38 protein-coding genes are annotated in these 40387 nt (G+C 68.2%); 26 read left to right on the top strand and 12 right to left on the bottom strand.

Annotated elements, in window-relative coordinates; translation table 11 throughout:
* The first annotated feature begins 160 nt into the window (after positions 1 to 160).
* Positions 161 to 688, top strand: a complete 528-nt coding sequence (locus tag FAB82_RS20560; protein WP_136536430.1) for a DUF4760 domain-containing protein — start codon at positions 161 to 163, stop codon at positions 686 to 688.
* Here FAB82_RS20560 and FAB82_RS20555 read toward each other — a convergent pair.
* The 3 genes from FAB82_RS20555 to FAB82_RS20545 are packed head-to-tail and all read right to left on the bottom strand — an operon-like array spanning position 679 to position 4169.
* Positions 679 to 1827, bottom strand: a complete 1149-nt coding sequence (locus FAB82_RS20555; RefSeq protein ID WP_136536429.1) for a glutathione S-transferase C-terminal domain-containing protein — start codon at positions 1825 to 1827, stop codon at positions 679 to 681. The genes FAB82_RS20560 and FAB82_RS20555 overlap by 10 nt on opposite strands.
* 9 nt (positions 1828 to 1836) lie before the next feature.
* Positions 1837 to 2682: a beta-keto acid cleavage family enzyme gene (locus FAB82_RS20550; RefSeq protein WP_136536428.1), complete on the bottom strand. Its 846-nt coding sequence runs from the start codon at positions 2680 to 2682 to the stop codon at positions 1837 to 1839.
* Between the two features lie 2 nt (positions 2683 to 2684).
* A complete protein-coding gene (locus FAB82_RS20545; protein ID WP_136536427.1) occupies positions 2685 to 4169 on the bottom strand; it encodes a KamA family radical SAM protein in 1485 nt (494 codons plus the stop codon).
* Positions 4170 to 4321: 152 nt separating this feature from the next.
* Between FAB82_RS20545 and kdd the strand changes: the two genes are divergently transcribed.
* The 6 genes from kdd to FAB82_RS20515 all read left to right on the top strand — a co-directional run bounded on the left by kdd (position 4322) and on the right by FAB82_RS20515 (position 10484).
* A complete protein-coding gene (kdd, locus tag FAB82_RS20540) occupies positions 4322 to 5371 on the top strand; it encodes an L-erythro-3,5-diaminohexanoate dehydrogenase (RefSeq protein WP_136536426.1) in 1050 nt (349 codons plus the stop codon).
* A complete protein-coding gene (kamD, locus tag FAB82_RS20535; protein WP_136536425.1) occupies positions 5368 to 6942 on the top strand; it encodes a lysine 5,6-aminomutase subunit alpha in 1575 nt (524 codons plus the stop codon). The genes kdd and kamD overlap by 4 nt, the downstream gene beginning before the upstream one ends.
* Entirely contained in the window at positions 6939 to 7682 is a 744-nt protein-coding gene (gene kamE, locus FAB82_RS20530) for a lysine 5,6-aminomutase subunit beta (RefSeq protein WP_136536424.1), read from the top strand. The genes kamD and kamE overlap by 4 nt, the downstream gene beginning before the upstream one ends.
* Positions 7679 to 8062: a 3-aminobutyryl-CoA ammonia lyase gene (kal, locus tag FAB82_RS20525; protein ID WP_136536423.1), complete on the top strand. Its 384-nt coding sequence runs from the start codon at positions 7679 to 7681 to the stop codon at positions 8060 to 8062. The genes kamE and kal overlap by 4 nt, the downstream gene beginning before the upstream one ends.
* Before the next feature lie 5 nt (positions 8063 to 8067).
* Positions 8068 to 9390 carry a glutamate mutase L gene (locus FAB82_RS20520; protein WP_136536433.1) on the top strand — a complete coding sequence of 441 codons (1323 nt, stop codon included), beginning with the start codon at positions 8068 to 8070 and terminating at the stop codon, positions 9388 to 9390.
* Positions 9391 to 9482: 92 nt separating this feature from the next.
* Positions 9483 to 10484, top strand: a complete 1002-nt coding sequence (locus tag FAB82_RS20515) for a serine hydrolase (RefSeq protein WP_168801696.1) — start codon at positions 9483 to 9485, stop codon at positions 10482 to 10484.
* Between the two features lie 45 nt (positions 10485 to 10529).
* On the opposite strand, the gene FAB82_RS20510 is transcribed toward FAB82_RS20515, so the two are convergent.
* Positions 10530 to 11528 (bottom strand): hypothetical protein, encoded by a 999-nt coding sequence (locus FAB82_RS20510; RefSeq protein WP_136536421.1) that lies wholly within the window; start codon positions 11526 to 11528, stop codon positions 10530 to 10532.
* Between the two features lie 131 nt (positions 11529 to 11659).
* On the opposite strand from FAB82_RS20510, the gene FAB82_RS20505 reads away from it, so the two are divergent.
* The 7 genes from FAB82_RS20505 (at position 11660) to abc-f (ending at position 20252) form a co-directional block, all read left to right on the top strand.
* On the top strand, positions 11660 to 13573 hold the full coding sequence (locus FAB82_RS20505; RefSeq protein ID WP_136536420.1) for a phosphatase PAP2 family protein: 1914 nt from the start codon (positions 11660 to 11662) through the stop codon (positions 13571 to 13573).
* Positions 13574 to 13705: 132 nt separating this feature from the next.
* Positions 13706 to 14173 (top strand): SAM-dependent methyltransferase, encoded by a 468-nt coding sequence (locus FAB82_RS20500; protein ID WP_136536419.1) that lies wholly within the window; start codon positions 13706 to 13708, stop codon positions 14171 to 14173.
* Positions 14174 to 14293: 120 nt separating this feature from the next.
* Positions 14294 to 15181: a transglutaminase domain-containing protein gene (locus FAB82_RS20495; protein WP_136536418.1), complete on the top strand. Its 888-nt coding sequence runs from the start codon at positions 14294 to 14296 to the stop codon at positions 15179 to 15181.
* 64 nt (positions 15182 to 15245) lie between these two features.
* Positions 15246 to 15731, top strand: a complete 486-nt coding sequence (locus FAB82_RS20490) for a cation:proton antiporter regulatory subunit (RefSeq protein ID WP_136536417.1) — start codon at positions 15246 to 15248, stop codon at positions 15729 to 15731.
* Entirely contained in the window at positions 15731 to 16927 is a 1197-nt protein-coding gene (locus FAB82_RS20485; RefSeq protein ID WP_136536416.1) for a cation:proton antiporter, read from the top strand. The genes FAB82_RS20490 and FAB82_RS20485 overlap by 1 nt, the downstream gene beginning before the upstream one ends.
* Before the next feature lie 94 nt (positions 16928 to 17021).
* Positions 17022 to 18341, top strand: coding sequence for a M20/M25/M40 family metallo-hydrolase (locus FAB82_RS20480; RefSeq protein WP_136536415.1), 1320 nt, complete (start codon positions 17022 to 17024; stop codon positions 18339 to 18341).
* A gap of 288 nt (positions 18342 to 18629) precedes the next feature.
* Positions 18630 to 20252, top strand: coding sequence for a ribosomal protection-like ABC-F family protein (abc-f, locus tag FAB82_RS20475; protein WP_136536414.1), 1623 nt, complete (start codon positions 18630 to 18632; stop codon positions 20250 to 20252).
* Positions 20253 to 20265: 13 nt separating this feature from the next.
* On the opposite strand, the gene FAB82_RS20470 is transcribed toward abc-f, so the two are convergent.
* A complete protein-coding gene (locus tag FAB82_RS20470) occupies positions 20266 to 21102 on the bottom strand; it encodes an AraC family transcriptional regulator (RefSeq protein ID WP_136536413.1) in 837 nt (278 codons plus the stop codon).
* 74 nt (positions 21103 to 21176) lie between these two features.
* On the opposite strand from FAB82_RS20470, the gene FAB82_RS20465 reads away from it, so the two are divergent.
* Complete coding sequence (locus FAB82_RS20465; protein ID WP_136536412.1) at positions 21177 to 21671, top strand: VOC family protein; 495 nt, start codon at positions 21177 to 21179, stop codon at positions 21669 to 21671.
* 47 nt (positions 21672 to 21718) lie between these two features.
* Here FAB82_RS20465 and FAB82_RS20460 read toward each other — a convergent pair whose 3' ends face one another.
* Positions 21719 to 22693 carry an aldo/keto reductase gene (locus tag FAB82_RS20460; protein WP_136536411.1) on the bottom strand — a complete coding sequence of 325 codons (975 nt, stop codon included), beginning with the start codon at positions 22691 to 22693 and terminating at the stop codon, positions 21719 to 21721.
* A 106-nt stretch (positions 22694 to 22799) separates the two neighbouring features.
* On the opposite strand from FAB82_RS20460, the gene FAB82_RS20455 reads away from it, so the two are divergent.
* The 4 genes from FAB82_RS20455 (at position 22800) to FAB82_RS20440 (ending at position 27608) form a co-directional block, all read left to right on the top strand.
* The gene (locus FAB82_RS20455) at positions 22800 to 23627 is read left to right on the top strand and encodes an undecaprenyl-diphosphate phosphatase (protein ID WP_211116723.1); all 828 of its coding nucleotides are present in this window, start codon (positions 22800 to 22802) and stop codon (positions 23625 to 23627) included.
* A gap of 43 nt (positions 23628 to 23670) precedes the next feature.
* Positions 23671 to 24912 carry a cysteine--1-D-myo-inosityl 2-amino-2-deoxy-alpha-D-glucopyranoside ligase gene (gene mshC / locus FAB82_RS20450; protein ID WP_136536409.1) on the top strand — a complete coding sequence of 414 codons (1242 nt, stop codon included), beginning with the start codon at positions 23671 to 23673 and terminating at the stop codon, positions 24910 to 24912.
* A gap of 73 nt (positions 24913 to 24985) precedes the next feature.
* On the top strand, positions 24986 to 26656 hold the full coding sequence (locus tag FAB82_RS20445; RefSeq protein ID WP_136536408.1) for an enoyl-CoA hydratase-related protein: 1671 nt from the start codon (positions 24986 to 24988) through the stop codon (positions 26654 to 26656).
* A 58-nt stretch (positions 26657 to 26714) separates the two neighbouring features.
* Entirely contained in the window at positions 26715 to 27608 is an 894-nt protein-coding gene (locus FAB82_RS20440; RefSeq protein WP_136536407.1) for a phenylalanine 4-monooxygenase, read from the top strand.
* On the opposite strand, the gene FAB82_RS20435 is transcribed toward FAB82_RS20440, so the two are convergent.
* Positions 27605 to 28243 carry a pyridoxamine 5'-phosphate oxidase family protein gene (locus FAB82_RS20435; protein WP_136536406.1) on the bottom strand — a complete coding sequence of 213 codons (639 nt, stop codon included), beginning with the start codon at positions 28241 to 28243 and terminating at the stop codon, positions 27605 to 27607. The genes FAB82_RS20440 and FAB82_RS20435 overlap by 4 nt on opposite strands.
* Before the next feature lie 46 nt (positions 28244 to 28289).
* The gene (locus FAB82_RS28450; protein WP_281276928.1) at positions 28290 to 28424 is read right to left on the bottom strand and encodes a hypothetical protein; all 135 of its coding nucleotides are present in this window, start codon (positions 28422 to 28424) and stop codon (positions 28290 to 28292) included.
* A gap of 101 nt (positions 28425 to 28525) precedes the next feature.
* Between FAB82_RS28450 and metH the strand changes: the two genes are divergently transcribed.
* The 4 genes from metH to FAB82_RS20415 all read left to right on the top strand — a co-directional run bounded on the left by metH (position 28526) and on the right by FAB82_RS20415 (position 34109).
* Positions 28526 to 32056 carry a methionine synthase gene (gene metH, locus FAB82_RS20430; protein ID WP_246039744.1) on the top strand — a complete coding sequence of 1177 codons (3531 nt, stop codon included), beginning with the start codon at positions 28526 to 28528 and terminating at the stop codon, positions 32054 to 32056.
* Between the two features lie 91 nt (positions 32057 to 32147).
* Positions 32148 to 32705 (top strand): thymidine kinase, encoded by a 558-nt coding sequence (locus tag FAB82_RS20425; protein WP_136536404.1) that lies wholly within the window; start codon positions 32148 to 32150, stop codon positions 32703 to 32705.
* Between the two features lie 128 nt (positions 32706 to 32833).
* Positions 32834 to 33493, top strand: a complete 660-nt coding sequence (locus FAB82_RS20420; protein ID WP_246039743.1) for an HAD family hydrolase — start codon at positions 32834 to 32836, stop codon at positions 33491 to 33493.
* An 88-nt stretch (positions 33494 to 33581) separates the two neighbouring features.
* On the top strand, positions 33582 to 34109 hold the full coding sequence (locus FAB82_RS20415) for a DUF2087 domain-containing protein (RefSeq protein WP_136536403.1): 528 nt from the start codon (positions 33582 to 33584) through the stop codon (positions 34107 to 34109).
* A gap of 11 nt (positions 34110 to 34120) precedes the next feature.
* Here the strand turns inward: FAB82_RS20415 and FAB82_RS20410 are convergent, their stop codons facing one another.
* Positions 34121 to 34438 (bottom strand): winged helix-turn-helix transcriptional regulator, encoded by a 318-nt coding sequence (locus tag FAB82_RS20410; protein WP_136536402.1) that lies wholly within the window; start codon positions 34436 to 34438, stop codon positions 34121 to 34123.
* Positions 34439 to 34612: 174 nt separating this feature from the next.
* Between FAB82_RS20410 and FAB82_RS20405 the strand changes: the two genes are divergently transcribed.
* Both FAB82_RS20405 and FAB82_RS20400 read left to right on the top strand, forming a co-directional pair.
* A complete protein-coding gene (locus FAB82_RS20405) occupies positions 34613 to 35488 on the top strand; it encodes an NAD(P)-dependent oxidoreductase (protein WP_136536401.1) in 876 nt (291 codons plus the stop codon).
* A 23-nt stretch (positions 35489 to 35511) separates the two neighbouring features.
* A complete protein-coding gene (locus FAB82_RS20400) occupies positions 35512 to 36378 on the top strand; it encodes an NAD(P)-dependent oxidoreductase (protein WP_136536400.1) in 867 nt (288 codons plus the stop codon).
* Positions 36379 to 36396: 18 nt separating this feature from the next.
* Here FAB82_RS20400 and FAB82_RS20395 read toward each other — a convergent pair whose 3' ends face one another.
* A complete protein-coding gene (locus FAB82_RS20395; RefSeq protein WP_211116722.1) occupies positions 36397 to 37245 on the bottom strand; it encodes a helix-turn-helix transcriptional regulator in 849 nt (282 codons plus the stop codon).
* A gap of 132 nt (positions 37246 to 37377) precedes the next feature.
* On the opposite strand from FAB82_RS20395, the gene FAB82_RS20390 reads away from it, so the two are divergent.
* Positions 37378 to 38130 carry an NAD(P)H-dependent oxidoreductase gene (locus tag FAB82_RS20390; RefSeq protein ID WP_136536399.1) on the top strand — a complete coding sequence of 251 codons (753 nt, stop codon included), beginning with the start codon at positions 37378 to 37380 and terminating at the stop codon, positions 38128 to 38130.
* 95 nt (positions 38131 to 38225) lie between these two features.
* Here the strand turns inward: FAB82_RS20390 and FAB82_RS20385 are convergent, their stop codons facing one another.
* Both FAB82_RS20385 and FAB82_RS20380 read right to left on the bottom strand, forming a co-directional pair.
* Positions 38226 to 39518 carry a KamA family radical SAM protein gene (locus FAB82_RS20385; protein ID WP_136536398.1) on the bottom strand — a complete coding sequence of 431 codons (1293 nt, stop codon included), beginning with the start codon at positions 39516 to 39518 and terminating at the stop codon, positions 38226 to 38228.
* Positions 39519 to 39727: 209 nt separating this feature from the next.
* A complete protein-coding gene (locus FAB82_RS20380) occupies positions 39728 to 40153 on the bottom strand; it encodes an OsmC family protein (protein WP_136536397.1) in 426 nt (141 codons plus the stop codon).
* Positions 40154 to 40387: the final 234 nt, after the last annotated feature.

Below are 40387 nucleotides of genomic sequence, written 5' to 3'. Positions count from 1 at the left end.
ATAGCCACCAGACATCAACTAATTCCCAGAAGGACCCTTAGACAGCACCGGCACCCTTCGCCGGATCAGGATTCGTTGGCACCAGTCAAATCCCTGGCTGCGCACCGGAATACAGGCCGGCCTGGTCGCCATCCTGGTCGTCGGTGGAAGCGCACTGCTCATGTTTCGCAACGACATCAATGACACTGCCGCATCAGTAATGGTGGCAGTGGTGTTCGGTGCCACGACCGTATTGCAGGTGCGGCAGTCGCAGCGGAGGCAGCACACGGTCGACCTGATAACGAACTTCCAGAGCACGGAAACGCTGGCGGCCGCCGACATGTGGATGGCTGAGCGCATCGCTGCCGGACGGCCGGTAGACGCCGACGTCACGCCCGATGAATCGCTGCACGCCATCACCATTTTGGACTACTACGAGTTCCTTTCGATGTTGGGTGCCCGCGGCATCATCGATGTTCGGCTTCTCCTGGAACTTCGCGGTGGCACGATGAAGCGCTGCTTCGACACCTGCAGGGGGTACATCGAGCATCGCCAGGCGCAGGTGGGGGATGAGCTCTACCGCTACTTCGAAACGCTCATCGACGTCTATGCCGACCGCCTTGGGCAAGAGCGTTCGGCGGCTTCGGGTGGTCCTGCGCAGTCACTTCCTCGACAAGTGCCCGAACCTGAATCCGACCGTCACCCGTAGAGCGGGTTCGCTCCCGGCGGTTGCTCTGCTGCCGCAACCGGTCCGGGGGCCGTCCCGTTCCCGAACGGCGTTCCGCCCAGCTTTTCGCGTCCGTGCTCGGAGAGCCAGTTCTCCAGGTCGGGGCCTTCCGGGACCAGCTGCGTCGGGTTGATGTCCTCGTGCACGACGTAGTAGTGCCGCTTGATCTGGTCGAAGTCCGCCGTGTCGCCGAAGCCGGGGGTCTGGAACAGGTCCCGCGCGTAGGCCCACAGGTTCGGCATCTCGGTGAGTTTATTGCGGTTGCACTTGAAGTGGCCGTGGTAGACCGGGTCGAAGCGCAGCAACGTGGTGAAGAGCCGGACGTCGGCCTCGGTGAGGTGGTCGCCCATCACGAATCGACGGTCCGCCAGGCGCTCCTCCAGCCAGTCGAGCGCCCCGAACAGCCGCTCGTAGGCCAGGTCGTAAGCCCGCTGTGAACCGGCGAACCCCGCCCGGTACACCCCGTTGTTGATCTCGGTGTAGATCCGCTTGACGACCGGGAGCATGTCGTCGATCAGGTCCGACGGGAGGAGATCCGGCGCCCCTTCCCGGTGATATTCGGCCCACTGGGTGGAGAAGTCGAACGTCAGCTGCGGATAGTTGTTGGTGACCACCCCGCCGGAGGGAATGTCCACCAGGGCAGGCACGGTGATGCCGCGCGGATACTCGGGGAAGCGCTTGAAGTAGTTCTCCTGCAACCGCTCCGTGCCGAGCACCGGGTCCCGGCCGTCCGGACTCAGGTCGAACGTCCAGGAGCGGACGTCGTGCACCGGGCCCGGAGTGGCCAGCGAGATGACCCCTTCCAGACCCAGCAGACGACGAATGATGATCGAGCGATGCGCCCACGGACAGGCCCGCGCCGCCACGAGCCGGTACCGGCCCGGCTCGACCGGCCAGGCCCGCGCGTCCGCGGTGAGACCGGCCATCCGCGGGTCCCCGATCTTCGAGGACTCCGCGATCGGCGCGGCCCGGACGGCCTCGACATCGGCCACGACCCGGTCCTCGATGTAGTGCGTGTCCCGGTTGAACTCCTCGCCGGTGACGTAGGCGCCCTTGGTGGAGTATTCGGTCGTGACGGTCGGTTGCGCCTCGCCCTGCCGGTCCGCTTCGCTCTGTGCCATGAATCCAGCCTATGCGACTCCGGTGTCGCGGATGCCCAGAAGCTTGCGGGCCTCCGCTGTGGACATCGGCGGCCGCTGCGCCAGCTTCGCCGCCTCGGCCGCCCGCTTCACCAGCTGCGCATTGTCCTTGACCGGCGTGCGCCGGGCGAACTGGACGGTGTCCTCCATGCCGACCCGCAGGTGACCGCCGGACGCCAGGGACGCGAACATCACCGGCAGGGTCGTTCGTCCAATCCCGGTGGCCGAGAACGTGGTTCCCTCCGGCAGGTAGCGCCGGACTCCCTCGGCGAAGGCCGTGACAGTCGCCGCGTCGCCCGCCGCTCCGCCCGGCACTCCGAGCACGAAGTCCACGTGGACGTGCCCGCCGAACGGCAGGCCGTGCTCGTCCAGCAGCCGCGCCAGCGAGGGCAGGTGGCCCAGGTCGAACAGCTCGTATTCGGGGACCACGGCCCGATCCTGCATGCGCCGATGCAGCTCGACGATGAACCCCCAGCGGTTCATGAACACGTCGTCGCCGAAGTTCACCGTGCCCATCGTGCAGGAGGCCATGTCCGGTTCCGCGTCGAGCACGGCCAGCCGATCCGACTCGGGATCGGTCACCGCCCCGCCCGACGATAGCTGCACGACCAGGCCGGTCGCCTCGCGAAGAGTCGCCACGGTGTCGCGGAGCCTGCCCTGGTCGAGGGTCGGCTTGGCGTCGTCGCCGCGAATGTGGACGTGGATGACGGCCGCGCCCGCGCGCTCGCAGGCCACCGCCGTCTCCACCAGTTCATCCAGTGTCACCGGCAGCTCCGGGACCTTCGCCTTGTCGGCCTCGGCCCCGGTGGGGGCAACGGTGATGAGGGTGCCGCCCATGGTCAGACCCCCGTGTCGATTGCCGCCTCGTCGTGGCGCGCCACGGCTTCGCGCGACTTCGCCGCCGCCGCATTGCCGTCCTCGGCCACTCGAGCCGGCGGATGCATGTTCGCCCACCACCCCTGACCCGCCTTGGGAAGCGTGTCGATCGGGTCGTAGAACGGATAGCGCCGGGTGAGCGCGTCGGGATCGTCGGCCTCGATCGAGGTCCGGTAGTTCTTGGTCCAGTACGAGATCCCCAGCTCCCGGTCGTACTCGGACAGCTGGTGGACCCACCGCTTGCCGACCATCGGCACGTCGCAGATGATCCGCGGGGTCGCGTAGCCGGGCAGGTAGCCCATGATCGCGGTCTGGAGGTCCTGCGCCTGCGCGACGGAGGTGCGCCAGTGCTCGGCGTTAGGGATCATGTCGCACATGTAGAAGTAGTACGGCAGGATGTTCGCCTCGCCCTGCATGGCGAAGCACAGGTCGAGCAGGTCGGCCTGGGTGTCGTTGATGCCGCGCATGAGCACACCCTGGTTGCGGACGTCCCGCACACCGGCGTCGAGCATGGCCGCGGCCGCTTTCGCCACCGCCGGGGTCACCGAGTTGGCGTGGTTGATGTGGGTGTGGATCGCCAGGTTGACGCCCTGACCGGCCGCGCGCTTGGCGACGCGCGCCATGCCCTCGACGATCTCGTCCTGCAACCAGTGCTGCGGGAGTCCCATGAGCGCCTTGGTGGCCAGGCGGATGTCGCGGATGGTCTCGATGTCGAGCAGCCGGTCCAGGAAGCGTTCCAGGTTCTTCCACGGCAGGTTCGCGACGTCGCCGCCGGAGACGACCACGTCCCGCACCCCGGGGTGGGCGTCGAGGTAGTCGAGGATCGCGGTCTGACGGTCGACCGGCTTCAGCGAGAGCTTGCGCTTGTCGACGGTGGGGGTGGAGTTGCCGACCAGGTCCATGCGGGTGCAGTGCCCGCAGTACTGGGGGCAGGTGGAGAGCAGCTCGGCGAGCACCTTGGTCGGGTAGCGGTGGGTCAGGCCCTCGACGGCCCACATGTCGTGCTCGTGCAGGGAATCGCGGGTGGCGAAGGGGTGCGACGGCCAGTCGGTGCGGCGGTCGGAGAGCACGGGCAGCATGTAGCGGCGGACCGGGTCGGCGTAGAACGCGTCCGTCCACGAGCCCGGCGTGGTGTCCTCGATGTCGGGCACCATCGTGTTGAGCATCTGCGGCGGGAGCAGCATCGACATCGTCGCCGCCCGCTCCATGTCGGAGGCCAGGTCCTCGTAGAACGACTCGTGCAGCCGGTCGCCGACCACCTCCCGCAGCTGTTTCACGTTCTTGACGCAGTGCGCGCGCTGCCACTGCGCGGAGGCCCAGTCCTCGGCGGTGGCGCCGGTCCAGCCGGGGAAACGGGTCCAGTCGGGTTCGACCAGAGTCCGTCGCCGGTACTGGTAGGGCTGTTCGATCGCGGCGGGTAGTTTCTCACCGATCGGTTGGTCGGTCACGTTTGCACCTCCATGCCCGGTATGTTGGCCGGGGAAGCCGTACAGACAGCGGATAGCCATCTTGTGACGAGGATAACCTTCAGTTACAGTTGTTCGCTAGGTCTCGCATATTGAGATTCCAAATATTCCTCTCTATATGAAGGGCGGCAACGATGTCGACGGACTCACCAGTCGGATCGCACCGAGTCGTCAGCCCCACCGGGGTGCTGCCACAAGCAGCGGACAAACTCGACACCAACCCCCAGATCGCCGACTCCGAAGCGCGCGTCAGCGTCGAGCGGCTCAACCTCGACGCCGCCTCCTACCGGCAGCTTCACGCCGCCCACGGCGGGGACGGGGCCGCCATTCGGGCCGAAGTCCTCGGCATCATCGAGCGGCGCGGCAAGATGCACAATCCGGCCACCGGCTCCGGCGGAATGCTCATCGGCACCGTCGACGAAGTCGGCCCCCGCTCCCCGCTCGGGCTCAAACCCGGCCAGAAGATCGCCACCCTCGTCTCCCTCACCCTCACCCCGCTCGCCATCACCGACGGCCTCGCCCGCTGGAACGGCCTCGGCGAACAGGTCCCCGCCTCGGGACACGCCATCCTCTTCGCGCGCTCCATCGCCGCCGTCCTCCCCGAGCACCTTCCCGAGGCGCTCGCCCTCGCCGTCTTCGACGTGTGCGGAGCGCCCGCCCTGGTCAGGCGCGTCGTCGCCCGCCGGGCGCCCTCGCAGACGACCGTCGCCGTCCTCGGCGCCGCCGGGAAATCCGGATCGCTGTCGCTGGCCGCCGCCCGGGACGCCCGCGCGGCGACCACGCTCGGCATCGTCCGAGACGAGGCCGAAGCCGCCCGCCTGGAGCAGACCGGCCTGGCCGCCCGCATCGCCGTCGCCGACGCCACCGATCCGATCGCCCTCTCCGGAGCCGTCACCGACGCCCTGGGCGGCAGGGGCGCCGACGTCACGGTCGTCTGCGTCGACGTCCCCGGCTGCGAACACGGCGCGATCCTGTCCACCACCACCGGCGGCACCGTCGTCTTCTTCTCCATGGCGACCTCATTCCCGTCCGCCGCCCTCGGCGCCGAAGGCCTCGCCGCCGACGTCGAAATGCTCATCGGCAACGGCTACGTCCCAGGTCACGCCGACTACGCGCTCCAGCTCGTGGCCGCCCACCCCGAACTCGAGAACCTGTTCGCCGAGCGCACGGAGGCCCGCGCATGACCGCCAAGCCGCTCCTGCCGCTCGACCCCGACCTGGTCATGCGTGCCCGGGGCCTCGCGGGCCGCGCCGGCCGCCCCGTGGTCGACCTGGCCCGCAGCCACACCACCGTCTCCGTCGAACGCGCCACTCTGCGCCTGGCCGGACTCACCGGCGCCGACCCCGAGGGCATCCCGTGGGTCAACCGCCTCGCCGACGCCGTCGCCGAACAGGTCGGCATCGAATCCGGCATCGCCGCCTCGATCTTCCACGCCCTGAACCAGGGCGACTACCCCGACCTGACCCGGCTCGCCCACGCCAGCGCCGCCGGCGCCGTCACCTTCGAAGCGCCCCAGGGCAAGGCGAGGGACGCCGCCCGCGAGCGCTCGCTTGCCGCCGTCCAAGCGGGCTTCGACCGGATCGACGCCCAGCGGGGGCACCGGTCGCAAATGGTCCGCGACATCGGCGACCCGCCGCAGCGGCCCTGGATCTACCTCATCGTCGCCACCGGCGACATCTACGAGGACATCCCGCAGGCCCAGTCCGCCGCCAAGGCCGGGGCCGACATCATCGCCGTCATCCGCTCCACGGGCCAGTCCCTGCTGGACTACGTCCCCGAGGGCGCCACACGCGAGGGCTTCGCCGGGACCTACGCCACCGGCGAGAACTTCCGCCTCATGCGCGCCGCGCTCGACGAGACCTCCGCCGAGATCGGCCGCTACGTCAGGCTCTGCAACTACGCCTCGGGGCTCTGCATGCCCGAGATCGCCGCGCTGGCCGGGATGAACCGGCTCGACATGATGCTCAACGACTGCATGTACGGCATCCTGTTCCGCGACATCAACCCCATTCGCACCTTTGTAGACCAACGGTTCTCGCGGCAGATCCACGCCCGCGCTGGGATCATCATCAACACCGGCGAGGACAACTACCTCACCACCGCCGACGCGGTCGAGGCCGCCCACACCGTCACCGTCTCGCAGCTGCTCAACGAGTACTTCGCCCACGAGGCGGGTCTGCCCGACGAGCTGCTGGGCCTGGGGCACGCCTTCGAGATCAATCCCGAAGTGCCCGAGTCGTTCCGGATGGAACTCGCGCACGCGCTGCTGGCCCGCCAGCTGTTCCCCGACGCGCCGCTGAAGTGGATGCCGCCGACCAAGCACATGACCGGTGACGTCTTCCGCGGCAACCTCCTGGACGGGTTCTTCAATCTCGCCGGGGTCATGACCGGTCAGTCGATCCTACTGGTGGGCATGATGACCGAAGCGGTCGTCACCCCCTGGCTGTCCGATCGGGACATCGCCCTCCAGAACGTGCGCTACGTCCTGAGCGCGGCCGGGGGCCTGACCGAGGACTTCCGGCCCCCGCCGGACGGGTTCATCGCCAATCGCGCGAACCAGGTCCTCGGCGAGGCCGTCGACCTGCTGGAACGCATCGAAGCCGACGGACTGCTGAACGCCATCGCCGACGGCACCTTCGGCATCATGAAGCGCCCCGCCGACGGCGGCCGGGGCCTCGAAGGCGTCGCGAAGCGCGCCGCCGACTACTACAACCCCGCCGTCGAACTCCTCAACGGCGAAGGAACTCGGTCATGAGCCAGATCGTGCGCCCCTACGGCGACACCACCGGCGACGGCATGGTGCAGCTGTCGTTCACCCTGCCCGTCGCCCACGACAAGCGCGCCGAGGGCGCCGCCCTCCAGCTCGCCTCCAAAATGGGCCTCGACGGTGCGATGCTCGTGCACGCCAAACCCATCGGCACCGGCCACACCTTCTTCGTCGTCTACGGTGCCGCGACCCACCTGGTCAACCTGGACGAGGTCAAAGTGGTCGAGCGCGACTACCCGATCCTCGGCCCCAAGGAGGTCAACGAGGCCATCAAGGCCGGGCTCGGCCGCAAGCTCTGCGTCGTCGGCGCCTGCATCGGCACCGACGCCCACACCGTCGGCATCGACGCCATCCTCAATATCAAGGGCGTCGCGGGGGAGAAGGGCCTGGAGTACTACCGTGAACTGCGGGTGGTCAACCTCGGAGCCCAGGTCGCCGTTCCGGACCTGGTCAACCGCGCGGTAGACGAGGGCGCCGACGCCGTCCTGGTCTCACAGGTCGTGACCCAGAAGGACGCCCACCTCCACAACACCCGCGAGATGTCGGCGGCCTTCCGCGAGGCACTGCCGCCGGGAAAGCGGCCACTGCTCGTCATCGGCGGCCCCCGCTTCGACGAGCACGCCGCCGACGAACTCGGCGTCGACCGCATCTTCACCCGCGGCACCACCCCCTCGGACGTCGCCTCCTACCTCGTCCACCGGCTCGTCACCTCGAAGGAAGCAGCATGAGCGCAGGCCACGACGGCACCGCCGTCACCCACCGCCGCTACATCCCCTACAGCCACGCCCACTACGGCGGCGACCTGGTCGACGGGGCGTACGCGCTCGGCATGTTCGGCGACGTCGCCACCGAACTGTGCATCCTGACCGACGGCGACGAAGGCCTCTTCGCCTCCTATTCCGACGTCCAGTTCAAGGCCCCGATCCGCGCCGGCGACGTGGTCGAGGCGACCGGGACGATCACCCGAACAGGGACGCGCAGCCGCACCGTCGAGTTCACCCTGGTCGTGGTGTGCCGCGCCGACCCCGACAAGGGCGAATCGGCGGCGAACGTCCTGGACGAGCCCATCACCGCGACCACCGCCACCGGCACCGTTGTAGTTCCGTGAGCCGCATCGTCGTCTGCGTCGACGTCGGCTCGACCTACACCAAGGCCGCCGCCGTCGACGCGGATACGGGCGCGCTCCTCGGCACCGCCTCGCACCCGACCACGCTCGCCACCGACGTCATGCACGGACTGGAACGGGCCGCCGCGGACGCAATGCCAAGCGGCGGAACGGCATCCGAGACCCTGGTGTGCTCCTCGGCCGGAGGCGGCCTGCGTCTGGGCGTCATCGGCAATGAGCCGCTGGTGACCGCCCGCGCCGCCTACCGCGCAGGACTCAGCGCCGGCGCTCGAGTCGTGAGCGTGTGCGCCGGGCGCCTCGACGCGGGCGACCTCGCGGGCCTCGCCGCCGCCCGTCCCGACGTGATCCTCCTGGCCGGAGGCACCGACGGCGGGGACGCGACCGTCCTGCGCGACCACGCCGAGGCACTCGCCGACTCCGGACTGCGCGCCCCGGTCGTGCTGGCGGGCAATGCGAATGCCGCCGAGGACATAACCGGATTGCTCGCCGGAGCGGGGATCGACGTGACCGGCGTCGGGAACGTGCTGCCGCGCATCGGCACCCTCGACCCACTGCCCGCCCGGTCCGCACTCCGCGAGGTCTTCCTGCGCCACGTCATCGCCGGAAAGCAGCTGTCGGCCAGCGCCGACTTCACCCGCATGGTCAAGGCCGCCACCCCCGACGCGGTGCTCACCGGCGTCGAACTCCTCGCCGACACCCTCGAGACGGACCTCCTGGTGATCGATGTGGGAGGAGCGACCACCGACGTGTACTCCGTGCTCACCCCGGACGCCGAACTCCAGGGGCCCCGGGCCGAGGTCGCCGGGACAGCCTGGCGCTCCAGGACCGTCGAAGGAGATCTGGGGGTCCGCCACACCGCCACCGGGATTGTCGAGGCCGCAGCGGACGAAGACCTGCCCACCGGCCGGCCCCTCAGCGATGCCGCGAGCCACCGCACCGAACACCCGGAACTGGGGTCCGACAGCGAGCCCGACCGTGCCGTAGACGCGGAACTGAGCGCGCTGGCCGCCCGCGTCGCCGTGCGCCGCCATGCCCGAGGTGAACGGGTCGGGGGCCCCACCGAACCGCTGCGCGGCGGCAAGGATCTCGCGGGCATCGGCCTCGTCATCGGCTCCGGCGGGATCCTGCGCCGCGATCCCGAAGCGGGGGAGTGGCTCCGCGAGGCCGTCTGCGCCGACACCTCCGGCGGCATCCGCCCCCCGAAGGACGCCGGGATCGTGATCGACACCGACTACGTCCTGGCCCCGGCCGGCCTCCTCGCCGCGAACGGCCACCGCGACGCCGCCGAACGGCTGCTCTCCGGAATGTGATGCGGTCCGACCCGGGTCGGGCAACCGATCGGATGCCCACAAGCGTCTACGCCTGCGATACCGAATTTGGTGCGACTCAACGGAAGGCAACTATGCAGCGACGTGATGTAGTCAAGCTCGGGGCAGGGCTCACCGCGGCCGGAGCCGTTCTCGGCACCGCCGGAACCGCGCAGGCGGAGACCACCTCGGCGTCGGCTCGCGACTGCGCGGCCCGGATCCGGGACGTGTTCAACTCCGAGATCGCCAAGGCCGGAGGCACCTGGCAGGGCACGGTCACCCTGCTCAACGGCACCGCCGCACCCACCGTCGCGGTCGACCACAACTCGACGAGCGTCCAGACCGCCGCGAGCATGAACAAACTCGGCATTGCACTCGGTGTCCTCGACAAGATCGACCGGGGCGAGCTGAACCTGGACGACCGGGTCACCCTGAACGCGGACATCATCCTCACCGGTTCGGGCTTCTACTTCCACCAGACCGCCTACGGCGACGAGATCACCGTCGCCAACATCCTGGTCGCCCTGCTCCTGACCTCCGACAACACAGCGGTGCGTCTGTGCGGCCTGGTCTGCCCGCCCGCCGAGATCAATGAAGTGCTCGAGGCCAAGGGATTCACTGACACGCGCGTGATCCCCAACCCGGCCAACCCGGCCCGGATGTGGCTGGGGGACACCACCACCGCCGAGACCAACGACATGCTCCACCGGCTCGCCCTCGGTGAGCTCCTGTCGGCCGACGGCACCCGCTTCTTCCTCAATGTCCTCAAGGGCCTCAGCGGCTACCACGACGGCTTCCGCCGCAACATGTCCTCGGCCGAGCGCTCCCGCATCGCCATGAAATACGGCGCCGACGACGCCGAACGCAATGAGTCCGGGATCGTCTACAACGCCGCGGGCGCGCCCGCCCTCGTCTACTCGTTCATGTCGCAGTCCGAGAAGCACTGGGACAACTACGGCGCCACCCACCCGGTCGTCCAGGCGCACGCTCGCATGGGCCGCAAGTTCTTCGACCAGGTGAACTCGGCGGGCCTGGCGGCCAGCGACGCGGTCACCCTCGAAGTCGAGGAGAACGCGGTCTCCGACTCCGAGCTCTAGATTGCATCTCGATCCCGGTGGGCCAAGGCGCCCACCGGGATTCGTTCATTCCGACTCGGCGGCAGCGGCGTCCGCGGCGAGCGCGGCCTCCGCCAGGCTCAATCGCGTGAAGCGGCCGTATCCCGCGGAGGTGCGGAGCTCCAGCACCTCGAACTCGCGGAGGCGGATGAGCAGCCACTCGGTGCCGCCGTCGTTCGGGGTGCAGGCGTAGGCCTCCTCGCCGAGGCTCGTGATCGGGTCGAGTCGGTGGGACTTGCCCAGTTTCTTGATCCGCTTCTGCGGGGTGATTCCGAGCTCGCGCATCTGCGAACGCATGGAGCTGTTGCCGTGGACGGTGCCGCTCAGGTACAGATGCGTGACCTCCACGGTGGACTCATCATCGAGGACGTACCGGACCCGCAGTCCGTGGTAGAGGCGAGAAAGCGACCAGATCTTCGGGTGGTCGGCGTCGAGCCGGATCACCTCCTGCACGGACCGCCCGGTCACCTCCGCGACCTGCTCAGGCGTCAAGACGTCGCGCCGCACCGCGCCCCTGGGGCGGAACCGATCCCACATGGGTTCGGCTCCGTCGACCGGCCGGGACGCCCTCTCGACCAGCGGCGCACCGATGACCAGCGTGACGACCAGCCCGCCGATGAAGACGAGGACGAACAGGTCCGATTCCAACTCCGGAGGGAGAACGAGGAACGACACGAACGACAGGGCCGGTACGCCGAGATAGACCACGACCCGCAGGAACACCCTGATGACCAGCGGCAGCTTGAAGGCGACCCACCATCCGCCGCGGGGCGCGCGTGCCCAGGCCACGCCGCTGAACAGGGTCGTGCCGACCGCGATTCCGAGCACCCAGCCGACGAGGACGGCCTGCCATGTCGCCAACTCGGACTGCTGGTACAGGTAGGAACCCGCGAACTGTCCGATGTTCGAGGTAGCGGCCAAAGCGATGAACCAGAGCAGGAACGCCACGAACCCCGGCACGCGGCGCGGCGGCGGAGTGGGGTAAGTGAGCACGTCACCGTCGGAGTCGATGAAGGGGGAGGGCATGCCGGGAATCCTATCCAGAGCCTCGCTGGACCGCCGACCGGCCAATGCGATTCACCCTCAGGCCACCACGCGTTCAACTTCCCCAAGAACAGTCAATGCCGATACCGGTAACAGCCTCTGGAAGTGACCACATGACCCATCAGCAGCACACGGTCGACCGCCGCAGCCTTCTCATCGGCTCGGCCGCCCTCGCCGTCGGCGCCGCCGCGTCCACCGCTCTCCCCGAAACCGCCTTCGCCGCACCCGCAACGCGCGATGCGCCCCCGGCCCAATGGTCCGGCACGGCATTCGTGGACGACTACAAGACCAACACCACCGACAACCTCTCCATCGACACCAATGCCGCCGTCCGCATCCTCTCCGGCATCGAGGCGATCTGGCAGACAGGTTCCTCCTGGGACAACGGCATCGTGGTCGACACCAAGGTCCTCGCCGACAACCTGGCCTACTGCGCCGACATCACGACCGCCCGCACCCCGGCCGAGTCCAAAGCGTCGTACATCCACGACCGCCAGCACCAGAGCTACAGCGCCCTGGCCGGACTCGGGCCGCTCGAAGCGGTCTACAAGGCCGGAGCCAAGGCCGTCACCTCGATCACCGGCGCCCCCGACGGCCTGCCCGACGGCAAGATCAGCGACTCCGTGCCCGCCGACGCCCCCGCCGGGTCCGCCACCGGCGCGGGCGCCACCGACTCCGACCTGGGCAAGGTCGTAGAGCTGGTGAACACCGTGCGCGGCAACTACTCCTCGTCCAACCCCGGCAAGTACACCTACCAGTACCCGCGCCCCTGGCGGCTCAATCCCGACAGCGAGGTGGTCGAGACTGAAGGCCTCCCGATCCTCGGCGTCCCCGTCTACGAGACCGAGGTCAGCGCCGCGGTCCAACTGCTGCGCCAGCGCTCCGACGAACCCGAGACCGACGGCGGCTACCCCTCCGGCCACACCAATGCGGCCTGGCTCGCCTCGATCGCCCTCGCCTACGCGATCCCCGAGCGTTTCCAAGAGCTGCTGGTGCGCGCCGCCGACGTCGGGCACACCCGTATCCTCGCGGGCATGCACTCACCGGTCGACGTCATCGGCGGACGCATCCTCGCCACCGCGCTGGCGGCCGCGATCCTTTACGACGGCGATAACTCCGAGCTCAAGGCCGCCGCCCGCGAACAGGCCGTCGCCTATCTGGGCGCCCAGACCGGCACCGACGCAGACGGGCTGTTCTCCTACGCCCACCGCGAGGGACCCGACACCGACCCCTTCGCCGATCGGGACGCGGGCCGCGCCCGCATCACCGAGCGCCTCACCTACGTCCTGGAGCGCAGTGGCCAAAGCGAGGACCTGACCGTTCCCAAGGGGGCCGAGGTGCTGCTGGAGACCCGGCTGCCCTATCTGGACGGTGAACAGCGCCGACAGGTCCTGCGGACCACTGCCCTGCCCTCGGGCTACGCCCTGCTCGACGGCCCCGAGCAGTGGGGGCGGCTCGACCTCTTCACCGCCGCCGACGGCTACGGCCGCTTCGACGGCGACGTCCGGGTCGTCATGGACGCCGACCTCGGTGGGTTCTGCGCCGCCGACGCCTGGCGCAATGACATCGGCGGCTCCGGCAAACTCCACAAGTCAGGTTCGGGCTCGCTGACCCTCAGCGGCGACAATGCCTTCACCGGCGAGGTCTACCTGGAGGCCGGCACCATCCGCGCCGCCTCGGCGACCGCGCTCGGAACCGGCGATGTCAATATCAAGGGCGGCGCCTTGGCCGTCGAGGTCCCCGTCGAGGTCGGCGGCGACTACACCCAGTCCGGCGCCGTCCTGGACGCCATCGTCGCAAACAGCGACGAGCCCGCTCTCACCGTGGCGGGCACCGTCCACCTCGAAACCGGCAGCGTGCTGCGCATCGGCCTCGACCCGCAGCGGCCCCCGGCACCCGGTGTCGAGTTCCCCGTGATCGCGGCGCAGAAGATCGAGGGCGAGTTCGACACGGTCGAGCTCGGCATCGACGGCTATACCGCCACGGCCACGTACTCGAAGCGGCAGCTGACCATTCGCATCGACTGAAAACCCTTGCAAAGCAACCGAACACGTCGGAAGCGGCGTCAGTTGTAGTGCGGGCGCCGATCCCGGCGATTCCTTCCGGCCTCCGGGATCGGCGCCCGCCCTCGCAATAGACCCGGTGAGAGGAAGCATCCGATGAACGAGCACCCGTCATTCACCGTCAAGCCGATCGGCACGGTTCGCACTGACCGCACGGACGTTCAGGACACCGACCACTGGGGAGGTGTGCGCAGCGTGATCGAGGTGGACGCGCGATTCGGCGACGACTGCATGCAGGGCCTGGAGGATTTCTCCCACGTCGAGGTCCTATTCGTGTTCGACCAGTTCACGGAGCCGACGGAGTGGACCCCCCTCCGTTCCAGGGGCCGCGACGACATGCCCGCGGTCGGCGTCTTCTCCAGCCGAGGACCGAGGCGCCCCAACCGGATCGGCGTCACCGCCTGCCCCATCGTGGCCGTCCGGGGCCGCGAACTGACCGTCACCGGCCTCGACGCGGTCGACGGCACCCCGGTGCTCGACCTCAAGCCGGTCATGGAGGAGCTGCGCCCCACCGATGTGCGCCAACCGGAATGGGTCGGCCGACTGATGAGCGAGTACTTCTAGACCCCATCAGCGCCGGTCAAAATCCCTACAAATGTCGGCCCGTACATTTGTGCGAATCCAATCTGGAGAATTAGGACTGAAATTACCTAGGTTCGAGAGAGCACCGACGAAAGGAACGCCATGAGCGCCAACGACTCTCTCGCCTACTACACCCGACCCGGGCCACTAACCGCCGCCGGAGGGCACCAGGCCTCCCTCGAAACCCTCCCCGGCGACGTCCCCGCGCTGTTCGAAGCCGTCCCCGGCCTATTGATCCACGAGTTCCTCCCCGGGCTCTACGGCCTCGACCGAGAACCCGGATACACCGAGACCGGCCACCTCAGGTCGACCGAACACATTCTCGGACGACTGCTCGCCGACGGCCGCCCCCTGGCCGAGCGGCGCGAACCCGCCGACCGGCTCGGCGGCAGCTGCCGCCACTTCACCCTCATCACCGTCGCCGCCCTCCGCGCCCACGGCATCCCCGCCCGCGCCCGCTGCGGATTCGGCACCTACTTCCAGCCCGGCTGGCATGTCGACCACTGGGTCGCCGAATACTGGAACGCCGCCGAGGGCCGCTGGATCCTGGGCGACGCACAGATGGACCCGATCCTGGTCGAGTCCCTCAACCTCGACTTCGACCCCGTCGACATCCCTCGCGACAAGTTCGTCGTCGCCGGGCAGGCCTGGGAGTCCTTCCGCGCCGGCGAACTCGACCCCGACAGGTGCGGCCTGGCCGATACGGATGACGAATTCGGCTGGTGGTGGATCGCCGGGAACCTCATCCGGGACACCGCCGCGCTGGCCAATATGGAGCTCCTGCCGTGGGACGTCTGGGGCGCCATGCCCGAGCCGAGCCCGATCGACGGCGCACCCCTCGACCTCTTCGACCGCCTCGCCTCGCTCACCGCCGACCCCGACACCGCCGCCGACGTCAGAGAACTCTACGAGGCCGAGGACGGAATCCGCGTCCCCGACCAGGTCTTCAACTTCATTCGCAAGTCGGCCGAACCGGTACTGGCCACCTGAGGCCGCGCCCGTCCGCCTTGAGATACGGTTCTCTGCGTCAGCGACAACGAGGGAGTGACCAAAAGTGGACGTGGAACGAACCGAGTTGCCAGGCATCGGCGTACGGTTCGAATTCGAGACCAAACGGGGTGTGAGACTCGGGGTCGTGGCCCACCGCGAAGGCCGCCGCGACTTCATCCTCTACGACCCCGACGACCCCGATTCGGCCCTCGAATGCGTCGTCCTCGACGCCGAGGAGTCCGGAGCGCTCGGGGAACTTCTCGGTGGTGCCCGCATCATCGAGAAGATCAACCGGCTCCACCACGAGATCGACAACCTCGTCTCGCGCCAGCTCCACGTCGACGCCACCAGCCCCTACGCGGAACGGTCCCTTGGGGACACCCGGGCCCGGACCCGGACCGGCGCCTCCATCGTCGCGATCGTCCGCTCCGACGGGGTCGAGACCGGGCCGACGCCCTCCTCGCTCCTCCATGTCGGCGACCGCCTGGTCACCATCGGAACCGAAGAGGCCGTCGACGGCGTCGATCGCATCCTGCGCGGCATCGAATAATGCACAACACCGTCGAGCTCCTTCTCGAACTCGGCCTCCTCATCGGAGCGCTCGGCCTGCTCGGGGCCCTCGCCGGCCGATTCAGCGTCTCGGCGATCCCGCTCTACCTGATCGCCGGCCTCGCCTTCGGCGCCGGCGGCATTTACGAACTCCACGCGATCGACGGCTTCCTGGAGGTCGGCGCCGAAGTCGGCGTGGTGCTGTTGCTGTTCACCCTCGGCCTCGAATACACGCCGCGCGAACTGCTCGGCACCATGAAGACCTCCTGGCTGGCCGCCCTGGTCGACCTCGTCCTCAATGCCGCGCCCGGCGTGGTCTGCGCGCTGCTGCTCGGCTGGGGCCCCGTCGGTGCGATCGTCTTCGGCGGCGTCACCTACGTGTCCTCCTCCGGCATCATCGCGAAGGTCCTCAGCGACCTGGGATGGCTCGGTAACCGCGAGACGCCCACTGTGCTCGCGCTGCTCGTGGCCGAGGACCTCATGATGGCGATCTACCTGCCGATCGTCACGACGCTCCTGGCCGGACTCGCGTTCTCGCAGGCGGCCTGGGGACTCGGGCTGGCGCTCGTGGCCGTCGCGGCCGCGTTCTTCGTCGCCTCCCGCGGCGGCGCGACCCTGTCCCGGTTCCTGGCCTCCCCGAGCAACGAGATCCTCATGCTCAAGGTCATGGGCATCGTCCTGGTCGTCGCCGGACTGGCCGAACTCGTCCACGTCTCGGCCGCCGTCGGCGCGTTCTTCGTCGGCATCGCGCTCTCCGGCGAGGTCTCCCGCCAGGCCGAAGAGGTCCTGGAGCCGCTCAAGAACCTGTTCTCGGCGATCTTCTTCGTCAACTTCGGACTCTCGACCGTCCCCGCCGACCTGCCACCGGTCCTGCCGGTCGCCATACTCCTCGCCATCGTCTGCATCGCCACCAAGTTCGCCACCGGCTGGTGGGCCGCCGGACGCTCCGGCTCGGCCTTCACCGGCAAGCTCCGCGCCGGCCTCGTCCTGATGCCGCGCGGGGAGTTCTCCATCGTCATCGCCGGGCTCGCCGTCGCCGCCGGAGTCAACGCGACGCTCGGCACCATGACGGCCGCCTACGTCCTCATCCTCGCTGCGCTCGGCCCCATCGCGCCGCGCCTGGCCGAACCGATCACCGCCCGCCGCAAGGCCAAGCTCCGCGCCCGTCGCCGCGCCGCGACCGCCGCGGCGGGATGACCCGGCACCGGCCGGACCGGTCCGAAGTGAAGACAGCGACAGCCGTACGCCCTGCGCCGTAGGGGACTGATGGGGCACTTGATAGAAATCAACGATGGCAGAAACCGTGAAGCCCCACCCGGATGACGAGGTCGTCGAGATCGCCCGCGACCTCATCCGCATCGACACCACCAACACCGGCGACAACGACACCGCCAAGGGCGAACGCGCGGCTGCCGAGTACGTCGCCGAGAAACTCGCCGAGGTCGGGCTCGAGGCCAAGATCTATGAATCCGCGCCCGGCCGCGCTTCCGTGGCCGCCCGCTACCCCGGGGCCGACCCCTCGCGCGGGGCGCTGCTGCTGCACGGCCACCTCGACGTCGTCCCGGCCGAGGCCGACGAGTGGTCGGTCCACCCCTTCGGCGGCGAGATCAAGGACGGCTACCTGTGGGGCCGTGGCGCCGTCGACATGAAGGACTTCGACGCGATGCTCCTCGCGGTCGTCCGCCGCTGGCGGCGCGAGGGCAAGGTCCCGCCGCGCGACCTGGTCCTGCTGTTCACCGCCGACGAAGAGGCCGGCTCCGACTACGGCGCCCGCTTCATGGTCGAAGAGCACCCCGAGGTGTTCGAGGGCGTCACCGAGGCCGTCGGCGAGGTCGGCGGATTCTCCGTCACGCTCTCCAACGACCTGCGCGTCTACCTGGTCCAAACCGCCGAGAAGGGGCTCGACTGGCTGCGCCTGCGCGCCACCGGCCGCCCCGGACACGGCTCGATGCTCCACGACGACAACGCCGTCACCCGCCTGTCCAGGGCCGTCGCCAATATCGGGCAGCATGAGTTCCCGATCGAGATGACCCCGACGGTGCGTCAGTTCCTCGACTCGGTCTCCGAGCTCACCGACATCGAGTTCGACCCCGACAACCCCGACGAGGCCGTCGCCAAGCTCGGACCGATCTCCCGCCTCATCGGCGCCACGCTCCGCAACACCGCCAACCCGACCCGCCTCGACGCGGGATACAAGACCAATGTCATCCCTTCCACCGCCGAGGCCGTCCTGGACTGCCGCTCGCTCCCCGGGCGCAATGACGAACTCGAGGCCAAGCTGCGGGAACTGGCCGGCGACGGCATCGAATTCGACTACGAGATCCGCCAGCCCGGCTACGAGACCACCTTCGACGGACCCCTGGTCGACGCGATGGCCGAGGCCATCCGCATCACCGACCCCGGCGCCAAGACGGTTCCGTACATGCTCTCCGGCGGCACTGACGGCAAGGCCTTCGCGACGCTCGGCATCCGCTGCTTCGGCTTCGCCCCGCTCAAGCTCCCCGCAGACCTGGACTTCACCGCCCTCTTCCACGGGATCGACGAGCGCGTCCCGCTCGACGGACTCAAGTTCGGTGTCGACACCATGGACCGCTTCCTCTCCCAGGTGTAATGCGGCCGGGGCGCGACGGCGGCGGATCCGGTGACCACCCTCACCGGATCCGCCGCCGAAACCGGCTGGACGGGCCGCCCCCGCCGCCCTTATGCTCTGACGCAATGATGATTTTTCTTTAGAGGCCGATCGGCCCTCGCGTAGAGCACCGCTCCGCGAACAGGCCAGGCGCTCGCATTCTCACTTCACTTCCAACGCCTCACCGTGCTTTGGCACCGTTCGAGGCCACTTGAGACTGCGCCGCCACTTCGCATTCCCTTATTCGCGATCGGCCGCCTGGAGGCGCCAGTGCTTCGCCATTCCCAACTAGCCATTGTAGAAGTCACCAAGCGATACGGGGACCACGTGGTCCTCGACCGGATCTCCCTCACGGTCAAACCGGGGGAGAAGGTCGGCATCGTCGGCGACAACGGCTCCGGCAAATCGACCCTGCTGCGGCTCCTGGCCCAGGTGGAGGCGCCCGACAACGGCGAACTCACCGTGGCCTCGCCCGGTGGCATCGGCTACCTGCCGCAGAGTCTCGACCTGCCCGCGGACCGCACCGTCGCCGACGCCATCGACCTCGCGCTGGCCGACCTGCGCGAGATCGAGGCCGCCATGCGCGAATCCCAACGCGCCCTTGCCGACGGCGATGAAGCAGCCGCCGAGGCGTATGCGGACTTGCTGGCCCGCTTCGAGGCCCGCGACGGCTGGGACGCCGACCTCCGGGTCGAACTCGCCTGTGCCGCCCTGGGACTGCCCGGAATCGACCGGGACCGTCCGATCGGGACGCTCTCGGGCGGCGAGCGTTCGCGCCTCATGCTGGCCGCGACCCTCGCGGCCCGGCCCGCGCTGCTGCTGCTCGACGAGCCGTCGAACGACCTCGACGACGCGGCCGTGACCTGGCTCGAAGCGCAGCTTCGGGACTGGCGCGGCACCGTCGTGGCCGTGAGCCACGACCGGGCGTTCCTGGACGCCATCACCACCACCATGATCGAGGTGGCCGACCGCAGGGCGCGCCGCTATGGCAACGGCTACACCGGTTACCTGACCGCGAAGGCCGTCGAACGCCAGCAAGCCGAGGAGGCCTATGAACACTGGACCATCGAGGTAGAGCGGCAGAGCCGCATCGTCGAGAGCAATGCCGCGAGCATGGACGCGATCCCGCGCAAGATGGAGAAGGCCGGCATGGGCACCGGCGCCTTCCGACTGCGCGGCCGCACCCACGGGGCCAGCAGCCGCATCAAGGTCGCGAAGCAGCAGCTCGAACGGCTGCACACGAATCCGGTCCCGCCGCCGCCCGAGCCGATGCGGTTCAACGCCGACCTCGCAGTCGCCGGAGCGGAATCCGAATCGGCCGCCCTGCGGCTGACGGACGTCCGCGTCGGCGATCGGCTCAAGGTCGCCGATCTCCAGATCGCGCCCGGCGAGCGGGTCCTGGTGACCGGACCCAATGGCGCGGGCAAGACCACGCTGATGCGGGTCCTCGCGGGTGAACTCGAACCCGACGAAGGCGGGGCGGAACGCAATGGCGCAGTCGGCCACCTGCGGCAGCTCTCCGGACCGGGCTCGGCGCAGCAGTCGGTGCTGCGGTCCTTCGCCGAGGGCCGAGTGGGCACGATCGACGAACATGTCGAAGCGCTCCTGCGCCTGGGCCTGTTCACGCCCGAGCAGTGCGAGACCCCGGTGGCCGCACTGTCCGTAGGCCAGCGCCGCCGCCTCGAACTTGCCCGCCTGGTCACCAGGCCGGTGGACGTGCTGCTGCTGGACGAGCCGACGAACCACCTGTCCCCGGTGCTCGCCGAGGAGCTCCAGACGGCGCTGGAGTCCTACACCGGCACTGTGGTCCTGGTCAGCCACGACCGGCGCTTGCGCGAGTCCTTCACCGGGCGCCGCCTGGCGATGGACGCCGGCTCGATCAGCGCAACGTAATGGGCCTGCGTGGTCATCGCACCGCCATGACCAGTTCCCTTCCGGCCGAGGCGCACGCGGCGGCGTACTCGGCCGGAGGAGACCCGATCAAGTCCTTGAAGTCGTGCGTGAAGTGCGCCTGGTCCGTCCAGCCGAGTTCAGCGGCGAGGCGGGCCAGGTCCACGTCTCGGTCCTCGGCGAGCCGGTCGGCCGCGTCGTGGAGCCGGTAGCGGCGGATCAGCCACTTCGGGCCCAGGCCGATATAGCTCCCGAAGAGCCGCTGGAGGCGCTTGGGGGACATGGCGAACCGCTCGGCGACCTGGTCGACCCGGGTAATGCCCCGGTCCGAGAGCATCGTCCCGACGATACGCAGCAGATCCACATAGCGCGGATCGGGCCGCGGCGGCAATCGCTCGGAGAGGAACGCCGAGACGGCCCCGGTCGCCTCGATATCCCCGCCGCCCATGACGATCCGGTTGAGCTCGTCGGCGACGGGGCCGAACACCGCCGCGGCCGAGACCGACCAGTCCGCGAAATGCGTCCCGTCCTCGCCGGTCAAGGCGCTGAACCCGCCGGGCCTGAACTTGGCCCCGAAGACCCGCCCCGCGCCGGTGAGCGGGTGCCGTGAGACCGCCGTGCCGGGGCCGTGGACCTCGGCGCCCAGGACCGGCATGAAACTGAGGTTGACGCACGGGTGGGGGATGACCACCGACTCGTACGAGGCGTCCTCGGGCAGGTCCCAACGCACCGACCAGTACCGCTCGACATAGGCGCCGATCGGACCCTCGGCAGGGTAACGCCGCAGGTCAATGTGGGCGGCTGCTTCCTGTGGCCGCAGCAGGCCCTTGTCGCTGGCGGTCGGTATTTCCACGTGTCCGATACTAATTCGGGGGTATGACGCTTTTTTACAAGCGGAGCCCCGGCCCGGCCGACAGACTTGGCCCCATGAGCACTGAACCCAAGCACGACGCCAACGTGAATCCGATCCCCGAGGGATACCACTCGATCACCCCGTTCATCGTGTGCAACGAGGCGGCCAAGGCCATCGAGTTCTATGAGCAGGTCTTCGACGCGAAGGTCCTGACCCGCAATGACGGCCCCGACGGCTCGGTCATGCACTGCGAGATCCAGATCGGCGATTCGATCCTCCAACTCGCCGACCCGAATCCCCAGTGGGGCATGGCCGTCCCCGATCCCGAGCAGATCACCGCGAGCCTCGTCCTCTACGTGCCCGACTGCGACGCGGTATTCGCCAAGGCCGTCGAGGCCGGCGCGATCGTCCGCGAGGAGCCGTCGGTGTTCCTCACCGGCGACCGCTTCGCCTCCATCAACGACCCGTTCGGCCGCCGCTGGGCGATCATGACCCGCGTAGAGGACATCCCCCGCAAGGAGGCCGAACGCCGGGTAGACGAGTGGATCGCCTCCATGGGCGAGGGCTAAGGCCCGAAACGAATCCGGGGCGGGTCCAGGCCCGCCCCGCCCCGCGCTCAATAGCTCTCGGGATATCCCACGGTCGGCGCCGAGACGTCGTCCAGGGCCAGGCGGATCTCCGGGGGCAGGAACAGCTGCTCGGCGGCCAGGGACGCCCGCAGCTGCGTCGCGTTGCGGGCGCCCACGATCGCCGACGCCACGCCCGGCTGGTCCCGCACCCACGCCAGCGCCACCTCCAGCGGGCTCACCCCGAGTCCTTCGGCGGCGGTGGCGACGGCCTCCACGATCCCGGCCGACCGCTCGTCCAGATACGTGCCGGCGAAGCGCCCCCACTGCTTCGAGGCGGCCCGCGAGTCCGTGGGCCGCCCGAACCGGTACTTGCCGGTCAGCACGCCCCGGCCCAGCGGCGACCACGCCAGCACGCCCAGCTCCATCGCCAGGCACGCCGGCAGGACCTCGCGCTCGACGCCGCGCTGGAGCAGCGAGTACTCGACCTGACTGGCCACCACCGGGACCCGGCCCGGCCAGGCGCCCTGATACGAGGTGGCCCGCGCCGTCTGCCAACCGGTGTGATTGGACACCCCGAAGTAGCGGACCTTGCCGCTGGAGACCGCGGCGTCGAGCACCGACATCGTCTCCTCAAGCGGCGTGTCGGGGTCGTAGACGTGCAGCAGCCACAGGTCGATGTAGTCGGTGCCAAGCCGCCGCAGCGAGTTCTCCAGGCACCGTGTCAGCCACCCGCGCGAGGTGTCGCGCTTGCGGTCGGCCCCATCGGTGCGCACCCCCGCCTTGGTGGCGATGTGGATCTCCGAGCGCGCCACCACCTTGCCGATCATCTGCCCGATCGCGGCCTCCGCGGCGCCCTGCCCGAACACGTCGGCGGTGTCCACCAGCGTGCCCCCGGCCTCCACAAAGGTCTGCATTTGAGCCGCGGCATCCTCCAGACCGGCCTCATCGGTGGTCCACATCATCGTTCCAAGCCCGAGGGAGGAAACCTCGATGCCGCTGCGTCCAAGTGGTCGGCGTTCCATAGGAAGTGAAGGTACATCGAGTGAACCTCGCGTGTCGGCTCCAGGTGCGGCCAGGCGGCGCCTGCCGGTTAGAGTGTCGAACGGCAAAACTCAAAGGGGTGCGATTTTGGAACTTTGGCAAGCGGTCGTTCTGGGTATCGTGGAGGGCCTCACCGAGTTCCTCCCGATCTCCTCCACCGGCCACCTCGTGCTCTTCTCCGAGCTGCTGGGCATCGACCCCGCCGACCGGTCGGTGATCGCCTTCAACGCGATCATCCAGGGCGGCGCGATCATGGCCATCCTGGTGTTCTTCATGAAGGACATCGTCCGGATCGCCAAGGGCTTCAGCGTCGGCCTGTTCAACCGCGAGAAGCGCGGCCACGACTACCGCTACGGCTGGTACGTCATCGTCGGCACCATCCCGATCGTGGTCGTCGGCTTGATCTCCTCCGACTACATCGACCGGATCTTCAACCTGTGGGTCGTCGCCATCGGCGCGATCGGCTGGACGTTCGTCATGTGGTTCGGCGAACGCGTCGCCACCCTCCAACGCACCGAGCAACACGCCAACCTCAAAGACGCGATCTTCGTCGGCTCCCTCCAGGTCCTCTCCCTCTTCCCCGGCGTCTCCCGCTCCGGCGCGACCATGACCGCCGGGCTCCTGCGCGACTTCGACCGCGAATCCGCCGCCCGCTTCTCCTTCCTCCTCGGCATCCCCGCCCTCACCGGCGCCGGCCTCCTGGAAATGGACCAGCTCGCCGGCGGCAACGTCCCGATCCCCTCGCTGGTCACCGGCATCGTCGTCTCCGGCGTCGTCGCCTACGCCTCGGTCGCGTGGCTGATGAAGTTCGTGACCAAGCATTCGTTCATGATCTTCGTCTGGTACCGCTTCGCATTCGGCGGAATCATCCTGCTCCTGCTCACCACCGGAGTGGTCGGCGCCGCCGGCAACTGACGATCACTGGCCGTGCGGCCGGTTGCGAAATAGGATCGCGGTCATGGAATCTTGGACCGCACCCCACGTACCCGCCCTGCCCGGCCACGGACCGGCCCTCAGACTGCACGACACCGCCTCCGCAGGTCAGCGCGAAACGGTACGGCCCGGAGCGGAAACCGCCTCGATGTACGTCTGCGGCATCACCCCCTACGACGCCACCCACCTCGGCCACGCCGCCACCATGATCATCTTCGACCTGGTGCACCGCTACTGGCTCGACCAGGGACTCGACGTCTCCTACGTCCAGAACGTCACCGACGTCGACGAGCCGCTCTTCGAACGCGCCGAACGCGACGGTACCGACTGGCAGGTACTGGGACTGCGCGAGACGGCCCTGTACCGCGAGGACATGGAGGCGCTGGCGATCGTCCCGCCGCGCCACTACATCGGCGCCGTCGAATCCATCCCCGCCGTCGGCAAGGCCGTCGCCCAACTGCTGGAGTCCGGCGCCGCCTACCGGCACGCCTCGGGTGACATCTACTACGCCGTCGAGTCCAACCCCGGCTTCGGCTCGGAGTCGAACTACGACCGCGAGACCATGACGGTCTACGCCCGCGAGCGGGGCGGCGACCCCGAGCGCGAGGGCAAGCGCGACCCGCTCGACGCGGTCCTGTGGAACGCCCCGCGGAACAACGAGCCGTCCTGGGACTCCGCCGTCGGCCCCGGCCGCCCCGGCTGGCACATCGAATGCACCTGCATCGCCCTCGAATACCTCGGCGCGACCATCGACGTCCAGGGCGGCGGCAACGACCTCATCTACCCGCACCACGCGTTCTCCGCGGCCCACGCCGAATCCCTCACCGGCGAGGCGCCCTTCGCACGCTCGTACGTCCACACCGGCATGATCGGCCTCGACGGCGAGAAGATGTCGAAGTCCCTGGGCAACCTGGTGTTCGTCTCCAAGCTCCGCGCCGAAGGCGTCGACCCGGCGGCCGTGCGCCTCGCCCTGCTCGCCGGCCACTACCGGTCCGATCGACAGTGGACCGCCGCGCGCCTGGCCGAAGCCGAACTGCGCCTCGGCCGCTGGCGCGAGGCCGTCAGCCGCGAACTGGCCCCGCCCGCCGGGGCGATGCTCACCACCGTCCGCTCCCGTCTCGCCGACGATCTCGACACCGCCGGAGCGCTCGCAGCCGTCGACGATTGGGCCGCGGAGACCCTTTCCGCTGGTGGCGATGACCCGTCCGCATCGGACCTGGCCCGCGCCACAATCGAAGGATTGCTCGGAATAGACTCCTCACGCTGATTGTGCGCTATGTCGAGTCCGGATACGCTCAAGGGTGAGTGTCGCCGACTCCCGTTTCCCCCAGGAGTCGCAATTGAAGATCCTGCTACTGGTGTCTGCCTTCAACGGCCTGACCCAGCGTGTGTGGTGCGCCCTTCAGGAGCAGGGGCATGACGTCGGCGTCGAGCTGGCGCCGGCGTTCGCCTCTCCCGAGGACATGACCCGGACGGTCGAGCGGATCAACCCCGACCTGATCCTGTGCCCCTTCCTCAAGCACCGGGTGCCCGAGGAGGTCTGGCAGCGCTGGACCACCGTCATCGTCCACCCCGGGCCGGTGGGCGACCGCGGGCCGTCCTCGCTCGACCACGCCATCCTCGGCCAGAGCCCCCGCTGGGGCGTCACCGCACTCTCGGCGGTCGAGGAGATGGACGCCGGACCGATCTGGGCCACTTCGACATTCGACCTCCCCGCTGACATCACCAAGTCCTCGCTGTACAACAGCCGCGTCGCCGACGCCGCCATGGACTGCGTGAACCGGACCGTCCGCAAGGTCGCCTCCGGCTCCCGCCCCATCCCGGTCGACGACCACCCCCGCGACATCCCCGGCACCGACGAGCTGCCCCTGCTGCGCCGCAAGGCCTTCGAGATCGACTGGAACGCCCCGGCCGACGAGATCGCCCGCCGCATCGCCGCCGCCGACGGCGCACCCGGAGCTCCCGCCGAGGTGGGCGGCCAGGGTGTGTGCCTGTTCGACGCCGCCGCAAGCGCCGAAAGCACCGGCGCGGCCCCCGGCACCGTCGTCGGCCGCTGCGACGAATCCGTCGCGATCGCCTGCGGCAGCGGCACCCTGTGGGTCGGCTATGCCGCCACCCTCACCGGCAAGCGGGGCCCCAAACTCCCCGCCACGATGGTCATCGAGGCCGCCGACGCCCCTTACCGGACCGTCCCCGAATCCCTCGCCGAATCGGCGTACCGCCGCGAGGGCGACATCGGCTTCCTGACCCTGCGCTCCTACAACGGCGCCATGCATACCGAGCAGTGCCGCCGCCTCACCGGCGCGGTCGAGAAGGCCCTCACCGAGGACACCCGCGTGCTCGTCATCACCGGCACCGAACACGCCTTCTCCAACGGCATCCACCTCGGCGTCATCGACGCCGCCCCCAACCCGGCCGCCGAGGCCTGGGCCAACATCAACGCCATCGACGAGCTGTGCGTGGCCATCGCCGGCGCCGACCAGCTCACCGTCGCCGCCTTCTCCGCCAACGCCGGCGCCGGCGGCGTCATGGCCGCCCTCTGCGCCGACGTCACCGTCGCCCGCGACGGCGTCATCCTCAACCCCTACTACGACATGGGCATCTTCGGCTCCGAGCTGCACACCTGGTCGGTCGCCGACCGAGTCGGCGCCGAGCGGGCCGAAGAACTCCTCCAGGGAAAGCTCCCCATCTCCGTCGGCGAGGCCGCCCGCATCGGCCTGATCGGCGCCGTCGGCCCCCGCGAATGGGGCGAGTTCCAGAACTGGCTGCGCGCGGTCGCCCTCGGCTACAACGACCCGGTCACGCGCGGACGCATGTTCGCCGCCAAGGAACGCCGCCGCGCCGAATCGAAGCCGCTCTCGTACTTCCAGACCATCGAGCTCGCCGAGATGGCCCGCGACTTCTTCGACGACCGCCACGGCTTCGAGGCCAAGCGCCGCGCCTTCCTCGGCAAATCCGCGCCCACCGAGACGCCCCGCAAAATCCGCTTCACCGGACGCCACGCAGGCTAAGGCTTGCCATTCCCACCAGCTCGTTGACAGGGGCCGTCCCACCTGATGGACTGTTCCTATGTTCGAAGAAGGTCAGTACTTCGCGCCGGTCAACACCGACGCCGACGGAACGGTCTCCGTGGAACTGGGTGAGAACCACCCAGGCTTCGCCGACGCCGACTACCGCGAACGACGCAATGCCATCGCGGCACTCGCATTGGACTGGCAACCCGGCGACCCCATGCCGACCGTCGCCTACACCGATGCCGAACACGAGATCTGGCGGCTGGTCAGCGCGGAGCTGGCCGTCAAACACCGAGACATGGCCGTCCGCGACTACCTCGGCGGCGCCGAACGCCTGATGCTGCCGCGGGACCGCATCCCGCAACTCGCCGAGGTATCCCGCGCCCTCGAACCACTCACTGGGTTCAGCTACGTGCCCGCGGCGGGCCTGGTCCCGCTGAGGGACTTCTACGGGGTCCTCGCCGAAGGCAAATTCCACGCCACCCAGTACATCCGCCACCACTCGGTCCCGCTGTACACGCCCGAACCCGACGTCATCCACGAGGTCATCGGGCACGCCAACGCGCTGGCCGCGCCCCGCTTCGCCGCGCTCTACCGCGTCGCGGGGGAGGCCGCCCGGCGGGTGCACTCGGAGGAGGCGCTGGAGTTCGTCTCCCGCGTCTTCTGGTTCACCCTCGAATTCGGGGTCATGACCGAGGCCGACGAGCTCAAGGCCTACGGTGCGGGCATCCTCTCCTCGTACGGGGAGATCGACGAGTTCCGGGGCATGACGATCATGCCGCTGGACCTGGGGACGATGGGCACCATCGACTACGACATCACCAAGTACCAGGACAAACTCTTCGACGCCGGGTCGATGGACCAGTTGGAGGATGTGGTGGGGGAGTTCTGGGCCACCTGCGACGACGACGCGGTCGAGCGGCTCAAGGCCGAGGTGAAGAACCGCTAGTACAGGCCCCGCTCGTACTTCGGGCCGTACTTGTCGATGAGCTCTTCGAGCGTCTGTTCGATCGGCTGGGTCTCCTTGACCATCTTCGCGTGCGAAGGCAGGACGTCGGGCGTCCATGTCTCGGGCTTCCAGATGCCCGATCGCATGGACGCCTTGCCGCAGTGGAAGTAGATCGTGTCGATCTCGACCACCAGGGCCAGGACCGGCTTGTGGCCCTTGACGATCATGTCCTCGAAGAAGGGCGCGTCGGACACGATGCGGGCGCGCCCGTTGATGCGCAGCGTCTCGCGGCGGCCGGGAATGAGCGACAGGATGCCAACGTGGGGGTTGGTCAGGACATTGTGGTATCCGTCGACGCGGTGGTTGCCCTTGCGCTCGGGGATGGCGAGGGTGGAGTCATCGAGGACGTGGACGAGTGCTCCGGCGGGGTCGCCCTTGGGGGAGGCGTCGCAGTTGCCCTCGGCGTCCGAGGTCGCGATCACGCAGTAGGGGGAGGCGGCCAGCCATTCGCGGTCGCGCTGATGGAGTACCGGGCGTTCCTTGTTCGCGGCCTGGGCCGAGACCTCTCCGACGATCTCGCGGAGCTTCACGGGGTCGGTGACTTCCGTCCACAGGTGAGTGATTGACGTGTCCATTTGCGTCCCTTCGCAACCGGGGGTGTTACGACTCGAGACTACGCCGCTATGGGCCGTCCGGGCCAGGCCGTTCACCGCGCCCGTACATCTCCTCCAGCGCATGGCGCACCGCCAACCGGACGGTCGCATACAGAACGCCGATACCAACGGCGATGGCGAGGAGGTAGGCGAGAAGTTCCATGCCTCGCATCCTATTCGTCGGGTGTGATTTTCGCCCGACACGGTGCCCAACCTGTGAAACGGGCTTCTCACTTCCCGGCACGCCCCATTACCCTTGAGAGCGTGTCTGCGAAAAGCCTGTTCCTGGAAACCCTGTCCCGTCGCGTCGTGATCGCCGACGGGGGCATGGGCACCATGCTGCAGGCCTTCGACCCCACCCTCGAGGACTACGACGGGCACGAAGGCCTCTCCGACATCCTCTGCATCACCCGGCCGGACATCGTCCTGGGCATCCACGACGCCTACCTCGCCGCCGGGGCCGACTGCGTCGAGACCAACAGCTTCAACGCCAACTACGGCGGACTGGTCGAATACGACATCGTCGAACGCGCCCGCGAGCTCGGCCGCGCCGCAGCCACCCTCGCCCGCCAGAAATGCGACGAGTACTCCACCGACGAGCAGCCGCGCTTCGTGCTCGGCTCCATGGGCGGCGGCACCCGCCTGCCCACCCTCGGCCACGCCCCCTTCGCGCTCCTGCGGGACCACTACCGGGAATGCGTCCTCGGCCTCATCGAAGGCGGCGCCGACGCCATCCTCGTCGAGACCAGCCAGGACCTCCTCCAGGCCAAGGCCGCCGTCATCGGCGCCAAGCGCGCCAACGCCGAACTCGGCACCACCGTCCCGATCATCGCCCAGGTCACCGTCGAGACCACCGGCACCATGCTCGTCGGCGGCGAGATCGGTGCGGCCCTGACCAGCCTCGCGGCGCTCAATATCGACCTCATCGGCCTCAACTGCGCCACCGGCCCCGCCGAGATGAGCGAGCACATCCGCTACCTCTCGCGCCACTCGCCGGTCCCGATCTCGGTCATGCCCAACGCCGGGCTCCCCACCCTCGGCCCCAATGGAGCCGAATACCCGCTCACCCCCGAAGAGCTCGCCGACGCCCACGAGGACTTCGTCAAGAACTACGGCGTCAGCCTCATCGGCGGCTGCTGCGGCACCACCCCCGACCACATCCGGGCCGTCCGCGAGCGCCTCGACGGCGCCGTCCCGATGGCGCGCACGCCGGTCCGCGAACCCGGGGTGTCCTCCTCCTACCACCACGTCCCGTTCGACCAGGACATCTCGATCCTCAACGTCGGCGAGCGCACCAACGCGAACGGCTCCAAGGCCTTCCGCACCGCCATGCTCGCCGCCGACTACGACCGCTGCGTCGAGATCGCCCGCGAACAGGCCGGCGGCGGCTCCCACCTGCTCGACCTCTGCGTCGACTACGTCGGCCGCGACGGCGCCGAGGACATGAAGGTCCTCGCCGCCCGCTTCGCCACCGCCTCGACCCTGCCGATCATGCTCGACTCGACCGAGGCCCCCGTCATCGAGGCGGGCCTGGAAGCCCTCGGCGGCCGCTGCATCGTCAACTCCGTCAACTTCGAGGACGGCGACGGTCCCGAATCCCGCTACGCGCGGATCATGCCGGTCATCGTCGAGCACGGCGCCGGCGTCGTCGTCATGTGCATCGACGAGGAGGGCCAGGCCCGCGACCGCGAATGGAAGGTCCGCGTCGCCTCCCGCACCATCGACGACCTCGTCGGCAACTGGGGCATGGCCGTCGAGGACATCTTCATCGACACCCTCACCTTCCCGATCACCACCGGCCAGGAGGAGACCCGCAAGGACGGCATCGAGACCATCGAGGCCATCCGCGAGATCGCCCGCCTCTACCCGGGCGTCAACTTCACGCTCGGGATCTCCAATATCTCCTTCGGCGTGAACCCGGCCGCCCGCCAGGTCATCAACTCCGTGTTCCTCAACGAATGCGTCGAAGCCGGGCTCACCAGCGCGATCGTCCACTCCTCCAAGATCCTGCCGATGGCCTCGATCCCCGAGGAGCACAAGCAGGTCGCCCTCGACATGGTCTACGACCGCCGCACCGAGGACTACGACCCGCTCCAGAAGATCATCGAGATCTTCGACGGCGTCAGCCTGGCCGGCACCAAGGAGGCCCGCGCCGAAGCCCTGGCCGCGCTGCCGCTCGAGGAGCGCCTCGCCCAGCGCATCATCGACGGCGACAAGAACGGCCTGGACACCGACCTCGACGAGGCCATGGCCCAGGGCAAGACACCGCTGCAGATCATCAACGACCACCTCCTCGAAGGCATGAAGACCGTCGGCGACCGCTTCGGCTCCGGCCAGATGCAGCTGCCGTTCGTCCTCCAGTCCGCCGAGGCCATGAAGTTCGCCGTCGCCCACCTCGAACCCCACATGGACAAGGCCGACACCGCCGACAAGGGCACCATCGTCCTCGCCACCGTCCGCGGCGACGTCCACGACATCGGCAAGAACCTGGTCGACATCATCCTGTCGAACAACGGCTACACCGTCGTCAACCTCGGCATCAAGCAGCCCATCAACGCCATCCTCGACGCCGCCGAGGAACACGGCGCGGACGTCATCGGCATGAGCGGACTGCTCGTCAAGTCCACCGTCATCATGAAGGACAACCTCGCCGAGATGATGGCCCGCAGCCTCCAGGGCCGCTGGCCGGTCATGCTCGGCGGCGCCGCCCTCACCCGCGCCTACGTCGAGGACGACCTCCGCGGCATGTTCGAAGGCGGCCAGGTCCACTACGCCCGCGACGCCTTCGAAGGCCTGTCCCTCATGGACAAGGTCATGGCCGCCCAGCGCGGCGAGGGCGGACCCGTCATCGACGAGGCCCAGGCCGCGAAGATCGCCAAACGCCAGGAACGACGCGCCAAGCAGGCCACGCTCGTCGCCGACAAGCTCCCCGACCTGGGTGACACCTCGGTGCGATCCAACGTCGCCACCGACGTCGAGATCCCGATCCCGCCGTTCTTCGGCTCGCGGGTCGTCAAGGGCGTCGCGCTGGCCGAGTACGCCTCGATGCTGGACGAGCGCGCCACGTTCCTCGGCCAGTGGGGCCTCAAGCCGACGCGCGGCGACGACGGCCCCTCGTACGAGGAACTGGTCGAGACCGAGGGCCGCCCCCGCCTGCGCTACTGGCTCGACCGGCTCGCCACGGACAATGTCATCGAGGCCAAGGTCGTCTACGGCTATCTTCCGGTCTACGCGGAAGGCAATACGCTCGTGGTCCTGGACGAGAACGGCCACGCCGAGCGGGCCCGCTTCACCTTCCCGCGGCAGCGCCAGGGCCGCCGGCAGTGCCTGGCGGACTTCTTCCGCGCCAAGGACGGCGAGCAGCTCGACGTCCTCGGCATGCAACTGGTCACCTTGGGCTCCAAGGTCTCCGAGTACACGAACAAGCTGTTCGAGGCCAACGCCTACCGCGACTACCTGGAGGTCCACGGACTCACCGTGCAGCTGACGGAGTCGCTGGCCGAGTACTGGCACCGCCGCATCCGGCGCGAGTGGAAACTCCCGTCGGGATCCACCGTCGGCGACGCCGACCCCGGCGACCTCAAGGGCATCCTCGACGTCGACTTCCGCGGCTGCCGCTACTCCTTCGGCTACCCGGCCTGCCCGGAGCTGGCCGACCGGGCCACGCTCGTGGAGCTGCTCGGCGCCGACCGCATCGGCGTCGAACTGTCCGAAGGGGACCAGCTCCATCCGGAGCAGTCGACGGACGCGATCGTCCTGCACCACCCCGAAGCCAGCTACTTCAACGCGAAATAGCCACGGCCCCCGCCCGGCGCCGTTGCGGCGCCGGGCACCGCTCCGCGAGTCGGTACCCGGCCCTGCCGGACCAACCGGCACCATAGGAGTCATGTCGCACGAACTCGTCGCCTATCTCGGCGTCATGGACGCCGGGAAGTCCACCCTCGCCCTCCAGTACCACCACTCGCTCGGCGGCCACGGCGTCCTCTACACGTCCATGGACCGCAGCGGCGAAGGCGTCATCTCCAGCCGGATCGGCTTGGAGCACAAGGCCAAAGAGGTGACCTCCGACTTCGACCTCTACGACGACCTGGCCGAGTTGCGCCCGCCCTATGTCGTGGTCGACGAGGTCCAGTTCCTGACCGCGCCCAAGCAGATCAACCACCTCGCCGACGCCGTCGACGGACTCGGCGTCGACGTGTACGCCTTCGGCCTCAAGACCGACTTCCTCGGCCGGCTCTTCCCGGCCTCGCAGCGGCTCATCGAGCTCGCCGACCGGGTCGAGGAGCTGCCCGTCCGCGTCAACTGCTGGTGCGGCGCGCGCGGCACTCACAACGCCCGCGTCTCGGGCGGCGTCATGGCCTTCTCCGGCGACGTGGTCGAGGTCGGCGACATGGACAGCTACGCCGTCCTGTGCCGCCGCCACCACCGCGCCGGTCTGGCCTGACCAGGTGAGTGGTCGCCGATCGGGGAGCCTGCACAATCGGCGACCACCCAACTGGGATCCTGTGAGCCTCCTCGCGGCCGTCGCGTGAACCGGGCGTTCTCATCCGTCACCCCCGTACGGTTGCTGGCGTGACTGACTTTCCGCAAGCCGTGCTCTTCGACATGGACGGAACCCTTCTCGACTCCGAACGCCGCTGGGACGTCGGAATCGATGAACTGGCCACCCGTCTCGGCGGAGTCCTCCGCCCCGAAGTTCGCGACCGCATGGTCGGCACGAACGAGGACGCCTCGGTCCTGATGCTCCTCGAAGACCTCGGCCTGCCGCTCGAAAGCGCCCCCGAGAACCTCGTGTGGCTGCGAGCGCGCATGACCGAGCTCTTCGCCGAGGGCGTCGACTGGAAGCCCGGTGCCCGTGAACTCCTCAGCGAGGTCCGTGCCGCCGGAATCCCGACCGCGCTGGTCACCTCCACGCCGCGCGAGCTCGCCCACGTGCTCCTGACCGGCACCCTCGGCTACGAGAACTTCGACTTCACCCTCTGCGGCGACGAGGTCGACAACCGCAAACCCGCCCCCGAGCCGTACCTGACGGCCGCCGCAAAGCTGGGCGTCGACATCGCCGACACCGTCGCCATCGAGGACTCGCCCTCGGGAACGCTCTCGGCTCTCACCTCGGGAGCCGTCACACTGGCGGTCGTCACCGAGGTCCCGCTCCCCGAAGACCTCGAAGTCAGGCGCCTCGAAACCCTCGAAGGCATCGACCTCGAATTCCTCCGCGCGCTCACTCGCTGAGCGGCGCGAGAGCCTCCGCCGGGCATGACCCTCTGACCGGTTCGAAATCGCCTTGACCGAAGGGCGCAAAGGCAGCAGTCTGGGACAGATGGAACCAAGCCATGCCATCGTCAAGGCCCTCGCCGACCCCGCCCGCCTCCAGACGTTCGCCCAGATCGTCCTGGCCGGCGACCACGGCGCCAGCGTGGGGGAGTTGAAGGAGCACCACCCGCTCGCCGAACGCTCGCTCACCCGGCTGTTCGAATCCGGCCTGGTGACCCGCGAGAACGGCAGGATCCGTGTCGAACCCCAGGTCTTCCGAGCCGCGGCGGCCGCCGCCCGTGAGGCCGCACCCGACGCGCCGCCCGGCGTCGCGCCCGAGGTCGCGGGCCTCTACTCCGGCGGCCGCATCAGCGTCCGGCCCGTCAATCGCCGCACCAGGGTGGCGCTGCTGCGCGACCTCGCCGGACGCCACTTCGAGTTCGACCGCGTCTACACCGAACGCGAGATCACCGAGGCGCTCGCCGCCGAATCCGACGACCCGCTCCAGCTGCGCCGTGACCTCATCGACGAGCTCTTCCTCGACCGCACCGAAGACGGCAGCGAATACCGTCGCCGCGAGGCACCGCCGATCTGAACCAAGCGCACCTACGACGCCGAAATCCCAGGCCGCGACGCCAAGGCGTCGCGGTTTTGGTCTCCCCAGATCTCCAACGGCGCCAGCGCCTTGTTCAGTTCCACGCCGAGCGGCGTCAGCGAGTACTCCACGCGGGGCGGCACCTCCGCGTACAGCTCCCGGTGGACGACCCCGCTCGCCTCAAGCTGCCTGAGGTTCTCCGCGAGCACCTTCTCGCTCACCCCATCGAGCTTGCGCCGGATCTGCCCGAACCTGACCGGTCCCTCGGCGAGCACCCACATCAGGTGCATTTTCCACTTCCCGCCGACCACATCGATCGCGATTGACATGCCGCAGATTTGACCTGCGTCACCCCTTGCGTCCACGAAGCCCCTCCCGACCATATTTCGAACCTCTTGGTAAGTAGCCCCACCCGAAAGTGCGGTCTTGCAACCCTAGCCGGACTGACCGACCATTAATCCAGAAGCCGCACTTAGAAATCACTACTTACCAAGGGGCACAACATGTCTGCTGAAAAATCCGTTACGGTCATCGGTCTCGGCCCGATGGGCCAGGCCACCGTCAAGGTCCTCCTGGACGCCGGGTACGACGTCACCGCCTGGAACCGAACCAGGCCCAAACTCGACGCCATCGCCGAACTCGGCGCGAAGCCCGCCGACACCGTCGCCGAGGCCATCGCCGCCAACGACGTCGTCCTGCTCTCCCTGATCCACTACGACGCCATGTACGACGTCCTCGAACAGGGCCCGGCCGACCTGACCGGCAAGACGATCATCAATCTGTCCTCGGACTCCCCGGAGAAGGCCCGCAAGGGCGCCGAGTGGGTCACCGCCCGCGGCGGCGAGTTCGTCACCGGCGCCTACATGACGCAGAGCGACGACCTCAAGCACGCGTCCTCGCGTCTCTACGTCAGCGGGCCCGAGGCCCACTACGAGACGCACCGCGCGCTGCTCGAAACCCTGGTCCCCGGCGTCGAATACCTCGGCGCCGACTACGGGCTCGCCCAGCTCTACTACCAGGCCGGGCTCGCCCAGTTCCACGCGTTCCTTACATCTCTGGAGCAGGCCGTGGCGATAATCGACGCAGGAGGAGCCGACGTCGACAAGTTCATCGAGTTCGCCAGCAACGGCACTGAAAGTAACCGGGACTTCACGCTCTACTTCGGGGCCGCCGCCAAACAGGGCGGCTGGGGCGACGTCGCGAACCTCAAGATGATGCACGCCGGAGCACAGCACGTCATCGACGCCGCCGAAGAAGTCGGTGTCGACGCTTCCCTCACCCGCACCATTCAGGACTACTACCAGCGCGCCCTGGACGCCAGCGAGGAAGCCGGACGCCCCGTCCCCACCTACCAGATCCTCCGCGGCCAAGCCGCTTAGAACCGCAAAGAAAGGCACCCAGCATGACCAACGCCAGCATCACCGTCCTCGGACTCGGGGCCATGGGCTCGGCCATCACCGCCCGCCTCCGCGAAACCGGCTACGACACCACCGTCTGGAACCGCACCGCCGCCAAGACCGAACCGCACGTCGAAGCCGGCTCACGGGCCGCGCCGACCGTCGCGGAAGCGATCAAGACCGGCGACTTCGTCCTCGTCGTCCTCCTCGACCACGCCAGCGTCCGCGAACAACTCGAACCGGTCGCGGACGCACTCAAAGAAAAGGTCGTCATCAACCTGACCACCACCACACCCAACGAATCCAGGGCCACCGCCGCCTGGGCCGCCGAACACGGCATCGCCTACCTCGACGGCGCCATCATGGCCGTCCCCGAAATGATCGGCGGACCCGGCTCGCGCCTGCTCTACTCCGGCGACGAGAACGCCTACGCCATAGCCAGAACCATCCTCGAAACCCTCGGCACCGCCGACTACGAAGGTACCGACGCCGGCCTCGCCTCACTCAAGGACATGGCCCTGCTCTCAGCCATGGACCTCATGTTCACCGGCTACGTCCAAGCCATCGCCATGATGCGCACCGTCGGCGTCAGCGCCTACGACACCGCCGAAGAAGTCCAGGCCTGGCTCGGCGCCATGCTCCCGCACGGTCGCGGCCTCGCCGAGATCATCGACGGCCGCACCTACGAAACCGGCGGCCAATCCGCCGACTTCACCCGCGCCGCCCAGGCCTCCATGATCACTGCCAGCCGCGAACAGGGGATCAGGGCCGACCTGCTCGAACCGCACCTGAAACTCCTGAACGAACTCGCCGCCACCGGCCGCGGCGGAAAGGACTGGCTCGCCATCATCGAACTACTGACCATCAAGTGACCGCAGCGGGGGTCGGGCCTACCGGTCCGACCCCAACAGCCGCAACCGGTCATGGTCATCCGTCCCCGGTGCCGCCGTCAACGTCACCAACATCTGCCCCGACCCGTCCGCCACCCGGAACTGCTCCTTGTACAGCTCCAGCAACCCCACCATCGGGTGATCGAACCGCACCGACCCGATATTGCAGTCCCGCACCTCGGCCCGCGCCCACAACTCCGCGAAGTACCGGTGCGCCACCGACAGCTCCCCGATCAGCGACAACATCGCCGGATCATCAGGGAACAACGCCGCCATCTTCCGCAACTGCGCCGCATTCTCCTGCGTGCAAGCCTCCCAGTCAGGGAAGTGCGCCCGCGAATCATCGTCGAACAGCAGCCGCACGAAATTCGGCCCGGCCTCCAGATCCCACCCGAACCCGCCATATAGCAGACGCGCCATGCGATTCGACGCCAACACATCCTGCCGATGGTTCATGATCAGCGCCGGAAACGCCTCGACCGCCTCCAACATCGCCTGCAACGAAGGCCGCACCCCCGCACCGGCCTGCAACGGGCTCAGCCGCGCATTCCCCGCCAGACGATGCAAATGCGCCCGCGTCGTCCCGTCCAACCCCAGCGCCCGCGCCACCGCGTCCAACACCTGATCCGACGGATGCTTCGCCCGCCCCTGCTCCAACCGGGTGTAGTAATCCACGCTCACCCCGGCCAGCAACGCCAACTCCTCACGCCGCAACCCCGGCACGCGACGCCTCGCATCCTCCCGCAGCCCCACGTCCTCGGGATTCACCCGAGCCCGCCGCGCCTGCAGGAACTTGCCCAGATCACTCACATCTTCAAGCCGATGAATACCGGACGCCTCAGGTTCCATGACGACCACCTCCGTCGGCAAGTATCACCTCGTCCGCGCGCAACTGCCTAGGACTGTCAGTCCTAGGGTCGAACGACCTAGGGTCGAACAGACGTCTGGCAACCCTCCCGGAACCCACGCACCATGGTTCCCATGAGAACCCACATCGTTTACGCCCACCCCTCCGACACCTCGCTCAACGCCTCCCTCCGCGACGAGACGACTCGCCACCTCGAAAGCCTCGGCCACACCGTCACCGTCAGCGACCTGTACGCCATGAAGTGGAAAGCCACCGCCGACTACGACGACTTCGGCGCCGCCCAAAGCGAGAACTTCATCGCCGCCGCGGGCGAGGCCTACGAATCCGGCAGCCAGTCCGACGACATCACCGAGGAACAGCGGAAACTGCTGGCGGTGGACAACCTCATCCTCCAGTTCCCTCTTTGGTGGTTCTCCATGCCCGCCATCATGAAAGGCTGGGTCGACCGCGTCTTCACCAACGGCTTCGGCTACGGCACCACCCGCACCTGGCCCCGCTACGGCAATGGCATGCTCGAAGGCAAGCGCGCCATGATCGCCGTGACCACCGGCGCTGGCCAGCCCCACCTCTCCGACCGGGGAGTCAACGGCAGCATCGAGGACCTGCTCTTCCCGATCAACCACGGCATTCTCTTCTACGCGGGCATGCACGTCCTGCCGGCCTTCGTGGTCAATGGCGCGGTGCAGCTCGATGAGGACGGCTACGCCGCCGCGATCGAGGCGCTTCGCGGCAGGCTCGACACCCTCGCCGAGACCGAGCCGATCGCCTACCGCAAGCAGAACGGCCGCGACTACGACGAGAACGTCCGCCTCAAGCCGGGCCTGGAGCGCCCCGGCTCCGCCGGGTTCGGCCTCCACATCGCCTAGCCCCAGACCCCGAATACGAAAAAGCCGGGGCGGCCACTGGCCGTCCCGGCTCAGAAGTCGATTCCTGCCAAGGCAATTGACTCACTGATTCGCGGCTACGCCTCGAAGGGGAACTTGTCTGCGAACGCGGGCTTGAGATCGTCCACCCACACGGCGTTCTCGTCGAACTTGGCGAAGAACGGGCGACCCACGATCTCCGGGTCCCGCGCCTGGAGCATCCGCAGCGCGAATACCTTCTCGCCGTTGATGTCCACGATGCCGTCGACGGTGACCTTGCCGGGCGTGGCCGACATCGATGGTCCCCGGACGGTCCGGCACAGGCCCGAGACCTGGCTGAAGGCGTCCCGGTAGATCTCCCAGGCGCGCCCGAGCGGCACCGAGAAGTACTCCTGAGGCCCGGTGTCACGCTCGATGAACATGTAATAGGGAATCATCCCCATCTTGTGCTGGGTCCGCCACATGCCGGCCCACTGCTCCGCGTCGTCGTTGATGGTTCGGATCAACGGCGCCTGGGTGCGGATGACAGCCCCGGTGTTGTTGATGCGCCGCACCGCCTCGTGCACGAGGTCCGATTCGAGTTCCTTCTGGTGCGAGAAGTGCGCCATGAACGCCAGGTTTCGGCCCGACTTCACGACTTCCTCGAACAGGCGCAGCGTCGCCTCGGCGTCCGGGTCGGTGACGAAGCGCTGCGGCCAGTAGGCCAGTGCCTTCGAACCGATGCGGATCGACTCGACGTGGTCCATCTCCAGTAGCGGCTCGATGTAGCGGCGGAGCACAGGCTCGCCCATGATCATCGGGTCGCCGCCGGTCAGCAGCACGCTGCTGACCTCCGGGTGGTGCCGGACGTAGCCGGTGAGCTGCTCGATGTCGTTGTTCGCCATCTTCAGCTCGTCGATACCCACGAACTGCGCCCATCGGAAGCAGTAGGTGCAGTAGGCGTGGCAGGTCTGCCCCTGTTGGGGGAAGAACAGCACTGTCTCCTTGTACTTGTGCTGGAGACCTTCGACCGCTTCGTCCTTGCCCTTGATGTTGAGCTGGATCTGACCGGCCGGGTGCGGGTTGAGCTTGTACCGGACCACATTGGCCGCGGCGGTGAGCTCCTGCTTCGACGCCTCGTTCTGAATGAGGTCGGCGATGTGGTCGACATCCTCGCTTGGAAGCATGTCCTCCTGGGGGAATACCAGGCGGAACATCGGGTCCTCGGATGCGTTGTCCCAGTCGATGAGTTCATCGACGACGTAGGCATTGGTGCGGAAGGGCAGTACCGAAGCCACCGCCCTGGTTCGAAGCCGCTGCTCATCAGTCATTGACGCTCGCTTGAGCAGCTCGTCCAAATGTCGGATCGTGTAAGCGCGGAACCGCCGACCAATGTTCTCGGGAGTAGACACGACGAACTCGACCTCCTCTTCTGCTTGGGTATGCAACTGGGCAGGCAGGCTCAGTTACGAAGATGTGCGCGAAACCAACGTTCACCTCGTCGGCTGCAGGGATATTGGCCCGGAACCGACACCGTGACCGGTAAGTCACGGATGGTGCACCTGATGCTTTCGCGCACAGTGTGTAATGAATATGAAATTTTCGAACGAATGGCTTGACCCTAACCCAGGGTGGCCTCAAGCGTGATCGGGACTGCCTTCAGTGCCTGGCTAACGGGGCACCCTTCCTTGGCGCCGTTGGCGATCTTGTCGAATTCGTCGGCGTCGATCCCGGGAATGGTGGCGCGAACGGTCAAGGCGATCCCGGTGATCCCGGTGCCCGGCTTGAAGTCGACCGCCGCCTCGGTGACGATCTCCTCGGCGGTGTAGCCGGCCTTCGACAGCCCGGCCGAGAAAGCCATCGAGAAACAGGAGGTGTGCGCAGCTGCGATGAGCTCCTCCGGGCTGGTCTTGCCCTCGGGGTTGTTCGAGCGGGCCGCCCACGTCACCGGCGTGTCCGGAAGTCCAGAGGACACGAAGCTGGTGACGCCGCTGCCGTCCTGGAGATCGCCGGTCCAACGGGTGCTTGCGTTGCGAGTGACTGACATGCCTTCTCCTCGTGGATGACGGAGTACTTGTGCCCGCAGGCTAACAGTCGAACCTGAACCCAGGAGACGGTCTGCGAGGACGGCCCATGTCCACGTCCGAACATCCGAGTTTCGCGTAGCTCTTTACATCTCCCCAGCTCAAGGGTATCGTGAAACCTCAGGGGACCCCCCTGATTCGGGCCCCCTCGAGGGTGTGTATATTTGTCTTTGCCCGCGGGGGAACGGAACAGCCGA

Origin of the sequence: Glycomyces buryatensis (assembly GCF_004912275.1) — a bacterium.
Classification (GTDB): Bacteria; Actinomycetota; Actinomycetes; order Mycobacteriales; family Micromonosporaceae; genus Glycomyces; species Glycomyces buryatensis.
Note: the sequence above shows the minus strand (reverse complement) of the source record. Positions and strands in the feature narration are given on the sequence as shown.

What these genes read in the sequence shown, in the direction of transcription:
- FAB82_RS20390 (WP_136536399.1), top strand. Translation starts at nt 37,378, where the DNA reads ATGAGAACCCACATCGTTTACGCCCACCCCTCCGACACCTCGCTCAAC.
- FAB82_RS20485 (WP_136536416.1), top strand. Translation starts at nt 15,731, where the DNA reads ATGCACAACACCGTCGAGCTCCTTCTCGAACTCGGCCTCCTCATCGGA.
- FAB82_RS20460 (WP_136536411.1), bottom strand. Translation starts at nt 22,693, where the DNA reads ATGGAACGCCGACCACTTGGACGCAGCGGCATCGAGGTTTCCTCCCTC.
- FAB82_RS20550 (WP_136536428.1), bottom strand. Translation starts at nt 2,682, where the DNA reads ATGGGCGGCACCCTCATCACCGTTGCCCCCACCGGGGCCGAGGCCGAC.
- FAB82_RS20425 (WP_136536404.1), top strand. Translation starts at nt 32,148, where the DNA reads ATGTCGCACGAACTCGTCGCCTATCTCGGCGTCATGGACGCCGGGAAG.
- FAB82_RS28450 (WP_281276928.1), bottom strand. Translation starts at nt 28,424, where the DNA reads ATGGAACTTCTCGCCTACCTCCTCGCCATCGCCGTTGGTATCGGCGTT.
- FAB82_RS20435 (WP_136536406.1), bottom strand. Translation starts at nt 28,243, where the DNA reads ATGGACACGTCAATCACTCACCTGTGGACGGAAGTCACCGACCCCGTG.
- FAB82_RS20415 (WP_136536403.1), top strand. Translation starts at nt 33,582, where the DNA reads ATGGAACCAAGCCATGCCATCGTCAAGGCCCTCGCCGACCCCGCCCGC.
- FAB82_RS20560 (WP_136536430.1), top strand. Translation starts at nt 161, where the DNA reads ATGTTTCGCAACGACATCAATGACACTGCCGCATCAGTAATGGTGGCA.
- FAB82_RS20395 (WP_211116722.1), bottom strand. Translation starts at nt 37,245, where the DNA reads ATGGAACCTGAGGCGTCCGGTATTCATCGGCTTGAAGATGTGAGTGAT.
- FAB82_RS20500 (WP_136536419.1), top strand. Translation starts at nt 13,706, where the DNA reads ATGAACGAGCACCCGTCATTCACCGTCAAGCCGATCGGCACGGTTCGC.
- FAB82_RS20400 (WP_136536400.1), top strand. Translation starts at nt 35,512, where the DNA reads ATGACCAACGCCAGCATCACCGTCCTCGGACTCGGGGCCATGGGCTCG.
- mshC (WP_136536409.1), top strand. Translation starts at nt 23,671, where the DNA reads ATGGAATCTTGGACCGCACCCCACGTACCCGCCCTGCCCGGCCACGGA.
- FAB82_RS20410 (WP_136536402.1), bottom strand. Translation starts at nt 34,438, where the DNA reads ATGTCAATCGCGATCGATGTGGTCGGCGGGAAGTGGAAAATGCACCTG.
- FAB82_RS20480 (WP_136536415.1), top strand. Translation starts at nt 17,022, where the DNA reads ATGGCAGAAACCGTGAAGCCCCACCCGGATGACGAGGTCGTCGAGATC.
- FAB82_RS20515 (WP_168801696.1), top strand. Translation starts at nt 9,483, where the DNA reads ATGCAGCGACGTGATGTAGTCAAGCTCGGGGCAGGGCTCACCGCGGCC.
- FAB82_RS20465 (WP_136536412.1), top strand. Translation starts at nt 21,177, where the DNA reads ATGAGCACTGAACCCAAGCACGACGCCAACGTGAATCCGATCCCCGAG.
- kamD (WP_136536425.1), top strand. Translation starts at nt 5,368, where the DNA reads ATGACCGCCAAGCCGCTCCTGCCGCTCGACCCCGACCTGGTCATGCGT.
- FAB82_RS20495 (WP_136536418.1), top strand. Translation starts at nt 14,294, where the DNA reads ATGAGCGCCAACGACTCTCTCGCCTACTACACCCGACCCGGGCCACTA.
- FAB82_RS20405 (WP_136536401.1), top strand. Translation starts at nt 34,613, where the DNA reads ATGTCTGCTGAAAAATCCGTTACGGTCATCGGTCTCGGCCCGATGGGC.
- FAB82_RS20440 (WP_136536407.1), top strand. Translation starts at nt 26,715, where the DNA reads ATGTTCGAAGAAGGTCAGTACTTCGCGCCGGTCAACACCGACGCCGAC.
- kamE (WP_136536424.1), top strand. Translation starts at nt 6,939, where the DNA reads ATGAGCCAGATCGTGCGCCCCTACGGCGACACCACCGGCGACGGCATG.
- FAB82_RS20555 (WP_136536429.1), bottom strand. Translation starts at nt 1,827, where the DNA reads ATGGCACAGAGCGAAGCGGACCGGCAGGGCGAGGCGCAACCGACCGTC.
- FAB82_RS20505 (WP_136536420.1), top strand. Translation starts at nt 11,660, where the DNA reads ATGACCCATCAGCAGCACACGGTCGACCGCCGCAGCCTTCTCATCGGC.
- FAB82_RS20380 (WP_136536397.1), bottom strand. Translation starts at nt 40,153, where the DNA reads ATGTCAGTCACTCGCAACGCAAGCACCCGTTGGACCGGCGATCTCCAG.
- FAB82_RS20510 (WP_136536421.1), bottom strand. Translation starts at nt 11,528, where the DNA reads ATGCCCTCCCCCTTCATCGACTCCGACGGTGACGTGCTCACTTACCCC.
- kal (WP_136536423.1), top strand. Translation starts at nt 7,679, where the DNA reads ATGAGCGCAGGCCACGACGGCACCGCCGTCACCCACCGCCGCTACATC.
- kdd (WP_136536426.1), top strand. Translation starts at nt 4,322, where the DNA reads ATGTCGACGGACTCACCAGTCGGATCGCACCGAGTCGTCAGCCCCACC.